The organism is Pseudoalteromonas sp. H103 (genome assembly GCF_001469205.1).
Classification (GTDB): domain Bacteria; phylum Pseudomonadota; class Gammaproteobacteria; order Enterobacterales; family Alteromonadaceae; genus Pseudoalteromonas; species Pseudoalteromonas carrageenovora.
Map to the genome: position 1 here is coordinate 1 of NZ_LOFG01000008.1, position 57,671 is coordinate 57,671.

General features: G+C 40.1%; 56 protein-coding genes and 1 rRNA gene (1 of these 57 running past the window's edge). 30 read left to right on the forward strand and 27 right to left on the reverse strand.

Features of this window, described 5'->3' with window-relative positions; all coding sequences use genetic code 11:
- Nucleotides 1-489: ribosomal RNA gene (locus ATS74_RS06690) — 16S ribosomal RNA — on the reverse strand; the annotation flags it as partial.
- 588 nt (nt 490-1,077) lie between these two features.
- Between ATS74_RS06690 and ATS74_RS06695 the strand changes: the two genes are divergently transcribed.
- Nucleotides 1,078-1,614 carry a gamma carbonic anhydrase family protein gene (locus ATS74_RS06695; RefSeq protein WP_058548157.1) on the forward strand — a complete coding sequence of 179 codons (537 nt, stop codon included), beginning with the start codon at nt 1,078-1,080 and terminating at the stop codon, nt 1,612-1,614.
- Here ATS74_RS06695 and ATS74_RS06700 read toward each other — a convergent pair.
- Together ATS74_RS06700 and aroE are read right to left on the reverse strand one after the other, a co-directional pair.
- Nucleotides 1,597-1,857, reverse strand: a complete 261-nt coding sequence (locus ATS74_RS06700) for a DUF1488 domain-containing protein (RefSeq protein WP_058548158.1) — start codon at nt 1,855-1,857, stop codon at nt 1,597-1,599. The genes ATS74_RS06695 and ATS74_RS06700 overlap by 18 nt on opposite strands.
- The gene (aroE, locus tag ATS74_RS06705) at nt 1,854-2,678 is read right to left on the reverse strand and encodes a shikimate dehydrogenase (RefSeq protein ID WP_058548159.1); all 825 of its coding nucleotides are present in this window, start codon (nt 2,676-2,678) and stop codon (nt 1,854-1,856) included. The genes ATS74_RS06700 and aroE overlap by 4 nt, the downstream gene beginning before the upstream one ends.
- A 54-nt stretch (nt 2,679-2,732) precedes the next feature.
- Between aroE and ATS74_RS06710 the strand changes: the two genes are divergently transcribed.
- Nucleotides 2,733-3,170 (forward strand): group II truncated hemoglobin, encoded by a 438-nt coding sequence (locus ATS74_RS06710; protein WP_058548209.1) that lies wholly within the window; start codon nt 2,733-2,735, stop codon nt 3,168-3,170.
- Between the two features lie 82 nt (nt 3,171-3,252).
- Here the strand turns inward: ATS74_RS06710 and hemF are convergent, their stop codons facing one another.
- From hemF to ATS74_RS06740, 6 genes are all read right to left on the reverse strand, one after another.
- Nucleotides 3,253-4,203, reverse strand: coding sequence for an oxygen-dependent coproporphyrinogen oxidase (gene hemF, locus ATS74_RS06715; RefSeq protein ID WP_058548160.1), 951 nt, complete (start codon nt 4,201-4,203; stop codon nt 3,253-3,255).
- Nucleotide 4,204: 1 nt separating this feature from the next.
- On the reverse strand, nt 4,205-4,768 hold the full coding sequence (locus tag ATS74_RS06720) for an L-threonylcarbamoyladenylate synthase (RefSeq protein WP_058548161.1): 564 nt from the start codon (nt 4,766-4,768) through the stop codon (nt 4,205-4,207).
- 25 nt (nt 4,769-4,793) lie between these two features.
- A complete protein-coding gene (locus tag ATS74_RS06725; protein WP_058548162.1) occupies nt 4,794-5,369 on the reverse strand; it encodes a DNA topoisomerase family protein in 576 nt (191 codons plus the stop codon).
- Nucleotides 5,370-5,464: 95 nt separating this feature from the next.
- A complete protein-coding gene (locus tag ATS74_RS06730; RefSeq protein WP_058548163.1) occupies nt 5,465-5,938 on the reverse strand; it encodes a DUF494 family protein in 474 nt (157 codons plus the stop codon).
- Between the two features lies 1 nt (nt 5,939).
- Nucleotides 5,940-7,031, reverse strand: coding sequence for a DNA-processing protein DprA (gene dprA / locus ATS74_RS06735; protein ID WP_058548164.1), 1,092 nt, complete (start codon nt 7,029-7,031; stop codon nt 5,940-5,942).
- 31 nt (nt 7,032-7,062) lie between these two features.
- A complete protein-coding gene (locus ATS74_RS06740; RefSeq protein WP_058548165.1) occupies nt 7,063-8,184 on the reverse strand; it encodes a LysM peptidoglycan-binding domain-containing protein in 1,122 nt (373 codons plus the stop codon).
- A 119-nt stretch (nt 8,185-8,303) separates the two neighbouring features.
- Between ATS74_RS06740 and def the strand changes: the two genes are divergently transcribed.
- The 4 genes from def to trkA all read left to right on the forward strand — a co-directional run bounded on the left by def (nt 8,304) and on the right by trkA (nt 12,556).
- On the forward strand, nt 8,304-8,810 hold the full coding sequence (def, locus tag ATS74_RS06745) for a peptide deformylase (protein ID WP_058548166.1): 507 nt from the start codon (nt 8,304-8,306) through the stop codon (nt 8,808-8,810).
- A gap of 21 nt (nt 8,811-8,831) precedes the next feature.
- The gene (gene fmt, locus ATS74_RS06750) at nt 8,832-9,785 is read left to right on the forward strand and encodes a methionyl-tRNA formyltransferase (protein ID WP_058548167.1); all 954 of its coding nucleotides are present in this window, start codon (nt 8,832-8,834) and stop codon (nt 9,783-9,785) included.
- Complete coding sequence (gene rsmB, locus ATS74_RS06755) at nt 9,778-11,073, forward strand: 16S rRNA (cytosine(967)-C(5))-methyltransferase RsmB (protein ID WP_058548168.1); 1,296 nt, start codon at nt 9,778-9,780, stop codon at nt 11,071-11,073. The genes fmt and rsmB overlap by 8 nt, the downstream gene beginning before the upstream one ends.
- Before the next feature lie 106 nt (nt 11,074-11,179).
- Nucleotides 11,180-12,556 (forward strand): Trk system potassium transporter TrkA, encoded by a 1,377-nt coding sequence (trkA, locus tag ATS74_RS06760; RefSeq protein WP_058548169.1) that lies wholly within the window; start codon nt 11,180-11,182, stop codon nt 12,554-12,556.
- A 65-nt stretch (nt 12,557-12,621) separates the two neighbouring features.
- On the opposite strand, the gene ATS74_RS06765 is transcribed toward trkA, so the two are convergent.
- From ATS74_RS06765 to ATS74_RS06800, 8 genes are all read right to left on the reverse strand, one after another.
- Nucleotides 12,622-12,837: an EF-hand domain-containing protein gene (locus ATS74_RS06765; protein WP_058548170.1), complete on the reverse strand. Its 216-nt coding sequence runs from the start codon at nt 12,835-12,837 to the stop codon at nt 12,622-12,624.
- Nucleotides 12,838-12,913: 76 nt separating this feature from the next.
- Nucleotides 12,914-13,126 carry a calmodulin gene (locus ATS74_RS06770; protein ID WP_058548171.1) on the reverse strand — a complete coding sequence of 71 codons (213 nt, stop codon included), beginning with the start codon at nt 13,124-13,126 and terminating at the stop codon, nt 12,914-12,916.
- Between the two features lie 142 nt (nt 13,127-13,268).
- A complete protein-coding gene (locus ATS74_RS06775; RefSeq protein ID WP_058548172.1) occupies nt 13,269-13,481 on the reverse strand; it encodes an EF-hand domain-containing protein in 213 nt (70 codons plus the stop codon).
- Nucleotides 13,482-13,945: 464 nt separating this feature from the next.
- Nucleotides 13,946-14,608 carry a flagellar brake domain-containing protein gene (locus ATS74_RS06780; protein WP_058548173.1) on the reverse strand — a complete coding sequence of 221 codons (663 nt, stop codon included), beginning with the start codon at nt 14,606-14,608 and terminating at the stop codon, nt 13,946-13,948.
- A 29-nt stretch (nt 14,609-14,637) separates the two neighbouring features.
- Complete coding sequence (locus tag ATS74_RS06785; RefSeq protein ID WP_058548174.1) at nt 14,638-16,089, reverse strand: TrkH family potassium uptake protein; 1,452 nt, start codon at nt 16,087-16,089, stop codon at nt 14,638-14,640.
- 96 nt (nt 16,090-16,185) lie between these two features.
- On the reverse strand, nt 16,186-16,800 hold the full coding sequence (locus tag ATS74_RS06790; protein ID WP_058548175.1) for a YigZ family protein: 615 nt from the start codon (nt 16,798-16,800) through the stop codon (nt 16,186-16,188).
- Nucleotides 16,801-16,888: 88 nt separating this feature from the next.
- Nucleotides 16,889-18,211, reverse strand: a complete 1,323-nt coding sequence (gene pepQ / locus ATS74_RS06795; protein ID WP_058548176.1) for a Xaa-Pro dipeptidase — start codon at nt 18,209-18,211, stop codon at nt 16,889-16,891.
- 149 nt (nt 18,212-18,360) lie between these two features.
- Nucleotides 18,361-20,247 carry a transglycosylase SLT domain-containing protein gene (locus tag ATS74_RS06800; protein ID WP_058548177.1) on the reverse strand — a complete coding sequence of 629 codons (1,887 nt, stop codon included), beginning with the start codon at nt 20,245-20,247 and terminating at the stop codon, nt 18,361-18,363.
- Nucleotides 20,248-20,441: 194 nt separating this feature from the next.
- On the opposite strand from ATS74_RS06800, the gene fadB reads away from it, so the two are divergent.
- The 3 genes from fadB (at nt 20,442) to tusA (ending at nt 24,259) form a co-directional block, all read left to right on the forward strand.
- Complete coding sequence (fadB, locus tag ATS74_RS06805; RefSeq protein ID WP_058548178.1) at nt 20,442-22,601, forward strand: fatty acid oxidation complex subunit alpha FadB; 2,160 nt, start codon at nt 20,442-20,444, stop codon at nt 22,599-22,601.
- A gap of 4 nt (nt 22,602-22,605) precedes the next feature.
- Entirely contained in the window at nt 22,606-23,775 is a 1,170-nt protein-coding gene (gene fadA / locus ATS74_RS06810) for an acetyl-CoA C-acyltransferase FadA (protein WP_058548179.1), read from the forward strand.
- 244 nt (nt 23,776-24,019) lie between these two features.
- A complete protein-coding gene (gene tusA, locus ATS74_RS06815; protein ID WP_058548180.1) occupies nt 24,020-24,259 on the forward strand; it encodes a sulfurtransferase TusA in 240 nt (79 codons plus the stop codon).
- On the opposite strand, the gene ATS74_RS06820 is transcribed toward tusA, so the two are convergent.
- The 9 genes from ATS74_RS06820 to dnaA all read right to left on the reverse strand — a co-directional run bounded on the left by ATS74_RS06820 (nt 24,260) and on the right by dnaA (nt 36,193).
- Nucleotides 24,260-25,009: an HNH endonuclease gene (locus ATS74_RS06820; RefSeq protein ID WP_058548181.1), complete on the reverse strand. Its 750-nt coding sequence runs from the start codon at nt 25,007-25,009 to the stop codon at nt 24,260-24,262. It lies immediately after the preceding gene.
- Nucleotides 25,006-26,364 (reverse strand): AAA family ATPase, encoded by a 1,359-nt coding sequence (locus ATS74_RS06825; protein ID WP_058548182.1) that lies wholly within the window; start codon nt 26,362-26,364, stop codon nt 25,006-25,008. The genes ATS74_RS06820 and ATS74_RS06825 overlap by 4 nt, the downstream gene beginning before the upstream one ends.
- Nucleotides 26,365-26,496: 132 nt before the next feature.
- Entirely contained in the window at nt 26,497-26,946 is a 450-nt protein-coding gene (locus ATS74_RS06830) for a hypothetical protein (protein ID WP_058548183.1), read from the reverse strand.
- 74 nt (nt 26,947-27,020) lie between these two features.
- Nucleotides 27,021-29,090, reverse strand: a complete 2,070-nt coding sequence (gene glyS, locus ATS74_RS06835) for a glycine--tRNA ligase subunit beta (RefSeq protein ID WP_058548184.1) — start codon at nt 29,088-29,090, stop codon at nt 27,021-27,023.
- Nucleotide 29,091: 1 nt separating this feature from the next.
- Nucleotides 29,092-29,994, reverse strand: a complete 903-nt coding sequence (glyQ, locus tag ATS74_RS06840) for a glycine--tRNA ligase subunit alpha (RefSeq protein WP_058548185.1) — start codon at nt 29,992-29,994, stop codon at nt 29,092-29,094.
- Nucleotides 29,995-30,135: 141 nt separating this feature from the next.
- On the reverse strand, nt 30,136-32,562 hold the full coding sequence (gene gyrB, locus ATS74_RS06845) for a DNA topoisomerase (ATP-hydrolyzing) subunit B (RefSeq protein WP_058548186.1): 2,427 nt from the start codon (nt 32,560-32,562) through the stop codon (nt 30,136-30,138).
- Between the two features lie 12 nt (nt 32,563-32,574).
- A complete protein-coding gene (gene recF, locus ATS74_RS06850) occupies nt 32,575-33,669 on the reverse strand; it encodes a DNA replication/repair protein RecF (RefSeq protein WP_058548187.1) in 1,095 nt (364 codons plus the stop codon).
- A 15-nt stretch (nt 33,670-33,684) separates the two neighbouring features.
- Complete coding sequence (gene dnaN / locus ATS74_RS06855) at nt 33,685-34,788, reverse strand: DNA polymerase III subunit beta (RefSeq protein WP_058548188.1); 1,104 nt, start codon at nt 34,786-34,788, stop codon at nt 33,685-33,687.
- Between the two features lie 13 nt (nt 34,789-34,801).
- Nucleotides 34,802-36,193 (reverse strand): chromosomal replication initiator protein DnaA, encoded by a 1,392-nt coding sequence (dnaA, locus tag ATS74_RS06860; protein WP_058548189.1) that lies wholly within the window; start codon nt 36,191-36,193, stop codon nt 34,802-34,804.
- Between the two features lie 518 nt (nt 36,194-36,711).
- Between dnaA and rpmH the strand changes: the two genes are divergently transcribed.
- From rpmH to glmU, 20 genes are all read left to right on the forward strand, one after another.
- A complete protein-coding gene (gene rpmH, locus ATS74_RS06865) occupies nt 36,712-36,846 on the forward strand; it encodes a 50S ribosomal protein L34 (RefSeq protein ID WP_004335215.1) in 135 nt (44 codons plus the stop codon).
- A gap of 7 nt (nt 36,847-36,853) precedes the next feature.
- Entirely contained in the window at nt 36,854-37,279 is a 426-nt protein-coding gene (rnpA, locus tag ATS74_RS06870; RefSeq protein WP_058548190.1) for a ribonuclease P protein component, read from the forward strand.
- A 125-nt stretch (nt 37,280-37,404) separates the two neighbouring features.
- On the forward strand, nt 37,405-37,680 hold the full coding sequence (gene yidD, locus ATS74_RS06875; RefSeq protein ID WP_058548191.1) for a membrane protein insertion efficiency factor YidD: 276 nt from the start codon (nt 37,405-37,407) through the stop codon (nt 37,678-37,680).
- Between the two features lie 8 nt (nt 37,681-37,688).
- Nucleotides 37,689-39,323: a membrane protein insertase YidC gene (yidC, locus tag ATS74_RS06880; protein WP_058548192.1), complete on the forward strand. Its 1,635-nt coding sequence runs from the start codon at nt 37,689-37,691 to the stop codon at nt 39,321-39,323.
- A gap of 166 nt (nt 39,324-39,489) precedes the next feature.
- On the forward strand, nt 39,490-40,854 hold the full coding sequence (mnmE, locus tag ATS74_RS06885; protein ID WP_058548210.1) for a tRNA uridine-5-carboxymethylaminomethyl(34) synthesis GTPase MnmE: 1,365 nt from the start codon (nt 39,490-39,492) through the stop codon (nt 40,852-40,854).
- Between the two features lie 936 nt (nt 40,855-41,790).
- Entirely contained in the window at nt 41,791-42,240 is a 450-nt protein-coding gene (mioC, locus tag ATS74_RS06890; RefSeq protein ID WP_058548193.1) for an FMN-binding protein MioC, read from the forward strand.
- 427 nt (nt 42,241-42,667) lie between these two features.
- Nucleotides 42,668-44,557: a tRNA uridine-5-carboxymethylaminomethyl(34) synthesis enzyme MnmG gene (mnmG, locus tag ATS74_RS06895; RefSeq protein WP_058548194.1), complete on the forward strand. Its 1,890-nt coding sequence runs from the start codon at nt 42,668-42,670 to the stop codon at nt 44,555-44,557.
- A 15-nt stretch (nt 44,558-44,572) separates the two neighbouring features.
- On the forward strand, nt 44,573-45,193 hold the full coding sequence (rsmG, locus tag ATS74_RS06900) for a 16S rRNA (guanine(527)-N(7))-methyltransferase RsmG (protein ID WP_058548195.1): 621 nt from the start codon (nt 44,573-44,575) through the stop codon (nt 45,191-45,193).
- 14 nt (nt 45,194-45,207) lie between these two features.
- Nucleotides 45,208-45,993: a ParA family protein gene (locus ATS74_RS06905; protein WP_058548196.1), complete on the forward strand. Its 786-nt coding sequence runs from the start codon at nt 45,208-45,210 to the stop codon at nt 45,991-45,993.
- Nucleotides 45,994-46,013: 20 nt separating this feature from the next.
- Nucleotides 46,014-46,940, forward strand: coding sequence for a ParB/RepB/Spo0J family partition protein (locus tag ATS74_RS06910; RefSeq protein ID WP_058548197.1), 927 nt, complete (start codon nt 46,014-46,016; stop codon nt 46,938-46,940).
- 142 nt (nt 46,941-47,082) lie between these two features.
- Nucleotides 47,083-47,463: an ATP synthase subunit I gene (locus ATS74_RS06915; protein WP_058548198.1), complete on the forward strand. Its 381-nt coding sequence runs from the start codon at nt 47,083-47,085 to the stop codon at nt 47,461-47,463.
- Nucleotides 47,464-47,478: 15 nt separating this feature from the next.
- The gene (gene atpB / locus ATS74_RS06920; protein WP_058548199.1) at nt 47,479-48,336 is read left to right on the forward strand and encodes a F0F1 ATP synthase subunit A; all 858 of its coding nucleotides are present in this window, start codon (nt 47,479-47,481) and stop codon (nt 48,334-48,336) included.
- 51 nt (nt 48,337-48,387) lie between these two features.
- Nucleotides 48,388-48,621, forward strand: coding sequence for a F0F1 ATP synthase subunit C (atpE, locus tag ATS74_RS06925; protein WP_004588071.1), 234 nt, complete (start codon nt 48,388-48,390; stop codon nt 48,619-48,621).
- A 42-nt stretch (nt 48,622-48,663) separates the two neighbouring features.
- Entirely contained in the window at nt 48,664-49,134 is a 471-nt protein-coding gene (gene atpF, locus ATS74_RS06930) for a F0F1 ATP synthase subunit B (protein ID WP_058548200.1), read from the forward strand.
- 16 nt (nt 49,135-49,150) lie between these two features.
- The gene (gene atpH, locus ATS74_RS06935) at nt 49,151-49,684 is read left to right on the forward strand and encodes a F0F1 ATP synthase subunit delta (RefSeq protein WP_058548201.1); all 534 of its coding nucleotides are present in this window, start codon (nt 49,151-49,153) and stop codon (nt 49,682-49,684) included.
- A 14-nt stretch (nt 49,685-49,698) separates the two neighbouring features.
- A complete protein-coding gene (atpA, locus tag ATS74_RS06940) occupies nt 49,699-51,240 on the forward strand; it encodes a F0F1 ATP synthase subunit alpha (protein WP_058548202.1) in 1,542 nt (513 codons plus the stop codon).
- A 60-nt stretch (nt 51,241-51,300) separates the two neighbouring features.
- Nucleotides 51,301-52,161, forward strand: coding sequence for a F0F1 ATP synthase subunit gamma (gene atpG / locus ATS74_RS06945; RefSeq protein WP_058548203.1), 861 nt, complete (start codon nt 51,301-51,303; stop codon nt 52,159-52,161).
- A 33-nt stretch (nt 52,162-52,194) separates the two neighbouring features.
- Nucleotides 52,195-53,580, forward strand: a complete 1,386-nt coding sequence (gene atpD, locus ATS74_RS06950; RefSeq protein ID WP_058548204.1) for a F0F1 ATP synthase subunit beta — start codon at nt 52,195-52,197, stop codon at nt 53,578-53,580.
- A 13-nt stretch (nt 53,581-53,593) separates the two neighbouring features.
- Nucleotides 53,594-54,016, forward strand: a complete 423-nt coding sequence (locus ATS74_RS06955; RefSeq protein ID WP_058548205.1) for a F0F1 ATP synthase subunit epsilon — start codon at nt 53,594-53,596, stop codon at nt 54,014-54,016.
- Nucleotides 54,017-54,263: 247 nt separating this feature from the next.
- Nucleotides 54,264-55,622 carry a bifunctional UDP-N-acetylglucosamine diphosphorylase/glucosamine-1-phosphate N-acetyltransferase GlmU gene (gene glmU / locus ATS74_RS06960; protein WP_058548206.1) on the forward strand — a complete coding sequence of 453 codons (1,359 nt, stop codon included), beginning with the start codon at nt 54,264-54,266 and terminating at the stop codon, nt 55,620-55,622.
- Nucleotides 55,623-55,650: 28 nt separating this feature from the next.
- On the opposite strand, the gene ATS74_RS06965 is transcribed toward glmU, so the two are convergent.
- Nucleotides 55,651-56,493, reverse strand: a complete 843-nt coding sequence (locus ATS74_RS06965; RefSeq protein ID WP_058548207.1) for a LytR/AlgR family response regulator transcription factor — start codon at nt 56,491-56,493, stop codon at nt 55,651-55,653.
- A 141-nt stretch (nt 56,494-56,634) separates the two neighbouring features.
- Here ATS74_RS06965 and ATS74_RS06970 point away from each other — a divergent pair, with 141 nt between their 5' ends.
- Nucleotides 56,635-57,671, forward strand: partial view of an acyltransferase family protein gene (locus ATS74_RS06970; RefSeq protein WP_082660567.1) — the 5' portion only. It continues 187 nt past the right edge of the window; 1,037 of the gene's 1,224 nt are visible here — the first part of the coding sequence; it begins with the start codon at nt 56,635-56,637; the stop codon falls past the right edge of the window.

Consider the following 57,671-nt stretch of genomic DNA (forward strand, 5'->3'; position numbering starts at 1 on the left):
TCTGTCAGTAACGTCACAGCTAGCAGGTATTAACTACTAACCTTTCCTCCTGACTGAAAGTGCTTTACAACCCGAAGGCCTTCTTCACACACGCGGCATGGCTGCATCAGGCTTGCGCCCATTGTGCAATATTCCCCACTGCTGCCTCCCGTAGGAGTCTGGACCGTGTCTCAGTTCCAGTGTGGCTGATCATCCTCTCAAACCAGCTAGGGATCGTTGCCTTGGTGAGCCATTACCTCACCAACTAGCTAATCCCACTTGGGCCAATCTAAAGGCGAGAGCCGAAGCCCCCTTTGGTCCGTAGACATTATGCGGTATTAGCAGTCGTTTCCAACTGTTGTCCCCCACCTCAAGGCATGTTCCCAAGCATTACTCACCCGTCCGCCGCTCGTCAGCAAAGTAGCAAGCTACTTTCTGTTACCGCTCGACTTGCATGTGTTAGGCCTGCCGCCAGCGTTCAATCTGAGCCATGATCAAACTCTTCAATTAAAAAGTTTTATGTCTTTCGACAGCTCAATGAATTCTGAATTTATTTAATATCTTTCGATATTGAATTGACTGTGCTGAATAACTACCTAAGTAATTATTCTGTTGGTCACTCAGTTTCAATTGAGACTCTAATTTGTTTGCCTCGCTACCGAAGTAGGTTGGCTGTTAGAACTCAATCTGTACGAGTGCCCACACAGATGATTGCTTTATATTGTTAAAGAACGTTTTGAGTCGCTTTAGCGTCTCAAGGGATGCGAATAATACACCCTTTATTTTTCGAGTCAACACTTTGTTTTAAACTTTCTTTTTAGAAGATTCAAAACCGAAGTTTTATTTAACTCTCTGAGCCGCTGCTGCCTTGCTATGCGTCGGCGTTTCCCGTCTCAGTGGGGTCGCATTATAGGGAGAACAGATTTTTACGCAAGTACTTTTTTAAAGAAAAACTAAAAAAACAGTCTGTTCGGTCAGTATCTGAACTAACCCCCCTAAAACTGATACTTTTGTAATCAAAAAGAACCCTGTGTGGTACAAAAATAACCTTGCTGATACACTCAGAGCTAATAACTATTATCTAAAAAGGTACTAACTATGACAATCCGTTCTTATAAAGGTGTAACTCCTTCGTTTAATTCATCTGTATACGTTGATGAGTCATCAGTTTTGGTTGGCGATATTCAACTGGGTGATAATAGTAGCGTTTGGCCTTTAGTTGCTGCTCGTGGCGATGTTAACTATATACGTATTGGCGAGCGCTCTAACATTCAAGATGGCAGTGTATTACATTTATCGCGTGCAACTAAAAGTAATCCAGACGGTTACCCCCTTATAATAGGCGATGATGTAACGGTTGGTCACAAGGTGATGCTGCATGGGTGTGTACTTGGAAACCGTATACTCGTGGGTATGGGTGCTATTATTATGGATAATGTAACTGTAGAAGATGATGTTATTATTGGTGGGGGTTCATTAGTACCACCAAATAAGCGCTTGGAATCAGGCTATCTGTATGTAGGAAGCCCTGTAAAGCAAGCCCGCCCATTGACTGAGCAGGAACTCGCCTTTTTAAAAATATCTGCAGATAACTATGTGCAACTAAAAGATGAATATTTAGTTGAGGCTTACTAAGCCCACCTCTATTTGTCCTGCCGAGTTATAACTTTCTTCTTCTATTAGTTGCTCGGCACATTCTTCGTATTCAAAACGATATTTTTCAAAATAATCTGTAGCATGACTTTCATCAGTTAGTTTAAGTGTTTTGACTGCAATAACACACTCCACCAGCATCCCACTCACTTGAGCAAAAAACACCAACTGGTGATCAGGCTCTCTAAATTCGAGTCTATCTATAAACTGTATAGCTTGGTTCATTTTAATGAGCCTTGTTTAAGCGCTTTAACTACAGGGAGGATTTCGGGCATTTTGTTATGCCATACATAATATGCTTGTGCTGCCTGCCCTACTAACATACCACTGCCATCTAAAAGCTTAGTATTGTTATTATGCTCTTCAACCCAGCTCATAAAAATAGTGTTTGTCTGCGAATAAAACATATCATATGCAACATCACAGCCTTTCAAGTACTTTTTATTGAGTGCGGGTAACTCGTTATTCATACTGCTAGAGGTGGAGTTGACAATTAGTGAGTAATCACTTACTGGTAAGTCATTAAAACCAAAGCCAGAAACAGATCCATATTCAGAAAATAATTGAGCAAGGTCCTGTGCTTTTTGAGCTGTGCGATTAACAATAATGATTTCTGCGGGTTTTTGTTCAAGCAAAGGTAATATAACTCCCCTTGCAGCACCGCCCGCACCAATTATTAAAATACGCTTATCAGCAATCACTACTTCATTTGCAAGTAGATCATTTACAAAGCCGACACCGTCGGTGTTATCTCCTAATAATGTACCATCATCTCTTTTTTTGAGTGTATTAACCGCGCCCACTATTTTTGCAAGAGGAGTTAGTTCATCAGCCATAGCAAAAGCTTGCTCTTTAAATGGCATTGTTACATTGGCACCTTTACCACCTTGCTCAAAAAAAGACGATACTGTTTTTTCAAAGTTATCTATAGGTGCTAATATTGCGCGGTAGTCGATTTGCTCACCCAGTGAGATAGCAAATTGTTTATGTATCGCGGGGGATTTTGAGTGTTTGATTGGATTTCCAAAAACCGCATATTTGTCCATTTTAAAGCAACCTCTTTGCAGCTATAACACTGCCTATTAACGATGATAAGTAATATGATTAAACGACTTTTTTCTAAATCTAAGCCAACTCCTGAGCAACAAGCCCCTACTCCTGAAAAAACACCGTACGAAATAATTGGTGGAGAAACCGGTGCCCGTGCTATTGCTAATAGATTCTACGACATAATGGAGTCAGATGAATACGCTAAACCATTATATGATATGCATCCTCTGCCATTAGATCGAATTCGCCAAGTATTTTTTGAATTTTTATCTGGTTGGTTAGGCGGACCTAGCCTATTTACTGAAAAACATGGCCAACCTATGCTGCGTAAACGCCATATGCCTTTTTCAATAAATAAAGACCTACGTGATCAATGGATGTATTGCATGAATAAAACCCTCGATATAGAAGTGGATAACCCACTACTGCGTGAAGGCTTGAAGCAATCGTTTGGTCAACTTGCCACACATATGATTAATGAGCCCTAAATAGCAAAAAGGCGCTGTTAGGCGCCTATTTAGTAAGTGGATTTGTCTTATCCTAAAATGTATTTAAACATTTAGCGCTTATTTACAACTGCCACTCCCGGGCTATCAAATCATTTGGTTGAGTTGTTAGCCAGTCTTGAGGGCGTAAATAGTATTGATATAAGTCAGCCTCAGCACTCTCTGCAGTTGGTTTATAATTGTATTCCCAGCGCGCCAATGGTGGCATAGACATTAATATAGACTCAGTACGCCCACCACTTTGCAACCCAAACAACGTGCCTCTGTCCCACACTAGATTAAATTCAACGTAGCGACCGCGACGATAAAGCTGAAAATCACGTTGTTGCTGTGTAAATTCATCATTTTTGCGACGTTCGATAATAGGTAAGTAAGCATCTAAAAAGCCATTGCCCACAGATTGCATAAATGCAAAGCTCTGCTCAAACCCTAGCTCGTTCAAATCATCAAAAAATAGCCCACCCACACCACGTGTTTCGTCGCGGTGTTTTAAGTAAAAATATTCATCGCACCAGGTTTTGTATTTTGGATAAACGTCGCTGCCAAACGGTGCGCAAATATCGTGTGCTACTTGATGCCAATGCTGTACGTCTTCAAATACAGGGTAAAAAGGGGTTAAATCAAATCCACCACCAAACCACCAAATAGGCTCTTCACCTTCTTTTTCAGCAATAAAAAAGCGTACATTGGCGTGACTTGTAGGTACATGTGGGTTTTTAGGATGAATAACTAACGATACACCACAAGCATGAAAGCTACGCCCAGCAAGCTCTGGCCTATGCGCAGTAGCAGAGCCTGGCATGGATGCGCCAAATACATGAGAGTAATTAACGCCGCCCTGTTCAATTACGTTACCGTTAGTGGTTACTCGGGTACGACCACCGCCACCTTCGGCGCGCTGCCAACTGTCTTCTACAAACTTTGCACTGCCATCAGCCCTTTCTAAGCCTTGGCAAATAGTGTCTTGCAAAGCCATAAAGTAGGCTTTTACTTGTTCTAATAATTCGCTTTGCATATTAACCTCTAAACACTTTGCCGGTCATGGCATCTTTAATTGTACTTGGTTGCGTGTTACCGCCTAACGGCTCGTCAACATAAAAGCCTACTTGCTCTGCAAATTGCAGCTGGGCTTGTGCAATGCTTGTTACGGTTTCTTGACCCGTTAAGTTTGCACTTGTTGAAACGAGTGGCTTACCAAACTCTTGGCATAAACGTTTTACTGTTGGGTGGTTGCTAACGCGCACAGCAATGGTATCAAATTGGCCAGTTAGCCATTTAGGTGTGCTTTTAGCTGCTGGCATAACCCAAGTAATAGGTGCAGGCCAACTAGAGAATATATCAGCGCGCTTATCCATTGGTAATTTAGCATCGTCAACATACTTTAATAACTGACCGTAATTATCAGCGATTAAAATAAGACCTTTTTCTACTGGTCGCTGTTTAATAGCCAATAACTGCTCTACAGCTTGTTGGTTATCTGGATCGCAACCTAAGCCAAAAACAGCTTCGGTTGGATATAAAATAACGCCACCTTGTTCTAAACACGAAACAGCCGTAGGCGTATTAGAGGGGTTTGACAAAGTACTCTCCAAAATTTATTAAACGTTATTTAGTTGGGGCAAGCTTGTGCATGCAACTTTTTTGCGGGCATTGTAGCACAGTGCCATTGGACATTTTTTTCTCGATTACGAGTGGCCAATCACATTCTGGGCATGGTATTGCTATAGGTTTATTATTTAATGTGTACTTACAACTAGGGTAGCTATCGCAGGAGTAAAACGTTTTTCCAAACTTATTACTTCGCGCAACTAAGTGCCCCTTTTTGCATTTAGGGCAAGGAGGTAACGCCTCTTCGTTTTGCTTTTCATCATCTTCGTTAGCAATGTAATGGCACTCGGGATACCCCGTACAACCAATAAACATACCATAACGGCCATTCTTAACCACCAGCGGTTTAGTGCATTGTGGGCAAGCCGAATCTTCAAGTATTTTAATTTCATTGCTGTCGTGATGAGCAAGAGGGCGAATAAAATCGCATTTAGGATAGCTAGCACAGCCTAAAAATGGACCCGACTTACTATTACGTATAACCAGTTCAGAACCGCACTGTGGGCATATTTCGTATTCTTTTTCTAAGGCGTGCTTATCCGCTGAGAAAAGCGAATGGTCGATTTTACTCATGCTGATCCTAAAGGTTAATGAATTTTCGCCTAATATACCCAAACCACTTAAAGATACAAGCTGTGCATATGCCTTTAAGTAGTTTGAGCGAGCTTTTAATGTAAAAGCTCGCTGGGTTCGTCAAAAATTAAATCTTCCATTTGTCCATATGCTTCTTCAGAGCCTGGTACATTAAAGAGCACCATGAGCACTACCCACTTTAAATCGTCTAATCCTATATATGGTTTATCTAGTGCTGATAGGCGGTCCATAACCATTTCTCGGGTTACACTATTAATAACGCCTATTTGCTCAACAAACATTAAAAAACCACGGCATTCAACATTAAGCATTTGGCATTCACTGTCGGTAAACACCCTTATGGCATGTTGAGGCTTAGTAATTAAGTAAGGCGACTCGTCGCTGCACTGTAAATCTGCAAGTTGCTCTAACCAATCTAACGCTTTAAATATTTCAGGTTTATTGAAACCAGCACGAAGTAATTCATCCGTTAGCTGATTTTGCTCAACATAAATATCGGCCTCGTTATGGATGTAGTTTTCAAAAAGATACATAAGAATATCAAACATATTACCCCCGGGTACTTAACTTTATGTAACCATCTAACACTCGCTCAATCTGATCGTCTAACTCTAAATCAAGCAACCTAGCCAATACTTTATCTATAGGCCACTGAGCGCGGCGTACAATATCGTCAACACTGGTTACCTCAAAACCAATACTATTTAATACCTCACAGTCTGACTCTTCGTTAACAGGTTCGTCTTTATTATATAGACCGCTTTGATAAGAAAAGCTCACTTCATCTAATATATCAGTTACGTTTTCAACTAGTTTTGCACCCTGCTTTATTAAAAAGTGACTTGCTTGCGCAAGCGGGTTTTTAATAGAACCCGGTACTGCAAACACCTCTTTATTTTGCTCAAGTGCATAACGTACAGTAATTAACGAGCCACTTTTAATTTCAGCCTCTACTATTAAAACCCCTAACGATAGCCCTGAAATAATACGGTTACGGCGAGGAAAGTTATGCGCATTAGCAGCCGTACCAGGTAAAAACTCACTGATCAGCAAACCATGCTCTAACACTTGGTCTGTTAATAATTTATGGCGCTTTGGGTAGTAAATATCAACCCCAGTACCTAACACTGCAATTGTTTTTCCACTTCCGGCTAAGGCTCCCTTATGTGCTGCACCATCTATTCCTCGCGCCATACCAGAGGTTACCGTTATACCCGCAAGAGTAAGTTGATATGCAAATTCTGACGCTATTTCAAGCCCTGTCGGTGTGGCATTTCGACTACCGACAATCGCTATTTGCGGACTGGAAAGTAATGATGTGTCGCCTTTACAAAACAAAAGTAATGGAGCACTGGCTATTTGCTTTAAATCGGTGGGGTAAAGCGCATCAAAAAAGCATATAACAGTTATATTGTTTTGCATTATTTGTTGCTGGTAATAATCAACTTGCTGCCAATTAGTACCAAGTAAATTACTGGCCTGATTTGCCGTTAAGCCAAGTTGCTGAAGCTCATTACTCGACAAATCAAATAACGAGGCAAGGGAATGTGTTTGAGATAGTGCCAAAAGGGTTTTAATGCCCAACCCTTTACACATATAAAAGGCAAGCCAGTGGGCTAGCTTGCCAGATGATTGATCCATGCTCTCTCCTAGAGCACCGACTCGCTACTTCTTAATGAATAACTGCAATATCTCCAATGCGAATTGGGTGCTGATTTTTAGTTATTAATGCATAACTTACTTTGTCATACACTTTGAAAACAATAAGCTCTCCAACTTTTTCTTTAGGCATTGTCCACGTAGTATTTTCTTCATCAGACTCATCACCAAATAACTGACTAGCGTCAGATAGTAATTTTTCGAATTTACTCGAATCCTCAGGATAACGAGGCCCACGAGGGCCATCAATAACTGTCGGAGACTGACGTTCTAAATCAAGCACATGCCCTGGCTCTATTAGTTGGTCGCGACCTAAGTTTAGCACTACAACATCCATTGTGCTGAATTCTCTTACTTGGCGCGGAGATGCAATAACATGACCCGATACCGCATTGTCTGGGCGGTGAATATTAAAGTATGCAGGAAGTAATTGCCCTTGCATTGCTGGCATTAAAAAATCACCTTGCTGAATTTCACGTTTAACAGACTCAACACGTAATGATGAAGGTACTCCATTTTGCTCATCGCCCGTTCTAAATGCACGCGCCATACCCACATAAGAGGCACGCGTTGCGAGTACTTCACCGGTTTCTAAGTCGGTATAAGGTTCGCCTTCATGATAAATGGCATACGCTTTGTGTACTTTTAAGTCACCTTTAACATACAAAATATGGCCTAAGGTTTGTGTTTTAGTATTTTCGTTTGCACCTAAAACATAAGGCATATCTTTTATATCGTCACTATCAATTGCCTGCTCGTAACTGATGTAAGGTTTGATCATTTCAAGTGGTAAAGTAGTTATTGCATTAGTGCCTTTTGGTGTAATGCGCCCTTGAGGAGATAGTTTTCTATACGCTTTATTAATCACCAAACGTGGATTTCCATCAGCGTCATATATTAAAGCGAGCGCATCACCTGGGTAAATAAGGTGAGGGTTATCAATTTGTGGATTCATTTGCCAAAGTTCAGGCCACAGCCATGGCTCATCTAAATAAATGCCTGAAATATCCCAAAGTGTATCGCCTTTTTTTACAACATACTGTTTTGGTGCATCTTTTTTTATTTTAAGTACATCAGCAACTGCCGGAAAAGCAGCACTTAACGCAAGCATGATTGCAAGTAATGGAGATTTCATTGAGCTTCCTTGTATTGTTTTTTCATTATTATTGTCCAAAACCTGTTAAAGGGGAACGCTAATGGCTAAAATAAGAGCATACAATACCCTAAATTAAGCACAAGTGTAAAAAGGTAACTATGGCTAGGTTAGAAGTTTTAAGATTCCCAGATGAGCGTTTACGTACAGTAGCAAAAGACGTTGAACAAGTTGACGACGCAGTACGCCAAATTGTTAAAGACATGCTAGAAACTATGTATGATGAAAATGGTATTGGCTTAGCAGCCTCGCAAGTAGATATTCATCAACGCATCGTGGTAATTGATGTATCTGAAGAGCGCGATGAGCCTTTAGTACTTATTAACCCACAAATTATCAAAAAAGACGGCTCTACCGTAAGCGAAGAAGGCTGTTTATCAGTACCTAACTCGTACGCAAAAGTAGACCGTGCAGAAACAGTAACTGTTGCAGCGCTTAACGAAAACGGTGAAGAGTTTGTATTAGATGCAGACGAATTACTGGCTATCTGTATTCAACACGAGCTTGATCACTTACAAGGTAAGCTATTTATTGATTACTTATCACCACTAAAACGCCAACGTATTCGTAAAAAGCTTGAAAAAGAAGCTAAATTTGCAGCACAGTAATAAGCACCTTAGGAAAACTCAGTGACCCAACCATTACGCATTATATTTGCCGGTACGCCGGATTTTGCCGCACGTCATTTACAAGCGCTTATACAAAGCGAGCACCAAATAGTAGGTGTATACAGCCAACCTGACCGCCCTGCTGGTAGAGGTAAAAAATTAAAAGCCAGTGAAGTTAAAGCGCTAGCGCTTGAGCATAACTTACCGGTTTTTCAGCCACAGTCGTTAAAAAATGATGACGCATTAGTAGATCTTAAAAACTTAAATGCCGACATTATGATTGTAGTGGCTTACGGGCTAATTTTACCAAAAGCAATATTAGAAGCTCCACGTTTAGGTTGTCTAAATGTGCATGGTTCTATATTACCGCGCTGGCGTGGTGCAGCACCTATTCAACGTGCAATTTGGGCGGGTGATGAGCAAACCGGTGTAACTATTATGCAAATGGATGAAGGGCTGGATACCGGCGACATGCTTCATATTAGTCGCTGTGCAATTAATGCTGATGAAACCAGTGCCAGTTTATACACTAAACTGGCCGAGCTTGGCCCTGATGCGCTTATAGAAACCGTTAATAAATTAGCAAAAGGCGAGCTTAAAGCTGAACCTCAAAACGATGAGCTGGCTAACTACGCTAAAAAGCTATCTAAAGACGAAGCAAATATCGATTGGTCTATGGATGCAGCTCAAATAGAGCGAAATATTCGCTCTTTCAACCCTTGGCCTGTGTGCTTTACACAAATGGCTGAGCAAACGGTAAAAATTTATCAAGCGCAAGTAGTTGATCAAACAGGTAGTGCAGGCCAAGTTTTATCAAGCGATAAAACGGGTGTGGTTGTAGCGTGTGGCAAACATGCTATTTGCATTACGCAATTACAGCCGCAAGGCAAAAAGCCAATGGCAATTAGTGACTTTTTAAATGGTCGTAGTGATTGGGTAACCCCGGGTACAGTATTAGGCGAAAATAATGAGTAATGTTCCAAATGTACGCGCGCTTGCCGCAGAAACTTTATATAACGTCGTTGATAAAGGCGCATCGCTTAATCAAGAGCTTCCTTTTGCGAGCCAAGGCTTACCCCCAAAAGACAAAGCTTTACTGCAGCAAATTTGTTATGGCGTATTACGATACTTACCAAGCCTTGAAAACTATTGCCAACACTTAGTAGAGCAGCCGTTAAAAGGTAAGCGTAGAATATTTCAGTTTTTGTTATATGTAGGCATATACCAGCTACAGCACATGCGCGTGCCACCGCATGCCGCAATATCAGAAACCGTGAATGCACTCGCTCAAATGCGCGCACTGGGTTTAAAAGGCCTAATAAATGCTATTTTACGTAGCTTTCAACGCCAACAGAGCGAGCTTGAAGAAAAAGCGAAGCAAATACCGGTGTGTTTATACAACCATCCAAATTGGTTTATTAAACAAGTGCAAGCTGCATACCCAAATAGCTGGGAAGCATTGCTTGAAGAAAATCAGCAACAAGCCCCTATGTGGCTGCGTGTAAATCAAGCTCAATACAGCACGCAAGAATACAGCGAAATGTTAACGGCTAACGATATTGAACATACATTAAACCCAGAGTTTGTTGACGGTATTAAGCTAGCTAAGCCGCGTGATGTATTCTCGCTGCCAGAATTTGATGTAGGTGCATGTTCGGTGCAAGATGCAGCAGCACAACTTGCAGCACGCTTTTTAGAACCTAAAGCTGATGAATACATTTTAGATGCCTGTGCAGCGCCTGGTGGAAAAACATGTCACATATTAGAGCTTGCTGATGCTGAAGTATTAGCCCTAGATAGCGACTCAACTCGCCTTGAGCGTGTTAAGCAAAACCTTACGCGTATTGGCTTAGGTGCCGATTTACAATGTGGTGACGCTTCACAGCCTCATACTTGGTGGGATGAGCAACAGTTTGATCGTATATTATTAGATGTGCCATGTTCTGCAACTGGTGTTATACGCCGTCACCCAGATATAAAATGGTTACGCCGCGCATCAGACATCGAAGATCTAGCTAAACTGCAAAGTGATATAATCGATAGCATTTGGCCACTACTAAAACCAGGTGGCACACTGGTATACGCTACGTGTTCGGTACTCCCACAAGAAAACCAGCAACAAGTTGCTAAGTTTTTAGCTAATAATGACGATGTAGTACATATTCCATTGCACGAGAGCGACACTGTTACTAATCCGGGTTTGCAATTACTACCGGGCGAAAGTGATGGATTTTATTACGCTAAGCTAGTTAAAAAAGCCTAATAACCGTACACTAAATAGTTAGCCATTTATGAGATATTAAATGGCTATTTTTTTAATTAAACGGTAATTAACCTCTTTTTAGGTTGATTACTAATACGGGTAAATAATGAAAATAATCATACTCGGAGCTGGGCAAGTTGGCGCTACGCTTGCTGAAAACTTAGTTGGCGAACAAAACGAAATTACGGTTGTAGACATAGACGGCAACCGTTTGCGTGAGCTTCAAGATAAGTACGACCTACAAGGGGTTATGGGCCACAGCGCGCACCCTGATGTATTACGCCGTGCTGGCGCTGAAGATGCCGATATGATTATAGCGGTAACCAGTTCAGATGAAGTGAACATGGTTGCTTGCCAAGTAGCGTACAGTATTTTTAATACCCCCACTAAAATTGCTCGAATACGTTCAGAGCAATATTTAAAATACCGCGAAAAACTTTTCCAAAATGACGATTTACCAATCGACCATTATATTGCCCCAGAAGCACTCGTTACCAAATATATTCGCCGCTTAATAGACTACCCTGGTGCATTACAAGTATTACAATTTGCCGATGGTATGCTCTCTTTAGTGGCTGTTAAAGCTTATTACGGTGGCTTATTAGTGGGTTATGCGCTTTCTGCTTTAAAAGAGCACATTCCTAATGTAGAAACTCGCGTTGCGGCTATTTACCGCCAAGGTAAAGCCATTAAACCTTTGGGTACTACAGTAATTGAAGCCGACGATGAAGTCTTTTTTATAGCCGCAACCAAACATATTCGCGCGGTTATGAACGAGCTACAAAAGCTAGAACGCTCTTACAAAAAAATTATGATTGCTGGTGGCGGTAACATTGGTGCCGGCCTTGCCCGCTCGCTTGAAAAAAACCACAGTGTTAAATTAATTGAGCGCAGTAAAGAGCGCGCTGAGCAACTATCTGAAATGCTCGACAACACAGTGGTATTTTGTGGTGATGCATCAGATCAGGAACTGCTATCTGAAGAGCATATAGAGCAAGTTGACGTATTTATTGCCGTAACTAACGATGATGAAGCAAATATCATGTCGGCTATGCTTGCAAAACGAATGGGGGCACAAAAAACCATGGTACTTATTCAACGTGGTGCATACGTTGATTTAGTACAAGGTGGGGAAATAGATATAGCCATATCGCCGCAACAGGCTACTATATCGGCATTGCTTACTCATGTACGCCGTGGTGATATTGTTAATGTTTACTCATTACGTAAAGGTGCAGCAGAAGCAATTGAAGCCGTCGCTCATGGCGACGAAAACACTTCAAAAGTTGTTGGCCGTGCCATTGCCGATATTAAACTTCCTGCTGGTACTACTATTGGCGCAATAGTACGTAACGACGATGTACTTATAGCCCACGACGATACAATTATCATGTCGGGCGACCATGTAATAATGTTTTTAATCGACAAAAAACACATTACCGTTGTAGAAAAGCTATTCCAAGTAAGTGCTATATTCTTATAATCACTTAGCATAAACGCAAAAAAGCCGCTGACTAAGGCGGCTTTAGTGGAGTATGAAGCGTTTGCTTACTGTACTTTTGCAAACTCTTCTTTTGAAAGCTCGCCGTTTCCATCTGCATCTAAATCATCAAAAATCTTTACTAATTGTGCATTTACTTGCGCTTCTTGCTTAGTGATTGCACCATCACCATCGGCATCAAATGAGGCAAAGTCTACTGCTGCGTAAGCTGCTGATGAAGATGCTAAAACTAAAACTGCAAGTGTTGTATTTAATGTTTTCATAATAATATTCCTAGTAAGATGGGAAGTCCTTTTCAAAGATCCCTAACTGTGAAAATGCTTAACCTTTATAGGTTAATTAGTAATTTGAGAACTCTTCTTTAGAAAGCTCACCACTACCGTCTGTATCCAGCTCAATAAATTCAGCCATTAAATCTGTATCTACTGCCGCTTCGCTTGGGCTGATAGTGCCACTGCCGTCGATATCTAAACTATCGAAATCTGATGCTGCAAATGCAGCTGAAGAAGATGCGATAGCAATAAGAGCAAGTGCTTTATTTAGATGTTTCATAGCGTATTCCTTCATATTCAATGTTTTATCAAAAAATTGGTTTGCTAAAATTAAAGTCAAATTCACTTCCTTGTTATCCTCTTTCGTAAGCTCCCTTGCCTGCTTAGGTTGTCTTTGGCAACTCAGGATAAATCACTTTAAATTAAGCTTTTGAAAACTCTTCTTTTGATAACTCACCATTTTGGTCAGTATCGAGCTCTGAAAACATGCTCATTAGCTTTGCATCTACCGATGCTTCTGCTTGGCTAATTGCGCCATTACCATCTACATCTAACGTATCGAAATCTGATGCTGCAAAAGCTGCTGATGAAGATGCAATAGCGATTAGTGCTAAAGTTTTATTAATGCTTTTCATAATATGTATCCTTCAAATTTATGTGTGTGCGATTAAGTCTTTCACTGTAAATCACGTTTTCGTTCAGTACACTTAGACTATTACAACTTAAATGCCAACATTTAAAAGTTTATATATATCAATACATTAAGATAACACCTTCGTTTTTTGAAGATTTTAGCTGTGATTTTTGTTGCTATTTAGCAACGCGATTTATAATGAAGAAATTAAATTAAACAAAAACAGATAGTTACAATTAAGTAAAAAGCTACAGTTTTGAGTATTTAATAGAAATGAGGGGTTTTACCTAGAAAATTTAAGTAAACTATAAGCTAAGCAGGTTTGCAGTGAAAATAATAATTCTATTTTCAACTAACTCAACAAACTGTTATTTAAGGAAATTATATTTATTTTTAAATTAAATGAAGAAGTATTTTTAAATTTTTACACAAAATACCTTTTTGTTGCAAAAAGGCGAAACGTTACTACTCTACAGCCATATCAAGTACTGATGGGTCGATAAAATGTTCTTTCATAAATGCTTTCATTTCATCTTCACTGGCTAATAACCTAATTCCGCAATTAACACCCGATGAGTGCTCTTTCACACTGCAAATCTCACCCTGAAAATCCTTACTATTGGTATCTAGTATTACAGTGCATTGCATGTTTTTTAAGTCTTCGTCTTGTTGATCGCCCCTAACATCAAACATAACACCAGTGAGTGAAATATCTTTGATGATGCCTTCAAGTACTCTGTCATCGCTCACTTTTAATTTAGCCGGTAATAAGGTAGGTATGCGTGCTTGAGAGCGCAGAGCAAAAAGCTGTACTTGCTTAGGGTAGTTAATAAAAATCAACCTAGCAGGATGAGAAGCCACCGACATTATTTGTTGTCGAAATGCAATAATCTGCCCGCCACTGCCCTCTATTAATGCTCTTACTATAACCATTACACCATCGCGTAAATAATCACTACTCGCAGGCAAGCGCTTTGAACTAGGGTAATTTAAAATAATAAATTTATTTTCGAGCAAGCCTACAAACTCGGTTTTAATGCGCTTACTGTCGGTGGGAGTGAGTATTTCTAAGTCAACCAAGCCACTCGTAGTGAGTTGGTGTAATTTATTTAGATTTGACGCTGGCATACTCTACCCCTGAGTTAGTTTAATAGCGTTTAGCCGCGCCAAAAAGTAGGCGTAAATAATACTAATAACGTGAATATTTCTAACCGGCCAAATACCATAGCAATAGTTAGCAACCATTTTGCGCCATCGGTAATTGCACCATAGTGCGAGGCAACATCACCTAAACCTGGGCCTAAGTTATTTAAACATGCAGCAGTGGCAGAAAACGCCGTTATGTTATCCATACCAGTCCCCATAAGCGCCAGCATAATAATAATAAACACCAGTGCATATGCCGAGAAAAAGCCCCACACGGCCTCTACAACCTTATCTGGCAATGCTTTACGGCCGAGTTTAATAGAGTATATAGCGCGTGGGTGTACAAGCCTATTAAGTTCACGTACGCCCTGTAAGTAAAGTAAAAACACTCTTACTACTTTCATACCGCCACCGGTAGAGCCTGCACAGCCACCAATAAAGCTCGAAAATATAAGTAAAATAGGTAAAAACAGCGGCCAAGTAGAAAAGTTATCGGTAGCAAAGCCTGCTGTTGTACTCATAGATACCGCTTGAAACAAAGCTTGATCGAGGGTCTCGTCGCCATTGGCAAATATTTCGTTGGATGAAAGCACAGTAAAACAAATAACCACCAGCGCTAATTGAATACATAAAAACACCTTAAACTCAGGATCACGTATATATACTTGAATGTTTCTGCTCGCCACTGCGGCGTAATGCAAAGAGAAGTTGACGGCGGCAATAATTAAAAAGAACACGCAAATAAAGTTAATCATTGGGCTGTCAAAATGACCCATAGACGCATCGTAAGTAGAAAAACCACCTATCGCGACTGTAGAAAACGCATGGCATATAGCATCAAACCACTCCATTCCTGCAGCCCAATAAGCCAGCATACACGTAATAGTTAACGACACATAAATATACCAAAGGTGCTTGGCAGTATCGGCTATGCGAGGGGTCATTTTAGAGTCTTTAACAGGACCAGGTATTTCAGCTCTGTATAACTGCATGCCACCCACACCAAGCATGGGCAGTATAGCGACAGCAAGTACGATTATACCCATACCGCCAAACCACTGGAGTTGCTGGCGATAGAATAATACTGATTTTGGCAAGTATTCAATACCCGTTAGTACAGTAGCACCGGTGGTTGTAAGGCCTGAAAATGCCTCAAATACGGCATCAGCCAAAGATAAGTTTGGCTCTTGTAAAAATATAAGCGGCAAGGACGCAAATGCCCCAAGTACCAACCAAAACAAAACAACAATTAAAAAGCCTTCGCGTGCTTTTAAATCGCCGTTTTCATGGCGGTTTGGGTAATAAGCCATCATGCCAATAACAACGCTGAATATAAATGCTAAAACAAACGGAACACCACCACCGTCTTTATAAATTAAAGACACCAGTGCCGGTGGCACCATGGTAATACTAAACAGCGCAACAAGTTGGCCAAGAATTTTTATGATGGTACGAAATTGCATTTAGCTTATCGCTTTTATTATTAGTAAACTGAGATTGAGTAACTTCAATCAGATCAAATTAAACAGGTATGCATTAAATGCAATTTGTGTAGGTTATTACTCTTTAATAGTTAACTCAACTGCGCCGTGGCTTAAATCAAAAATATCTTTTATTGCTTGCTGGGCTTGTCGGCTATCTATTGTGATCACCCATTCAATATTAGCAGTAAATTGCTTATCAATATTAAGTACCTGATAACTGGTTTTTAATAACTGCTCTATTGCACCTTGCATGTTGTATTCACTTTGGCCAATAATTTCTACGCTAGGTACTTTAGTGACTGTTTTAAGTTGAGTAAGCGCATTATTAAGCGAGCCGCCATAAGCACGCACTAAACCACCCGTGCCTAACTTAATACCCCCAAAATAACGTGTAACCACTGCGGTAATTTCACCAAGCCCCGATCCCACCAGCACATTTAACATAGGTTTGCCTGCTGTGCCATTTGGCTCTCCATCATCTGAAAAACCATAAACATGGCTGCCACCAGGATTACCTGCTACATGCGCCCAACAATTATGGCGAGCATCTGAGTACTTTTCTTCAATGCTTTTAATAAACGCTTTAGCTGCATTTAAATCAGGTGTATGAGCTATATGAACAATAAAAGTGCTTTTTTTAATTTCTTCTTGGTGAAACACATCTTCGGCAGGGTATTTATATTCAGACATAATTAAAGCTCAATTAAAAATGGGGCCAAAAGGCCCCTTTGTATTCGCGTATTTTAGCGCGTATTAGCTAACTCGTCTTTATAAGGATTTAGTCGAGCGCTAAATCACGAGTCATATTTTCTAGGCTATCTTCGTGAACAATAATGTTGTCTTCAATACGAATACCGCCATAAGGTTTAAATGTCTCAACTTTATCCCAGTTAATAAACTGTTTGTTGTCGGTTTGTGCTAAATCACCTAATAGTGAATCAATGAAATATAAACCCGGCTCTATAGTGAATACTTGGTTTTTCTCAATTTTTCGAGTACAACGCAAGAATGGGTGCCCTTCTGGTGACGGCTGATGCCCTCCTTTTTCATCACTCATAAAACCGCCCATATCATGAACTTGTAAACCTAAATGATGCCCGAGTCCATGCGGGAAAAAAGTAGACGTAATTTTACGCTCAACAATTTCTGCCGCTGGTAAGTTTACAATTTTGAAGTCGCTAAGAATTTGCGCAATACGGTTATGGCACTCAACATGTAAATCGCCATATAACATACCTGGTTTTAAACCTTTGCCTAACTCAATTTGCGTAGCCGTCATAGTATTAACAAGCTCAGCAAATTCACCCTGCTTTTTAAAATCGTATGTACGAGTAATATCAGCAGCGTAACCGTTGAAGTTTGCACCTGCATCAATTAAAAACGAATTATGAGTATGCGGCGCTTTAGGGTCAAAATGTGTGTAATGCAAAATAGCGCAGTTTTCGTTAAGCGCAACAATATTACCGTACGGCATTTCGTTTTCGCTTTGGCGTGTAGCCATAAGGTACGCTTGTTGAATATCAAACTCGCTACCACCGTTGTAAAACGTATCGCGTGCAGCTTTATGCCCGTCTACTGCAATGCGGTTAGCTTGGCGTAAACATTCAAGCTCGTACTGCGTTTTGTATGCACGATGAAAATGAAAGTAATTTAATACAGGCTCAGGGTTCATTAAACTAAAACCAAGTGCTTGTGCTACTTCAATGTACTCGCCCATATACGCATATTTAGCTTTATCGTATGGAAGTAGCTTTTCTACTTGATCAGGCTGTAGTAATAGCTCTATATCAAAGTACTCAGCCCAAAAGTCACGTGGCTCGTCAGGTACTTTATGCCAAAAATCAACTGGACGATAAAAAATAAGCTTTGGCTTATCGCTACCATTAACCACAATCCAGCAATGTGGATTATCTATTACAGGCAACCAAGCTTTAAATTGTGGATTAACTTTAAATGGGTAATACATGTCGTCTAAAAACTGGCGCTTAGCTTGGCCTGAGTGAATAACTAATCCCTCTAACCCTTCACGGTCACAAATTGTACGAGTACGCTGTTGCAGTGTTGCAATATGTTCGGCGTATAAAACGGCTAATTTATCCATTGTTAATCCATCTGTTAAATTTAACTTGCTTTGAGTCTACCACTTAAAGGCTGAGCGCTCAAAAAAGGGGGATATTTAACATGTAAATATCCCCCTTCTTAATGCTTATACCAATCGTGTTAAGTTATTACTCGGTGGGTATTATATATTCAACCACCCATTTTCATTTCAAGCAGCGGCGCAAGTATATTACCTTCTCTGCCCATTCGAGTGTGATACACCTGCCTATATGCAAATACATTTTTTACATAGTCGCGGGTCTCACGATACGGAATAAGCTCTACCCATAACTCAGCCGGAATTGCTTCATCGGGTAACCAACGTTTTATACGATGATACCCCGCATTGTAAGAAGCTGTTGCTAGTACTTCGTTGCCGTGGTTTTTCTTTTTTAAATACTGTAAGTAACTTGTACCTAATCTAATATTAGTTTTAGGCTGATACAAACGATTACTCGATACACTTCCTTTATTTACGTACTCAGCAGTACTTGGCAATAATTGCATTAACCCACGCGCATTAGCATGCGAGCGAGCATCGGGTGCAAACGAGCTCTCACGCCTTGCAATTGCAATACTCCAGGCTGGATCTATTTTGCTACGTTTGCTGTAACGCTCAAATACATCTTGATACGCAAACGGAAAACGCTGCTCTACATTATCCCACGCTTTTATTTTAGCAAGTGTAAAAATAGTGCTGTCGTGCCAACCTAAATCGGTAGAGAGTATTGATGCAGCTAACTTTTCGTCAGCACTAGAGGTATCCGTTAAGTAATTCCACTCACGACGCGCTGAGGTAAATCGTTCTATATCGTAAAGCGCCTTTGCACGTTTAAACCCTGGTGCATTGCTCACTTTATCTACCAACTTTTGATCAACCGCTAAAGGGTGGTTATTTAAATCAATAGGCAGCCCTAAACGCGCAGCAGCTAAAAAGCCGTAATAATCGCGATTAGCAGCCACTTTTTTCCAAATATCATCCGCTTTTTGTTGCTCGCCTCGTTTAGCGTAGCTATACGCTAACCAATATTGTTGGCCTAAGCTTAAATCTTCTTTGCCTGTAAAAAATGCAGCTATACCTTCCCAATCTTGGGTTTTGAGCATATTACCCAGCTGCCATTGTATTAACTTTTTATCTTGTCGGTCTTTAGGTACTTTATTTAACCAAAAGCTAGCTTGTTTGTGCCCGCTTGATGCAAGCGATAGCGCAAAGGTGTAATACACATCAGCCTTAGAAGCTTCGCTGTAGTTAAATATTTTTTCTAACTTTTCCCATGCTTTTAATGCAAGCTCTTTGTCGCGCCAAATTAAACGCTTAACCCCATAAAGGGCTATTTCGCCTTCTTTAGCCGATTTATTTTTATAACGATATAAACCAGCCGCTGCGCTTGGATCGCGGCGTACTTTTAAATATAAATCAGCTAAATAGCGTTCATTTTTAGGCAATAGTGTTTTTAAATAAGGTAATAAGCTTTGCGTACCGCCTTGCGCTGCGAGTGTAACGCGTTGCCATACGGTTTCTTCTTTCATGTAGCCTTTTTTCCGCCACTGAGAAAAAAGCGCATCACACTCATTGGGCTGCGACTTTCCAACAGCCCACAAATCAGTAACCTGATTAAAAATTGCTTTTTCAGGAGCCCCTAAATCAAGCTGAAAATCCAAATAAGTACACGTAAGCTCAGCATTTGAGGTTTGGCGATAATTACGAATATATGCCGCTTTTTTGTTTTTATCTTTTAAGTACTCTAACCACGCTTTTCGCACAGGCCATTCTAATGGCGTATGCTGATAAACAGTTAAGTAGTCTTCTATTTCGGCCTGGTATTTAAAGTTTGGGTTACGCTGCCAATAGGTTTTTTCAACATACGGTTTTAGCGGATGATTAAGTCCACTAACCGCTTCTTTAAAGTCTTGATAACTACCGTAACGTGCTTTTTTTTCAGCATCTAAAAATGCATCGTTATCGATACTCGCCCCGGCAGAGTAAAGAGGAAATATAAATGCAGCTGCCGCAACGTTTAATAAATATTTTTTCATAATGTCCTTTAATAAAAAATTAAAGCGATGACTAAAAACTTTCCATCACACCTTAGCACCAAACCAGCTATATTTTAACCAGCCGTTTGTAACCGAGTTAAATTTTTCGTTGCATTTTTAATTTAAAGCAAGCACACTGATTGAAATGCAAACTCATCGTACCAGTCTTAGTTCGTCAACTAGGGAGAATAATAATGTTATATAAAAGCGATTCCTTTGAAGTTAGCTTCCTTAAGGAAAACATCGCCGAGTTTAAGTTTTGTGTTGCAGGTTCTGTAAACACACTATCTCAAAAAACTCTTTCAGATTGCGCGGCAGCATTAAAAGAATTAGCCGCTAATACTGATATCAAAGGCATGATTTTTACCAGTGATAAAGACCACTTTATTATTGGTGCCGACATCTTCGAATTTTTACCTACGTTTACTAAACCAGAAGAAGAATTAGTAACGTGGATCAAAAACGCAACCGACGTTTTTGATGCAATCGAAGATCTACCATTCCCAACACTAAGCGCTATAAACGGTATGGCACTTGGCGGTGGGTGTGAGTGGGCACTTGCTACCGATTATCGTGTTGCAAGCGAAACAGCTAAAATGGGCCTACCAGAAGTTAAACTTGGCATAATGCCTGGTTTTGGAGGCACAGTGCGCTTACCACGCATCATTGGCGCCGATAACGCAATGATGTGGATTACCTCAGGCGCAGAAAACCGCGCAGCTGATGCCCTTAAAGTAGGTGCGTTTGACGCGGTAGTTAGTACTGACAAACTATTAGAGTCAAGCGTAGCAACACTTGAATTAGCAATTGCTGGCAAGTTAGATTGGCAAGCAAAACGCAACGTAAAACTACAGCCACTTAAATTAAACCGCGTTGAGCAAGGCATGAGCTTTGCTATGGCAGAAGGTATGGTCATGGGTAAAACCAAAGGCCACTATCCTGCACCGGTTATGGCAGTACGTACCATTAAAGCAGCGGCAAACTGTACTCGCGATGAAGCAATGGCAATCGAAAATGCTAACTTTGCAAAACTTGCGCGCACTAACGAAGCTGCAGCACAAACCGGTATTTTCTTAAATGACCAGTTCATTAAAGGCAAAGCACGCAAACTTGCTAAGCACAGCGATGTTGAAATTAAACAAGCTGCTGTATTAGGCGCAGGTATTATGGGCGGCGGTATTGCATACCAGTCAGCTTATAAAGGCACACCAATCATAATGAAAGACATCCAGCAGGATGCGCTAGATTTAGGTATGGGCGAAGCGTCTAAACTACTTGGTGCAAAAGTTAAACGCGGCCATATGCCAATGGAAAAAATGCTGGCAACGCTTAGCAAAATTAAACCAACGCTTAACGATGCCGACCTACAAAATGCCAACATTATTGTTGAAGCCGTAGTAGAAAACCCTAAAGTTAAGCAAGCCGTATTAGCTGATCTTGAAAAGAACATGCCTGAAGGCACTGTACTTACATCAAATACATCGACTATTTGTATCGACTTGCTTGCAGAAGCACTCGATAAACCAGAAAACTTCTGTGGTATGCACTTTTTCAATCCAGTGCCAAAAATGCCGTTAGTAGAAATTATCCGTGGTGCAAAAACTTCTGATAAAACAATTAACGCGGTAGTTGATTACGCCCTTAAACTTGGCAAGTCACCTATCGTTGTTAACGATTGCCCTGGCTTTTTTGTAAACCGAGTTTTATTCCCGTACTTTGCAGGCTTTAGCAAATTAGTTGTTGAAGGCGCTAACTTTGCAAAAGTAGATAAAGTAATGGAAAACGTATTTGGCTGGCCAATGGGCCCAGCTTACCTACTTGATGTTGTAGGTATTGATACGGCTTACCATTGTACTGGCGTAATGGCAGACGGTTTCCCTGAGCGTATGGCACGTGCAGAAAAAGATCCGGTAACTGTTTTTGCTAACGAAAAACGTTTTGGTCAAAAGAACAAAGCGGGCTTCTACAAGTACGAAACAGACCGCCGTGGTCGTCTTAAAAAATCAAGCGATGCAACAGCAGTTGAGCTACTAGCGCCAATTACTGATGCACCTAAAGAATTTGATAAACAAGAAATCATTGACCGTTGTATGATCCCAATGATCAACGAAGTACTACTTTGTTTACAAGAAGGCATTGTTGCTTCTCCTCAAGAAGCTGATATGGCCCTTGTATACGGCGTTGGTTTCCCTCCATTTAGAGGCGGCGCGTTCCGTTACTTAGATCAAACTGGTTTAGCTAACTTTGTTGCATCAGCAGACAAATATGCTCACCTAGGTGCGATTTACCAAGTATCAGAGCAAACTCGCAAATGGGCCGAAGAAGGTCGTGTTTTCTATAAGGTGGAAGGTTAATATCATGAATAATCCAGTAATTGTAGATTGTATCCGCACACCAATGGGTCGCTCAAAAGGCGGCGTATTTAAAAACAAGCGTGCGGAAGACTTAAGCGCTCATTTAATGAAGGGCTTACTAGAACGCAACCCAGCGGTTGATCCAGCATCAATCGACGACATTTATTGGGGTTGTGTACAGCAAACATTAGAGCAAGGCTTTAACGTTGCACGTAACGCATCACTGCTTGCGGGTATTCCACACTCAGTACCAGCTACAACCGTTAACCGTTTATGTGGCTCGTCAATGCAAGCATTGCACGACGCAGCACGCGCCATTATGACGGGCGCTGGCGACACTTACCTAATTGGTGGTGTTGAGCACATGGGTCACGTACCTATGACTCACGGTAACGATTTTCACCCAGGCTTAGCTACATCAATTGCACAAGCATCGGGTTCTATGGGCTTAACAGCTGAATACCTTGCTACTATTCACGGTATTAGCCGTCAACAGCAAGATGAGTTTGCTTATCGCTCACATCAACGTGCACATGCTGCAACAGTTGAAGGACGTTTCCGCCGCGAAATTTTAGCAATGGAAGGTCACGCAGCAGATGGCTCACTTATTTTAGTTGAAGATGATGAAGTAATTCGTCCTGAAACAACGGTTGAAGGTTTATCTCAGCTTCGCCCAGTATTTAACCCAGCTACAGGCTCGGTTACTGCAGGTACGTCTTCTGCTCTTTCTGATGGCGCATCAGCCATGTTAGTAATGAGCGAAGAAAAAGCAAAAGAGCTTGGCTTACCAATTCGTGCACGCATTAGAGCTATGGCTGTTGCAGGTTGCGATCCATCAATCATGGGTTACGGTCCAGTACCAGCAAGTAAAAAGGCACTTGCACAAGCCGGTATTACCATTGATGACATTGACGTAGCAGAACTTAACGAAGCATTTGCAGCACAATCACTGCCTGTACTTAAAGACTTAGGTTTAGCAGACGTGGTTGACGAAAAAGTGAATTTAAACGGCGGCGCAATCGCACTTGGTCACCCTCTAGGTTGTTCGGGTTCGCGTATTAGCACATCGCTTATTCACTTAATGGAAGACAAAAATGCAAAATACGGTTTAGCAACTATGTGTATTGGTTTAGGCCAAGGCATTGCCACTGTATTTGAACGTGTTCAAGACTAACGATTAGCTTAAACATGTAAACCATCTTGGTGATTAAAAAGGCGAACTGATGCAAATCAGTTCGCCTTTTTTTATTGTGCCACCAGCTAAATGAATAATGTGATCGGGTGTATTAAACTTATGCCAGATTGTTTTTTACTTTATTGGGCTGATTCGTTATATGCAAAATAGTTAACCCACAGGTTTATTTGCGCTAAACTACCCGACCTAACCAAGCCGCGACTATTTTTACAGGTAACTTTTTATGAGCTTTGATAACCCCGATCACCAATTAGATGCCATGGGCCTTCGCTGCCCAGAACCTGTAATGATGATACGCGCTGCTATTCGCAAAATTAATGAAGGCGAAACACTGCTTATCATTGCCGACGACCCATCAACCACCCGTGACATTCCAAGCTTTTGTACGTTTATGGATCACACGCTGGTGGCTACAGACGCCGATGAAGCACCCTATAGGTATGTGGTTAAGAAAGGGCTTTAGCTAAATTTTACCACCTGATTCTAGATTATCTCCATTTGGATGTTGTGAATTACTTGCACCAAACTCATCAAAGCATCCACTATCTTTAGTTCCTTTTACTGATTCTATAAATAATTTTTTTATATTTATCTCTTCTTCAAAAACTTTCATCCAAATACTAAAGAAACCATTTGATAGCATTTCTCGAACAATAGTTCTTTGTAGCGTTTTTTTGTCAACACAGTTTTGAAAATCTTCATATGCATTAAGTGCAATCATCCATACATTTAGTCTTTGGACCCTACGATCTTTAGCAACACCACTCAAATCAGAGTTAATACTATTATTTAGCCCTAATAGATTAATTGTATTTATTGCCAGTTGCCTATCATGCTCGCTTAATCCATCTTTTGGTTCGATAGTTCCATCTTGCTTATATTGAATAGCTCTGAAGGTATTATCTCTATCGGGGAGAAAAATAGATCCTAAATCGACCTCTTTAGCTCCCTTCGTAGAATTGCAATTCACACAGGCTAGTAAGAAATTACTCCACTCTTTTTGTAATTCGGGTTTTGCAAAGTCGCCGCTTTTAGGCTCAATATGTTCAACAGCTAAATTAGTTTGAATACACCTTTCACAATAGCTGCAGTATTGCCCAATTTTAATGCCACTCCATTCGCCGATTCCCACTCTATCTAAAAGGTAGTCAAAAGCGTCTTCATACCTATTAAATGCAGCAACTGGTGTTGCCCCCTTTTTTACTGGTCTCATAATTCAAAACCAGTTCTAGCTGTATATTTACGTTCTAGAAAAGCTTGATAAGCTGGGTTATCAGAGTAAGGTTTAATTAACTCAGCTAATTGAGTTTGATATTTTTGATGAAACTCCGATGGTGAAAGCCGATCATTATCTAACGTTTCTAAAAAGCTATGCGCAACTTCTTTTAGTAACTCATATTGAACAGAGACATCAGGCCTATTTACTCCCATGTTTTTAGCAATTTCTTCAATTCCTTTATTCGAATACTCAATCAAAGGCTCACCATCTAACATGATTAGTTCATCGCTTGATCTGAGAGATTGAATTAGAAATGGGGAGTGTGTTGTGCAAATAAATTGAATTTTGGGGAATACAGTTCTCAAATCTTCAATTACACGTCTTTGCCATTTTGGATGGAGGTGTAAATCAAGCTCATCAATTAGTACAACTCCTTCTGTTTTTTCGCAGACACTTTCTTCTAAATGAGGGTTCAATATTGCAGCTCTTCTAGCTATATCGCAAAAAAGTCCTAATATTGTCCTCTGTCCGTCACTCAAGTGCTCAAATGGTGTGGAGCTTCCATCTTCAAACCTAACCATTACCCTTGATTCATCAAAATCAAATCCAAATCCCACACAACTTTCTAAAGCTTTTTTGGCAGCATATTCGATCGCCATTTTCATTGGTGACTTTATTTTCTTTTGTAATTCTGCTAATTCAAGCTTCAGTAACCAAACAGCAATAGATTTATCATCTGCTCCAGTATGAAAACAATCTAAATAAGGTTCAAACCTTGAGTATTGCTTCTTTGCAGAATCTTCAATATCTATTTTATCTTTAGAGATCCACAGACGATCGCATTCATAAAAAGCAATCAAAGGTAAATCAAAATTAGTTCCTTTTTCAATGTAGTTGAGTACGTCACTTCCAAGTGTTGAAAGGTTTAATGAATACTCTTTCCCATTGTAGGTCTTCGTACCGCTATTTTGGTACTGAATAGTTCCGCTTATATATGTCTCACTACTTCCCTCAAAGCGAGTTCTTGTCCACTTTACTTTTCCATAAGTAAAAGTATTAAACCTATTAATAATAGGAAACTCACCTAACGCTTCAATTCTTGTAGTCTGTGCTTTATCAAAACGTCCGTTATTTTCGATCTCCCTAACCTCATCAAATTTAATTGGCCTCAGGTTATCATTACTCTTAATGTAGGCATGAGCCCAGCCAGCTAGGGAAATTGCTACACCTTTAAGCAGAGAGCTTTTACCGCAACCATTCACACCAACAATCAAATTAAATTCTGGATTCAATGTGAATTTTGAGTCGGAAAACAGTTTAAAGTTTTGAATGAAAATGCTGCTTAACATGGTGTTCGCTCTATACTAAATACAACTGAAATATGAAAGGACTATAGCATAAGAATATACAAACTCTGTAATTTAGGAGTCGATTAAGCCCACTATAAATTTATTTTTAGGGCTCAATAATTTTTAAAATATTTACTTCTTATTTATCGTCACTTTCGGCTCATCGTAGTCACTGTAATCAATGCTTACTATGTAGGTGCCTTTTATTGCGGGTGTATAGCTAAAGTAATTATAAATAGTATTACAGTCGGCAAGCGCTGGTTGGCCAAGTGTTAGTTTTTGCCCTTCAGGTTGTGCTTCGCTATAGCCACAGTTGTAGCCTTCACTAAAATCGGCATCGGCTATTTTAAACTCGTATACTTTACCTGGCGTGCTAAATTTAACTTCTGCTTGGTAGAGCGCAGGACCTACTGGCATAAATTGATACTGAGGCTCAGCATCCCAAAGCGTAAAGTCGCCTCTTAAGTAAATGGTTTTATCTAGCTCTTGTTGTGGCAGTACGTCGTTAATAGAAATTTGGCTAGTACAGGCTGTAAGTAATCCGGCAATAGCAAGGGTTAAAATTCGTTTCATTGGGGGCATCAGTGAGTATCCTCTACGTTCTGTGAAAACTAAAAAGCCAGCAAATCGCTGGCTTTTTAAATTGCTAAGTTAGCTTATTTTTGTAGTACAGAAATATCTGCAATACCTAAAAATAATCCGCTTAACTGGCTTAGTAGCGCAAGACGATTTTGCTTAACTGCTTCATCGTCGGCCATAACCATTACGTTGTCAAAAAAGTTATCAACACTTTGACGAATACCCGCTAATTGGCTTAATGCCTCTTGGTAGTTTCCATCGGCATAAAGTGGTGCAAGCTCAGTGGCAAATTTTGCCACTTGTGATGCTAATACTTTTTCAGCGTCGTCGCTTAATAAGCTCTCATCAACATCACCTTGGCTAGTAATATTGTTTTTAGCCAAAATATTACCTACACGCTTATTAGCCGCTGCAAGCGCTTCTGCTTCGTCTAATGTACGGAAATGGCTTACCGCTTTAACACGGCGATCAAAATCAACTGGCTTAGTCGGACGGCGTGCAAGCACAGCTTGAATTACGTCTACTTCAATACCTTCATCTTGATACCATGCGCGAAAACGCCCTAGCATAAAATCAAATACATCCGTTGATACATTTAGATTAGTTAACTTATCGCCAAACAATGTTTGTGCTTTTGCTACTAGGTCTAAAATATCCAGCGGAAGTTCTTTTTCTACCATGATGCGTAGAGCACCAATAGCAGCACGACGAAGCGCAAATGGGTCTTTATCACCTTTTGGTGCTTGGCCTATACCAAAAATACCCACCAGCGTATCAAACTTGTCTGCAATCGCTACCGCGCAGCTAATTAGGTTTGTAGGTAAGTTATCGCCTGCAAAACGTGGCATGTATTGCTCGTTTTGTGCAATAGCTACATCTTCTGCTTCGCCATCAAAGCGTGCATAGTGCATACCCATTACACCTTGCACGTCGGTAAATTCCATTACCATTTCGGTCATTAAGTCTGTTTTACTTAATAGGCCAGCACGTTTTGCAAGGTCTTTGTCGGCGCCTAACTGCTCAGCAATGTATCCAGCAAGTTCGCTAATACGTACAGATTTATCTTTAAGCGTACCTAACTGCTTTTGGAATAAAACGGTATCAAGCGACTCTAGACGGCTTTCTAATGTTTTCTTTTTATCAGTTTCAAAGAAGAATTGTGCATCAGCTAAACGTGGGCGCACTACTTTTTCGTTACCTGATATAACCACACTTGGATCTTTACTTTCGATGTTAGATACAAACAAAAACTTATTTAAAAGTTTGCCGTTTTGATCTAATAACGGGAAGTATTTTTGATCGTCCTTCATGGTGTAAATTAGCGCTTCGGCTGGTACATCTAAAAATGCTTCTTCAAATGTAGCTGTTAAAGTAACTGGCCACTCTACAAGTGATGTTACCTCTTCTAGTAACTCTTCATCCATCGCGACAACAGCGTTAACTGCGCTTGCTGCCTCTTCTATTTGTATACGTATTTGCGCTTTACGCTGCTCGTAGTCAGCAATAACGTAGGCTGATTTTAATACGTCGAACACGTCATCTGCATGGTTAATGGTAATTTTTTCTGGATGATGGAAACGATGGCCTTGTAGTTGGTTACTTACTTGTTTACCAAGTATTTCGCCTTCTAGTAACTCACTACCAAATAAAATAGTTACTGTATGAACTGGGCGAATAAATTGTGTTTTATTCGCGCCCCAACGCATAGGCTTAGGGATTGGTAATTTACTTAATGCTTTAGCGATGGCATCTGTCATTAGCGCTTTAGTTTCTTGCCCTGCTACTTTAGCAATGTGCAATAACCAAGCACCTTTATCGGTTTCAAGTGTTTGCGCTTCACTTACGTCAATACCACAACCACGTGCCCAACCCATAGCTGCTTTAGTTGGGTTACCTTCACTATCAAACGCTGCCTTTGTAGCTGGGCCGCGCTTTTCTACTTCTTTGTCTTGTTGCTTAGCTTCAAGCGATTTTACTTGTAAACCCAAACGACGAGGCGATGCATACCAACTTACACCTTGGTGTGCTAACTCTAGTGTTTCTAGCTCTTGAGTTAAATTTGCAGCAAAGGCTTCTGCTAATTTACGCAGTGCTTTTGGTGGCAACTCTTCGGTGCCAATTTCTACTAATAAATTTTGTGCTGACATTTTACTTATCCTTACACAGCGGGAAACCAAGCGCTTCACGTGCATCGTAATAACTTTGTGCACACGCTTTAGATAACGCACGAACGCGTAAAATATAACGCTGACGTTCTGTTACCGATATTGCGTGGCGAGCATCTAACAAGTTAAATGCGTGCGATGCTTTCATTACTTGCTCGTATGCAGGTAGTGGTAAGTTAGCTTCAATTAACTTTTGGCTTTGGGCTTCACACTTATCAAACTGTGCAAATAAGTCTTCTACGTTTGCATGTTCAAAGTTATAAGTAGATTGCTCTACTTCATTTTGATGGAACACGTCGCCGTATGTTACACGCCCTAGTGGACCGTCAGCCCATACTAGGTCGTAAATGCTATCTACGCCTTGAATGTACATTGCTAAACGCTCTAGGCCGTAAGTAATTTCACCTGTTACTGGTGAGCACTCTAAGCCGCCTACTTGCTGAAAGTAGGTAAACTGAGTTACTTCCATACCGTTTAACCAAATTTCCCAACCTAAGCCCCATGCACCTAGCGTAGGTGATTCCCAGTTATCTTCTACAAAGCGAACTTCGTGAGTAAGGGTATCAATACCCATTGCCGCTAACGAGCCTAAATAAAGCTCTTGGATGTTATCTGGCGATGGCTTAAGTACTACTTGAAATTGGTAGTAATGTTGTAAGCGATTTGGGTTTTCGCCATAGCGACCATCCGTAGGACGACGACATGGCTGAACGTACGCGCTCGACATTGGCTCTGGGCCAATCGATTTTAAAAATGTTTGCGGGTGGAATGTCCCTGCGCCCACTTCCATATCAAGTGGTTGAATAATGACACAGCCTTGCTGCGCCCAATAATCCTGTAAAGCCAGGATCAAACCTTGGAAGGTTTTAACGTCATATTTTTGCATATTTGGCTTTTTACTATCTGAGAAGTAGCGTGAAAATTACCCTCAGTATACCTTGTGCACACTCAGGTTTTAAGCAGTTTGTGCGGTTGATAAAATAAAAAAGGAGCCATTAGGCTCCTTTTAAGATGTAAGTATAATTTTTTACACGTCTAAGTTAACTACGCGTAGTGCGTTAGTTTCAATAAAGTCGCGACGAGGCTCAACTTGATCGCCCATTAATGTTGCAAACAATTGATCCGCAGCAACTGCGTCTTCAATAGTTACTTGTAACATACGACGAGCGCTAGGATCCATTGTAGTTTCCCACAGTTGGCTAGGGTTCATTTCACCTAATCCTTTATAGCGTTGAATATAGATCCCGCGCTTAGATTCTGTGATCAACCATTCCAAAGCATCCACAAAGTTATCAACAGGTTTTGTTTTCTCACCACGTTGAATATATGCGCCTTCACCAAGGATATTTGCAATGTTAGTACCAGTCACAGCAATGCGTTGGTAGTCACGTGATGCAATAAAGTCATGATGAAGTACGTGTGCTTTATCAACACCGTGCTGGCGAATATTCACAACCGGGAAGTATAGGTTGCGCTCTGCGTCATGCTCAGTACCTGCATGGAAAATTGTTGCATCTTCATCACGTTCAATAAGGTCATCAACAAGTTCTTTAGTCCAAGCTATTACTTTAGCTTCGTCTGAAAGGTCATCTGTTTTCAGTTCGCTTTGATAAATTAAACGTTCCATTACCGTATTAGGGTATTTACGTTTTAAGCGCTCAATTACTTTAACTGTGTTTTGGTAATCATGAACGATTTGCTCAAGTGCTTCACCTTCAATCGCACTTGCATCTGCACTTGTATAAAGTGCGGCATTATTTAGTGCTAATGAAGTTAAGTAATCAACGAGTGCTGGATCATCTTTAATATAACGCTCTTGCTTACCTTTTTTCACTTTATAAAGCGGCGGCTGTGCAATGTAGATATATCCACGCTCAACAATTTCCGGCATTTGACGGTAGAAGAAAGTAAGTAGTAGCGTACGAATGTGAGAACCATCCACGTCCGCATCGGTCATGATGATGATACGGTGATAGCGTAGTTTTTCAGGATTATATTCATCGCGGCCAATACCACAACCTAATGCAGTAATTAGCGTTGCTACTTCTTGCGAAGATAACATTTTGTCAAAACGCGCTTTTTCTACGTTTAAAATTTTACCTTTAAGCGGAAGAATAGCTTGGTTTTTACGGTTACGTCCCTGCTTGGCTGATCCGCCAGCAGAGTCCCCTTCCACTATGTATAGTTCAGACTGGGCTGGGTCTTTTTCTTGGCAATCGGCAAGCTTACCTGGTAAGCCAGCTAAATCCATTGCGCCTTTACGACGTGTCATTTCACGTGCTTTACGCGCAGCTTCACGAGCACGAGCAGCGTCAATAATTTTACCGACAACAATTTTGGCATCCATTGGATTTTCTAATAAGAAATCAGTGAATTTTTCAGCCATTGCTTGTTCAACTGCAGATTTAACTTCGCTTGATACTAGCTTGTCTTTCGTTTGTGATGAGAACTTAGGATCAGGAACTTTAACGCTAACAACTGCAGTTAAGCCTTCACGTGCATCATCGCCCGTTGCATTACTGGTTGTTTTAGCTTTTTTGTTAAAGCCTTCTTTTTCCATATAGTTATTAAGTGTACGTGTTAGCGCAGATCTAAAACCGGCTAAGTGAGTACCACCATCACGTTGTGGAATGTTGTTTGTAAAACAGTAGATGTTTTCTTGGAAGCCATCGTTCCACTGCATTGACACTTCAACGCTAATACCATCTTCTTCACGTTCGTGAGTAAAGTGGAATACACCTTTATGTACCGGTGTTTTATTACGGTTTAGGTATTCAACAAATGCCTGAATACCACCTTCGTATTTAAAGTGGTCAGATTTATTTTCTTCACGCTCATCACTTAAGATAATACTAACGCCAGAGTTCAAGAATGAAAGCTCGCGTAAACGCTTAGCTAAAATATCATAATGAAAATCTAGGTTTGTGAATGTTTCGCCGCTTGGCCAAAAACGTAATTCAGTACCTGTTGTTTCAGAGTCGCCAATAATAGCTAGCGGTGCATCTGGCACACCCATAGTATAAAACTGCTGATGAAGTTTTCCTTCACGGCGAACTGTAAGCTTTAACTTTTCAGAAAGCGCATTTACAACTGAAACACCAACACCGTGTAAGCCACCTGATACTTTATAAGAGTTATCATCAAACTTACCACCAGCATGAAGTACCGTCATGATAACTTCGGCTGCTGATACGCCTTCTTCTTCATGGATAGAAGTTGGGATACCACGACCGTTATCTCGTACTGAGACAGAACCGTCTAAGTGAATAGTTACATAAATATCATCACAATGACCTGCTAAGGCTTCATCGATAGAGTTATCAACTACTTCAAACACCATGTGGTGTAAGCCTGTGCCATCATCGGTGTCCCCTATATACATTCCAGGACGCTTTCTTACTGCGTCTAATCCTTTAAGTACTTTAATACTCGACGAGTCATAATTCTCAGACATGGTTAATCCCACTTATCTTGTTATTAGGTTGCCATGTTTCACGTGGAACATTTGTAGTTCTCGTTGCATGGGTTCCACCACAGCAGAAATACTTTCAGATAAAATTGAAGATATAAAAATTTGAGAACTGCAGTGAGCAAGCAATTGCCCCACTTTCTCTTTTGTATCTTCGCCTAGCTCTGAAGGTAAATCATCTATTAGCAATATAGATTGCTTATCTGTCTCTGACTCAATTAAACTATTTTGCGTTACTTTTAACGCATACAATAGCAGCTTTAATTGACCGCGAGAGAACGTGTTCTCAACACTGTTGCCAGCGACACTAAAACTAAAATCAGCCTTATGAGGCCCTTTACTTGTAAATCCTTGGCGAGAGTCTCGCTCAAAGCTTTGCTCTAATGCATCGTTAAGAGATTCAGTCTCTTTCCAGCCTGCGTTATAGCTAATTTCTAAATCGCGTATAAGCGTTAATTCTGCACACATTTTATCAAAAAATTGCTGCTTAAACCTACTTATATACGCCATTCTTAATTTATTTATTTGTTCAGCCAGTCTAACAAATTCTTTGTCCCAAAACCTAATTTGGTCAAAATAATTCTTAGGCTTAGTTTTAAGTAGCGCGTTACGTTGTTTTAGTACTTTATTAAACGACTGCCATAAGAAAAAAAACTCATGTTCCACGTGGAACAAACCTAAATCTAAAAACTTCCTGCGTTCTTTCGGACCACCAAAAAATAAAGAATAGCTCTCAGGCGTAATAATTTGTACCGGCATTAACTGCGCAAGCTCAGACATTTTCCTACTTGCTTTGCCTTGGATTTTTAAATTAGTTTCACCACTTTGGGTTTTACTAATACCAATTGGGATCGATAAATCGTGAAGCGCCTTACGCCCATAAATTACAAATTGTTCTTGCTGATGCGAAATAATGCTTTTATGTTTTGGTGTTCTAAAAGATTTGCCGTGAGAAAGGTAATAAATAGCTTCTAAAAGGCTGGTTTTTCCGCTGCCGTTTTCACCATAAATTATGTTAACGCCGTTGACTGGTTCTAGCGTCAATGCCTCAATATTACGAAAATATTTGAGGCTCAAATGACTTAAGCTCATTATATATTTATAGTCTTATAAGCGCATTGGCATAACTACGTACATAGCTTCTTCATCGCCTGCACCTTCGATAAGTGCGCTGCTATTTGAATCGGCTAATGTAAATAAAACATCTTCTGTTTTTAATGTGTTTAAAACATCAAGTACATAAGATACGTTAAAACCAATTTCTAAATCATCACCTTCGTAATTTACTTCTACCACTTCCTCAGCTTGCTCTTGCTCTGGGTTGTTAGCTGTAATTTTAAGTAAACCATTTGAAAGATTTAATCGCACGCCTCTAAATTTTTCGTTAGATAAAATAGATACGCGTTGGAAAGCATTTCGTAACCACTCGCGATTAGCTGTAATCACTTTGTCACCACCACGTGGTAATACACGACGGTAATCAGGAAAGCGCCCATCAACTAATTTACTGGTAAAAGTAAACTCAACATCAATAATACGAATATGATTAGCACCAAATTGAATAGTTACTAATTCATCATCAGCAACCATAAGGCGCATAATTTCTTGCACACCTTTACGCGGAATAATTAATTGGCGTTGTGTATTAAGTGATTGCGTTAGCTCTTTTTGAGCAATAGCTAAACGGTGGCCATCAGTCGCAACTGTTTTTATATCAGTGTTATCGACCTCAAAAGACATACCATTTAGGTAATAGCGTACGTCTTGATTAGCCATCGAAAAATGCGTGCTTTCGAGTAATTTACGAAGCTCTATGCGAGTAAGTTGAAACTCAACTTCACCATCCCACTGTTCTAAGTTAGGAAAGTCTTCAGCAGCAAGTGTAGTTAATGAAAAGCGACTTTTACCACTTGTTAAAAGTAGTTGGTGCTCTTGTAAGCTTAAAGTAAGGTCTGAACCATCTGGTAGACTTTTACAAATATCGAGTAATTTTTTAGCGGGTAACGTTAATTTTGTATCGGCAATATCATCACCTACAAAAACGCCTGCAACCAACTCAATTTCGAGGTCTGTCCCTGTCATTGAAAGTTGTCCGTTTTCTACCACTAACAATACGTTAGATAAAATAGGTAACGTATGCTTACGCTCTATAGCACCCGATACTTGCACTAATGGCTTTAAAAATTGTTCTCTTGAAATTGTTATTTGCATAATAAAGTCAGCCCTAAGATGACAATGTTCTTATTAAATTTTGATAATCTTCTTTTATTTCATGGCTTTCATCACGTAGTGATTTTACCTTACGACACGCATGTAATACGGTGGTATGGTCACGTCCGCCAAATGCGTCACCAATCTCAGGTAAGCTGTGATTAGTTAATTCTTTAGATAATGCCATTGCTACTTGGCGAGGCCTTGCTATAGAGCGACTACGGCGCTTAGATAGCAGATCAGATACACGTATTCTGTAATATTCAGCTACTGTACGTTGAATGTTATCTATGGTTACAAGCTTATCTTGTAGTGCTAATAAGTCACGCAGTGCTTCTTTTACAAAGTCGATAGAAATAGGACGACCCGTAAAATTGGCGTTAGCTATTACACGGTTAAGTGCACCTTCTAATTCGCGCACATTTGAACGTAATTTTTTAGCAATAAAAAAGGCCACTTCGTGCGGTAAATTAATTTTACTCTGCTGGGCTTTTTTCATCAAAATAGCAACGCGCGTTTCAAGCTCTGGTGGCTCAATAGCAATAGTTAAACCCCAGCCAAAACGAGATTTAAGACGGTCTTCAACACCTTCAATTTCTTTTGGGTATCTGTCTGAGGTTAAAATTATTTGCTGATTACCTTCAAGTAGCGCATTAAAGGTATGAAAAAATTCTTCTTGAGAACGCTCTTTATTAGCAAAAAATTGAATGTCATCGATCATCAATGCATCAACACTACGGTAGTAACGCTTAAATTCTTCTATCGCATTATTTTGTAGTGCTTTAACCATATCTTGTACAAAGCGCTCTGAATGCATGTAAACAATTTTAGCATCAGGCTTATTTGCCATAATGCCATTACCTACTGCATGTAATAAGTGAGTTTTACCTAAGCCTGTTCCGCCATATATAAATACAGGGTTAAAAGCAGAGCCTGGATTATCAGCAACTTGAGTTGCTGCAGCTTTTGCTAATTGGTTAGATTTACCTTCAACAAAACTATCAAAGGTATAGTTTTCTTTTATATTAGATTTATAACCTGACTTAGGAGCAGGTTCAACAACAGGCTTTTGTTCACGCGGCTGTTGTTTTGTAGTTGTTTGCTGAGCAATTGGCGCTGATTGAGTTTCAACAGCTGGTGCAGCTTGGGTATTTAATAAAGGCTTACTACCTACATCAAAACGCAGCTCTGGTGCTTCTACACCACAAATTTCTACTAATAATTCGTTAATTCTATTTAGGTACTTTTCTCTCACCCAATCAAGTACAAAGCGATTAGGTGCATAAATAGTTAAGGTATCTTCGGTACTTTCTGCTTGTAGTGGTCTTACCCACATACTGAATTGCTGCGAAGGCAGCTCATCTTGCAATACATATAAACAACTTTGCCAAACCGACAGATACACAGTTAAACTCCCAGAGATATAATTTTTATTCCCGCACATCATTAATGATTAAAAATCATACATTTATTGCGTTCAGTTGGCCAAATAAGCGACCCAAGACCGGGTATTATGAAGGCACTTTATCCACAAGTAAAAGATTGATTTTTATCAAATTGTTGATATCGATGTATAAAATCATTAACAGACTGATTTAAAACAGCTTTTATTTTTAAGACTGAAGAGAGATCATAACAAAATAACACGAAGATCGCGAACCAAATTTACGATCCAATTTACTTTTCCCCCGCTTTTATTCACTTTTTATACAAGGGCTGTGGAAAACTCTTTATTTATGATGATCCTACTTGATCACCCTTATACGATCCCAATAAAACAGTAAATAAACCCTATAGGGCTAACGTAATTATGATTGACTTTACATTACTTAATCTATAATATCTCGCGCTCGCAATGGCACCTATGCCAGGATCGCGACCTGTATAGGATGTTTTAACTTTAACCGATCGGATGAGATTGTTATGAAAAGAACTTTTCAACCTAGCGTTTTAAAACGCAAACGTGCACACGGCTTCCGTGCTCGCATGGCAACTGTAAATGGCCGTAAAGTATTAGCACGTCGCCGCGCTAAAGGCCGCAAAGTTCTTTCTGCTTAATTTATAAGTGGAAGACTTTAGCTTTGGCAGGGAGTTACGTCTGTTAACTCCCTCGCATTACTCTCGCATATTTAATGAACCCGCTCGGGCTGCAACTCCTTACTTTACTCTTTTAGCAAAACCCAATGACCAAGATAAACCTAGGTTAGGACTTACTGTTGCTAAAAAACGTGTAAAAAAGGCATGCCAACGTAACCGTATTAAACGACTCGCTCGCGAAAGTTTTCGTTTAAATAAACACAATTTAGATAATATCGATATTGTGCTAATGGTTAAATCTGGTGTTGATGAGCAGTCTAATGAAGAGTTAACCAAACAGTTAACTAAACTGTGGCGTAAAATAAATGAACGCTGCAAACCTGGTGCACCTAAACCACCACCATTTAAAAAACGCCCAAACAAATCAGCTAAATCTAATAAACAACCCCGATAGCAATAGAATTGCAGGGTTAATTAATGTATCTTTAGCTCACCTTTTAATCATGCGTTTAAAATCTCTAATTGAGCCTTTAAATACATGGTATCTATTCACTAAATATACGCAGGGGCATAAACACCATGAGGTTACTAAAACCACTTGTTGCTATTCCAAAGCGTTGTTTAGTGTTATTTATCCGCGGTTATCAAATGTGGATAAGCCCACTACTAGGCCCGCATTGTCGTTTTAATCCAAGCTGCTCTCATTATGCGATTCAAGCAATTAATTTGCATGGATTTGTAAAAGGGAGTTGGTTAGCACTTAAACGCATATTAAAATGCCATCCTTTACATTCAGGCGGAGATGACCCCGTACCTGAAAAATTAACCCATATTAACCACCAACACGAGAAATAAGAGCTGTTATGGAATCGCAACGCACGTTTTTATTAATCGGCCTAATGTTAGTGTCGTTTTTATTATTTCAAGAATGGAATAACGATTACAACGCACCTAAAGCCGATCCAAGTGCCACAACACAAACACAACAAGCAAATTCACCAGAATCGGATGACTTCATACCGTCATCATCAGATTCAGGTTTACCTGCTTCAGCCACTTTAGCTAAACGTTCAGTTATTGAAATAACAACTGATGTATTTAAAGTTAAAATTGACACCAAAGGCGGTGACATTGTTGAAGCAGACTTACTCCAATACGAAGAGGTAAAAGGTGAAGAAACACCATTTATGCTTTTAGGTGAGTTTGATGGCAATCAGTACTTTTCACAAAGTGGCTTAATTGGCTTAAACGGCCCAGATGCATCAGCAAATGGTCGCCCTACTTATCAAGCACCGCAAAAAGCCTACACGCTAAGTGGTGATGAACTACGCGTACCTCTTACCTATGTTGATAGTAATGGCGTAAGCTTTACTAAAACGTATGTATTCAAAAAAGGTCAATACGATGTAGGACTAGAATACAAAATTAACAATGCCACTAGCGCCCCTGTTCAAGTACAGCTATACACGCAAATTAAGCGCACTGTACAAGAAAAAGGCAGCTTAGTTGATCAAAACTATTTAGGGTCTGCATTCGGCACGGATGAAGAACCATACGAAAAATATAGTTTTTCAGATATGGCAGACAAAAACCTAAATAAAAATACCCAAGGTGGTTACGTTGCCTTTATTCAGCATTACTTTGTAAGTGCATGGGTACCTAAGCAAGACGAAACACATACTATTTATAGCTTAATTACAAAAAGTAACGCGGCTATTATTGGTTCTAAAGCAGAACCTGTAAATATACAAGCAGGCAGCGAACAAACACTAAGTGCTATTTACTACATGGGTCCTAAAGAGTCTGATATTCTTGAAGCGATTCACCCAGACTTAGACTTAACTGTAGATTACGGTTGGTTATGGTTTATTTCACAGCCTTTATTTGTACTACTTAAATGGTTACACAGTATTTTAGGTAACTGGGGTGTAGCAATTATTGCCATCACTATTATCGTTAAATCGCTAATGTACCCACTGACTAAAGCGCAATACACCTCAATGGCTAAAATGCGTGCCTTACAGCCTAAAATGGCTGCTCTTAAAGAAAAATATGGTGATGACCGTCAAAAATTCGGCCAAGCTACAATGGAAATGTACAAAAAAGAAAAAGTTAACCCTATGGGCGGCTGTTTCCCTATTTTGTTACAAATGCCAATTTTCTTAGCGTTATTTTACGTATTCTTAGAGTCTACAGAACTTCGCCATGCAGAGTTTGTACTTTGGTTGACTGACCTTTCAGCACAAGACCCATACTACGTATTACCAATATTATTTGGTGCAAGTATGTTTGTGACGCAAAAACTACAACCAATGACGGTTACCGATCCAATGCAGCAAAAAATGATGACCTTTATGCCGGTTATCTTCTCTGTATTCTTCTTATGGTTCCCATCTGGTTTAGTACTTTACTGGTTAGTGTCTAACCTTATTTCTATTGTCCAGATGCTTATCATCTATCGTGGCATGGAAAAGAAAGGAATAAAAGTAAGAGGCTAATTGCCTATACCCAAGCTACATCAAGATGGTTTGAGTATATTACTTATATAAAGGCGACTTAGGTCGCCTTTTTTATTGCCTATTTTTTACCACAGCTATTCGCTACAAATAAATGCATAGGTTACAATACGGCCATAAAGTTACTCATTGTTGGCAAATTAATAGCATGATCAATCAAGATACAATTGCAGCACAAGCAACCGCTCCAGGGCGTGGTGGCGTAGGTATAATCAGGGTTTCTGGCAATCTTGCCAAAAGCGTGGCTGAAAAAGTAATTGGTAAAATACCTAAAGTTCGATACGCCGATTATGTTCCGTTTAAAAGCTTAAGTGGCGAGCAGCTAGATCAAGGTATTGCTATTTATTTTGCAGGCCCAAACTCATTTACCGGCGAAGATGTATTAGAGCTACAAGGTCATGGCGGCCCTGTTGTACTAGACATGCTATTAAAAGAAATTAGCCAAATTGAAGGCGTTCGCTTAGCTAAGCCAGGTGAGTTTTCTGAACGCGCATTTATGAACGATAAGCTTGATTTAACCCAAGCAGAAGCTATAAGCGATTTAATTAATGCAACCTCAGAACAGGCCGCTAAAAGTGCCTTACAATCGCTACAAGGTGAATTTTCTAAACATATAGAAACCCTAGTAGAAAAAGTAATTCACTTACGAATGTATGTAGAGGCTGCAATTGACTTCCCTGATGAAGAAATCGACTTTTTATCCGATGGCAAAGTGTCAGGCGATCTAGATGCCATAATCAGTCAATTAAACACAGTAACTAGCCAAGCTAAGCAAGGCAGCATTATGCGAGAAGGTATGCGCGTAGTTATTGCTGGGCGCCCTAACGCGGGTAAATCAAGTTTATTAAATGCCTTAGCAGGACGCGAAGCCGCCATAGTAACCGAAATAGCAGGTACTACTCGCGACGTACTACGAGAGCATATTCATATTGATGGCATGCCACTACATATTATTGATACCGCAGGCTTACGTGAGAGCCCAGACCGCGTAGAGCAAATAGGCATAGAGCGCGCATGGGATGAAATAAACCAAGCTGACCGCGTGTTATTTATGCTTGATGGTACCGACACAACCGACACCGACCCACACACTATTTGGCCTGAATTTATGGCTAAATTACCGCAAGGTATGGGTGTAACGGTTATAAGAAATAAAGCAGATCTATCGGGCGATGTTGTAGGTATGGAGCAAGAACAGCAGTACCCTGTAATTAGCTTAAGCGCAAAAAATGCAGACGGCATTGAGCTTGTACGAGAGCATTTAAAAGCCTGTATAGGCTTTCAGGGAGCTACCGAGGGCGGGTTTATGGCACGTCGTCGTCATTTAGATGCACTTGAGCACGCGGCCTACCATTTAGACACAGGTAAAACTCAGTTAGAAATGCACATAGCTGGTGAAATATTGGCTGAAGAGCTTCGCTTAACGCAGCAATACTTAAATGAAATAACCGGCGAATTTACCTCAGACGACTTACTTGGCAAAATTTTTAGCTCGTTTTGTATTGGTAAATAAGTCACAAATACAATCTAATTTAGGGCACTTAAGTGCCCTTTTTTATGCCTAAATATAAGTCATTTAATTAAGACAATTGGTTTTAAAAGAACCAAAATAAGATCACCTAATTACTACTATAAAAGCTATCAAAATGATGATATTTCATAAGTAGGTTCAACTAAATTGATACTAAATACTGTCGCTTTAAATAGCCTTATTAGCCATAACTAAAATGCTAAAATAGTAATCAAAAAGCGAGTTTAAATGGCTATTAAAATGCACTAAAAAGCAATTCCCCTTTCATATTTTAATACGATCCGATTACTTAAATATAAAATCACCACTGCGATTTTGAAATAAACTTAACTTTTAATCCCCCATCCACCAGCAATAAATCTTCATAAATTGTTCAAAATAAAAAATTATTCAAAAAGGTTATCCACAATAAGCAGATTTATGGCAAACAATACTAAAAATTAGCTCACTAAAGAATCAAAGTGACGACGATCTTTAAAAAAGGAGCTGTTTATAAAATTAATTTTAGCTTTTTAAAGCAGATCTCATTAAATAGATCGTTTTTGAAAATTATTTTTGATCGCGTTTTTAAGTTATCAACAAGATTACTATCCACATTGTGATCAACAGCTATACATGAGTTACAAAATGCTGGCTGGTGGATCTACTTAATTTAAATATCAATAACTTAGCAATTAAGCAAACAATGAACAAGTTAACTTAAACAGAGGTTCCCCCAACCTTATCAACAACTTGATCATAAGATTACATTTGAAGTAAATATGTTAAACCATTTAAATTCAATAACTTAAAACACAGCTAAAGTAACAGTTTAAAAACTTAGCGAAAATAGTTATACAAAATACTCTCAAGCTCTTTACTGAAACACTAACTAAGCTATCATAGCGGGCAAATTAGTAATGTGTGATCAGTAAAAATATGAGTTCAGTAAATATAATCGTTGGTAGCCAAATGGGATCTGCAGAATATGTTGCAGAGCAACTTTGTGATGAATTAAATAACCAAGGGATTAGCACTGAAATACACGATCAACCAAATTTATCTGATATTGATCAACACAATACAGTATGGCTTATATGTACATCTACATATGGTGCAGGTGATTACCCTGAAAACCTTTTACCCTTTATAGAACAGTTAAATCAACAAAGTGATCTATCAACTGTAAAATATTCAGTCATTGGTTTGGGTGACACAAGTTATGACACTTATAACTTAGCCGGACGTAATATAGATAGCTTAATGGCGAGCTTAGGCGCTACTTGCATAGCCCCAAGGCTTGAATTAAATATTCTTGATGAAGCATTACCTGAAGATACAGCCCTAGAATGGCTTGATTCTTGGGTAGAAAAAGCACAATTAAAGTAACACGATCTAAATAAAGTAATAAAAAAAGTTACCCACAATTTACTAATAATTTAGTTACTTTTGTGGATAACCGCTGATCAAACTGCGATTTCAAGCATGCTTATCCATTAGATAAGATCGACTTGATATACCCCTGTGTATAAAGTCCTATTTTGATCAGAGCTTATTTGCCTGATGATCCGATCATATTAACACCTTTAGATCCGATCTAATTCCATGTTTTAAATATAGAAATATACCTTATCAACAGAAAACCCGATCAGTAGTAGTAATAGTATTAAAAGATCTCTTTAAAAGATCCTTTATATTATAAGTGATCAGTGACTTAGATCTTGAGCACTGTTTAATCATTTATCTTCTGCTAAATTCTAGGTAGAATACGCTCCCTTTTGAAGTTTACTGGTTTGGTTTAAGTAGGATCCCATTAATGATTTTTCACGAAAAGTTTGACGTTATCGTAGTAGGCGGTGGACATGCTGGCACTGAAGCCGCATTGGCAGCTGCACGCATGGGGATGAATACCCTGCTGCTAACTCACAATATGGATACCCTTGGTCAAATGTCTTGTAACCCTGCAATTGGTGGCATTGGCAAAGGTCATTTGGTTAAAGAAATTGACGCCCTTGGCGGTGCAATGGCGCAAGCTATTGACAAAGGTGGGATCCAGTTTCGTACGCTTAATTCTTCTAAAGGACCAGCTGTTCGTGCAACTCGTGCACAAGCTGATCGCGCATTATACAAAGCGGCTATCCAAGACACTTTACAAAACCAAGAAAACTTAAAAATATTTCAGCAATCATGTGATGATCTAATCGTTGAAGATAATCGTGTTGTTGGCGTTGTAACCCAAATGGGTTTACGTTTTAGTGCACCGAGTGTTGTTTTAACAGTAGGTACATTTTTAGGTGGTCAAATACATATTGGCTTAGAAAACTTTAAAGGCGGACGCGCAGGCGATCCACCTTCAATTGCATTAGCTAATAGATTACGTGAACTACCATTTAGAGTTGATCGATTAAAAACTGGTACACCTCCACGTATTGATGCCCGTACAGTTGATTTTAGTAAAATGGAAGAACAGCCTGGCGACATGCCTACCCCTGTATTTTCATTTATGGGCAAACAAAGTGATCACCCACAACAGATACCGTGTTACATCACTTACACTAACGAAAAAACACATGATGTTATTCGTAAAAACTTACATCGCTCACCTATGTACTCAGGTGTTATTGAAGGTATTGGCCCTCGCTACTGTCCTTCAATTGAAGATAAAATAGTTCGTTTTGCCGATAAAGATAAACACCAGATATTTGTAGAGCCTGAAGGTTTAACTTCTAACGAGTTATACCCTAATGGTATTTCGACAAGCTTACCGTTTGATGTGCAACTAGAAATAGTGCGATCAATTGGCGGATTTGAAAATGCGCATATTTGTCGTCCTGGTTATGCTATTGAGTATGACTTTTTCGACCCTCGCGATTTAAAACAGTCATTAGAAACTAAATTTATTGACGGGTTATTTTTTGCGGGTCAAATAAATGGTACTACTGGTTACGAAGAAGCTGGTGCGCAAGGTTTAATTGCCGGTATGAATGCCGCGTTGCAAGTTCAAGGCAAAGATGCATGGACACCACGTCGAGATGAAGCTTATGTTGGCGTATTAATTGACGACTTAGCAACGCTTGGTACAAAAGAACCGTACCGTATGTTTACTAGCCGTGCTGAATACCGTTTATTATTGCGTGAAGACAATGCTGATATTCGCTTAACAGAAAAAGGCCGTGAGCTAGGGCTAGTTAATGATGAACGTTGGCAGGCATTTAACGAAAAAATGGAAGTGATCGAAAAAGAGAAACAACGTATGAAAGATACGTGGATCCATAAAGATCACCCTGTTGTTGATCAAGTAAATGCTTTACTGAAAACACCATTAACACGTGAAGCGAGTTTAGAAGATCTTCTTCGTCGTCCTGAGATTCGTTATAACGATCTTGTTGCTATTGATGGACTAGGATCTGAGCACACAAATAAAGCCGCACTTGAACAGGTTGAAATTCATACTAAGTATGCTGGATACATTGCGCGTCAGCAAGATGAGATCAATAAGCAGCTCCGTCATGAACAAACAATCCTACCAAAAGAGTTCGACTATAAAACAGTATCTGGCTTATCAAACGAAGTAGTTGCTAAGCTAACTGATGCTCGCCCTGATACTATTGGTCAAGCTTCGCGTATTTCTGGTATCACCCCAGCGGCGATTTCGCTATTATTAGTGTATCTGAAGAAGCAAGGCTTGTTACGCAAAACTGCGTAACGGTAAAGGTACACTGTGTTACAGCAACAATTAACTACATTGTTAGCGCAAACTGATATTGCGCTAACAGAAAAACAACAGCAGCAGCTAGTTCAATATGTCGAGTTATTAAACAAATGGAACAAAGCTTATAATTTAACCTCTGTACGCTTACCTGAAGAAATGATGGTTAAGCATATTATGGATAGCTTAGTTGTTGCTCCTCATTTACCCGGTCATCATTATATTGATGTTGGTACGGGCCCTGGTTTACCAGGTATCGTTTTAGCTATTGCATTACCTGATACACAATTTGTATTACTAGATAGCCTAGGTAAACGCGTTCGATTTTTAATGCATGTTAAACATGAGCTTGGCCTTGATAACGTAACCCCTGTTCAGTCAAGAGTTGAAGAATATCAGCCAAGTGTTAAATTAGATGGCGTACTCAGTCGTGCATTTGCTTCATTACAAGATATGGTTGACTGGTGTTCGCACTTAATTGATCATTCAGGTAAATTTATAGCACTTAAAGGTGTGTTCCCTAGTGAAGAGCTAGAGTCGTTACCTAAAGGTGTTAAGTTTGAGCAAAAAATTGCATTGGAAGTACCAAAGTTAGATGCACAACGACATTTAATTATTCTTTCTAAAGACTAGGGATCAGAGACACTGTGGCAAAAGTCATCGCATTAGCAAATCAAAAAGGTGGAGTGGGTAAAACTACAACCGCCGTTAATCTCGCTGCATCTATGGCTGCAACGAAACGTAAAGTGCTGTTAATTGATCTCGACCCGCAAGGCAATGCGACAATGGGAAGTGGCGTAGATAAGTACGGCGACGTACCTACTATCTACGATTTACTCATAGAAGATAAGCCCATTGAAGAGGTAATAATTAAAGAAACCTCTGGCGAATACCATATGATTGCTGCAAACGGTGATGTAACCGCTGCAGAAGTTAAATTAATGGAATTATTTGCACGCGAAGTTCGCCTTCGTAATGCACTTGAAAAAATTCAGGACCAGTACGAATTTATTTTTATCGACTGCCCGCCCTCTTTAAATATGTTAACCGTTAACGCTATGGCCGCTGCTGACTCTATTTTAGTTCCAATGCAGTGTGAGTATTATGCTTTAGAAGGTTTAACTGCATTAATGGATACCATTACGCAACTTGCCAAGTTGGTTAACCCTAACTTAAAAATAGAAGGCATACTTCGGACTATGTACGATCCGCGTAATCGTTTAGCTAATGACGTATCAGAACAATTAAAACAACATTTTGGTGATAAAGTATACCGCACTGTAATTCCACGTAACGTTCGATTAGCAGAAGCGCCAAGTTTTGGTGCACCAGCTATGTACTATGACCGAGCATCAAGTGGCGCTAAAGCATATTTAGCACTTGCGGGTGAAATGTTACGCAGAAAAGAAAAAACAGCGTCCGTTGTCGCCTAACTTTGAGGTAAAAAAATAACATGTCTGCTAAAAAACGAGGTTTAGGCCGAGGACTCGATGCACTTTTAAGTTCGTCAAAACCTGCACCCAGCGTAAGCAAGGATCAAGACACTACACCTGTTACTGAAACTGTACAAAAAGCAGTAGAAGTTAATAACAGCGAACTACAAAAATTGCCTATCGAGTTTTTACACTCGGGTAAATATCAACCTCGTAAAGACATGTCTGAAGAGGCACTTGAAGAATTAGCCAGCTCTATTCGCTCACAAGGCATTATTCAGCCAATTGTTGTGCGGCCAGTTGCACAAAATAGTTATGAAATAATTGCCGGTGAACGTCGTTGGCGAGCAGCGCAAATTGCAAAGCTTGAAAGTGTACCTTGTATTATCAAAGATGTGCCAGATGAAGCGGCTGTTGCTATTGCGCTTATTGAAAACATTCAGCGCGAAGATTTAAACGCAATGGAAGAAGCTGTTGCACTAAACCGCCTACTTAATGAATTTGAACTAACACATCAGCAGGTAGCTGATGCTGTTGGTAAATCGCGTACAACCGTAACTAATTTACTACGTTTAAATAATTTAAATAGCGATGTAAAAATTCTGTTAGAACATGGCGACATTGAAATGGGCCACGCACGTTGTTTATTAGCCCTAGAAGGTGAATCACAATCAGATGCCGCGCGTTTAGCTGTTGCAAAAGCACTCACGGTTCGTGAAACTGAAAAACTGGTACGTTCTATTTTAGAGCCTGCGCCAGCAAAAGAAGTAGTAGAGAAAGACCCTGACGTGAAGCAGTTAGAACAACAGCTTGCTGAAAACCTAGGTGCCAAAGTTGAAATAAATTACAACAAAAAAGGCAAAGGCAAGTTGGTCATTTCTTACACTAATTTAGATGAGCTCGACGGTATTTTAAACCGCATCAACCAAGACAATACCCAGCATTAGTTTTCTACATGTCCAATAAGAGACATTTGTAGCTATTTTGTGTTACAAAGCGTCTACTCAAGTTGCAAAACTGGCAGGATTAAGTATAATTTCGCCAGTTTTCACACCCTAACAATTAGAACGCCATAAAGGTTAACTAAACGTGACTAATAAGTTAGCAAGACCTTACAGGCTTGCCGCATTTAAATTAATTTGTCTACAGGGTATCGTGGCTTTAGTAGCTGCAGTTATTATTTTTATTGGTTGGGGAGTAAGTGCCAGCTTATCAGCATTAGCTGGAAGCGCCGTTGCAATACTCCCTCACCTAGTATTTGCGCTTTATGCATTCAGATTTATGGGTGCAAGCCAAGCAAATCAAGCGTATACCTCGTTAAAACGCGGTAACGGATTAAAATTTATGCTAACAATCGTATTGTTCGCACTGATACTCAAGTCAACCACGGTAATATTAATGCCGTTTTTTTGTGTTTATGTATTTGTGTTGTTTACAGGATTGTTCGCACCCGTTTTTTTTAAACATTAACTTTTGGGATATAACATGGCTGCAGAAGAAGTTACTATATCAAGCCATATCCAGCATCACTTAACAAACGCTAAGATGTGTATGACCGACTCTGGTCTTGCCTTCAACAAAGCGTGTGCAGACAGTGGTTTCTGGACATGGAATATAGATACCCTCGCATGGTCAATCGGACTAGGTCTATTATTTTTATGGACTTTCCGTAGTGCCGCAAAAAAAGCACACATAGGTGTGCCTGGTAAATTTCAATGTTTTATTGAAATGATTGTTGAGTTCGTTGGCGACAACGTACGTGACACTTACCACGGTAAAAGCAAATTAATTGCTCCATTAGCCTTAACAATCTTTGTTTGGGTGTTCTTAATGAACCTAATGGATTTAATCCCTGTTGACTTCTTGCCTGCACTTGCTGGTCTTGTTGGTGAACAAGCCTTCGGCATGGATTCGCACGACGTATACATGAAAATTGTACCAACCACAGACATAAACTTAACCGCAGCTTTAGCTATTGGTGTGTTTATTCTGATGATTGGCTACTCTATTAAAATTAAAGGGGTTGGCGGCTTTATTAAAGAGCTTACACTTCACCCATTTAGCTCTAATAGCAAAGTAGCTATGATTTTCTTAATTCCTTGTAATTTATTACTAGAAACAATCGCTTTAGTGTCTAAGCCTTTCTCGTTAGCACTGCGTTTATTCGGTAACTTATACGCTGGTGAATTGATTTTCATACTTATCGGCGCAGTTGGTTTAATGCAACTTCCGTTGCACTTTGTTTGGGCTGTATTCCATATCTTAGTAATCGTGTTACAAGCATTCGTATTTATGATGCTAACCATTGTTTACCTAAGCATGGCAAGTTCAGATAATCACTAATTTATACACTTTTTATATTTAACTTTAACAATTGAAACTTTGGAGAAAAAAATGGAACTAGTATTAGGTCTTAAGTACATCGCAGTTGCTTTACTAATCGGCTTCGGTGCAATCGGTACTGCAATCGGCTTCGGTAACATGGGTGGTAAATTCCTAGAAGCATGTGCGCGTCAGCCTGAGCTTGCACCTTCATTACAAGTTAAGATGTTCATCCTAGCTGGTCTAATCGATGCGGTAGCAATGATCGGTGTTGGTATCGCAATGGTAATCCTGTTCGTACTTTAATTTAATTTTTTGAACAGCTTACTATTTTAAGGAGGAGCGGTCGTGAATATAACAGCCACTCTTATCGGTGAATTAATTGCGTTTACGGTGTTTGTACTATTTTGTATGAAATATGTATGGCCACCATTGAATGATGCAATTGAAGCTCGCCAGAAGAAAATTGAAGATGGTTTAGCTGCCTCTGATAGAGCCGAAAAAGACTTAGAACTTGCGCAACAAAAAGCTGCAGAACAGCTTAAAGATGCAAAAGCTCAAGCGGCAGATATCATTGAACAAGCTAAAAAGCGTGCCGTGCTAATTGTTGACGAAGAAACTGTTCGTGGACAAGAAGAACGTGAAAAAATTATTGCTCAAGGGCACTCTGAAATTGAATCAGAGCGTAACCGCGTGACAGAAGAGCTACGTAAGCAAGTAGCAACACTGGCTGTGGTTGGCGCAGAGAGAATTTTAGAGCGTGAAATCAATCAAGCCGCACATAGTGACATCGTTGAAAAACTTGTCGCTGAGCTGTAATTAGGAGGGTATGAGCATGTCTGAATTGACTACTATCGCTCGCCCATACGCTAAAGCGGCTTTTGAGCTTGCCGTTGAAAAAGGCACAATTGAAAGCTGGAATGACATGTTGTTCTTTGCAGGCGAAGTTGCCAGCAATGAGCAAGCATCAGCCATTTTAGCTGGATTGCCTACTGCTACTGCACAAGCTGAGTTATTTATTAACTTATGTGCAGAGCAGCTCAACGAACAAGGTCAGAACCTAGTGAAGGTGATGGCTGAAAATGGACGTTTGATTGCACTGCCTGAGGTTGCTCAGTTATTCGCTGCTTTTAAAGCAGAGTATGACAAAGAAATCGACGTAGATGTGATTTCGGCAACCCCTCTTGCTGCTTCGCAGCAAGAGTCATTGGTAGCGACTCTTGAAAAACGTTTCGCACGCAAAGTTAAGCTGAATTGTAGTGAAGACGCTGCAGTTGTTGGCGGCCTTATTATTAAGGCGGGTGACACTGTAATCGACGGCTCAGTACGCGGTAAATTAAACCGCTTAGCCACAACACTACAATCGTAATTGGGAAAAAGAGCATGCAACTTAATTCCACTGAAATTTCAGATCTGATCAAACAACGTATTGAGCAGTTCGAAGTTGTAAGTGAAGCTCGTAACGAAGGTACAATTGTATCTGTTACTGACGGTATCATCCGCATCCACGGTCTTGCTGACTGTATGCAAGGTGAAATGATTGAGCTTCCAGGCAACCGTTATGCTATCGCACTAAACCTTGAGCGCGACTCAATTGGTGCAGTAGTAATGGGTCCTTACGCTGACCTTACTGAAGGCGTAAAAGTATACACAACTGGTCGTATCTTAGAAGTTCCTGTTGGTGCTGGTTTACTTGGCCGTGTTGTAAACACGCTAGGTGCTCCTATCGACGGTAAAGGCGCTTTAGATAACGACGGTTTTGAACCTGTAGAAAAAATTGCACCAGGTGTAATCGAGCGTCAATCTGTAGATGAACCAGTACAAACTGGTTACAAATCTATTGATGCTATGATCCCAGTTGGTCGTGGTCAGCGTGAGCTTGTAATCGGTGACCGCCAAACAGGTAAAACTGCACTAGCAATCGATGCAATCATCAATCAAAAGAACACAGGCGTTAAGTGTGTGTACGTAGCGGTTGGCCAAAAAGCATCTACTATTGCGAACGTAGTACGTAAATTAGAAGAGCACGGTGCACTTGCAAATACTATCGTAGTTGTAGCATCTGCTTCTGAGTCTGCGGCACTTCAGTACTTAGCACCGTTCTCGGGCTGTACTATGGGTGAATACTTCCGTGACCGTGGTGAAAACGCATTAATCGTATATGATGATTTATCTAAGCAAGCAGTTGCTTACCGTCAAATCTCATTACTACTTAAGCGTCCACCAGGTCGTGAAGCATACCCAGGTGACGTATTCTACCTTCACTCTCGTCTTTTAGAGCGTGCATCGCGTGTAAACGCAGATTACGTTGAAAAGTTCACCAATGGTGAAGTGAAAGGACAAACTGGTTCATTGACGGCATTGCCAATCATTGAAACTCAAGGCGGCGACGTTTCTGCGTTCGTACCGACAAACGTTATCTCTATCACCGATGGTCAGATCTTCTTAGAAACTGACTTATTCAACTCAGGTATCCGTCCGGCAGTAAATGCTGGTATCTCGGTATCGCGTGTTGGTGGTGCTGCACAAACTAAAATCGTTAAGAAACTAGGTGGCGGTATCCGTCTAGCCCTAGCTCAGTACCGTGAATTAGCTGCGTTCTCGCAGTTCGCGTCTGACCTTGATGATGCTACACGTGCTCAACTTGAGCATGGTGAGCGTGTAACAGAGCTAATGAAGCAGAAACAGTACGCACCAATGTCTGTTGCTGATATGTCTTTGTCGTTATTTGCAGCTGAGAAAGGCTATCTTAAAGATATCGAAATTCCTAAAATTATGGATTTCGAAGCAGCTTTACTTTCTTATGCAAGTAGCACATACGCAGAGCTTGTGGCTCAAATCAATGAAACTGGTAACTACAACGCCGAGATCGAAGCGAAACTTAAAGAACTTCTAGAGAAGTTCAAGTCTACGCAAACTTGGTAATTTAGTTATTAATGGTGCGCTTTAGTTTACTAAAGCACACCTTGATTCGGAGAGAGAGTCATGGCCAGCGGAAAAGAGATTAAAAGCAAGATCGGGAGTATTAAAAATACTCAAAAGATCACTAGCGCAATGGAAATGGTTGCTGCGTCTAAAATGAAAAAAGCGCAAGAACGAGTGGCTTCTAGCCGTCCATACGCTGACAAATTACGCAAAGTGATTGGTCGTGTTGCTCAAGCAAATCTTGATTTTACTCACCCGTTCTTAGAAGAACGTGAAGTAAAGCGAGTTGGTTATATTGTTATCTCTACTGACCGTGGTCTATGTGGCGGCTTAAACTCAAACGAGTTTAAAAAAGTTGCATTAGATATTAAAGCATGGAAAGAAAAAGGTGTAGACGCAGAGTTTGCAACTTTAGGCAGCAAAGCTGCTGGTTTCTTTCAACGCTTTGGTGGTCAAGTGCTTGCTAAAAAAGCAGGCCTAGGAGATAAACCTTCAGTACAAGACGTTATTGGTCCTGTAAAAATAATGCTTGATGCATTCTCTGAAGGTAAAATTGACCGTTTATTCCTGGTATATAACAACTTCGTTAATACCATGAAGCAAGAGCCAACAATAGATCAGTTACTCCCTTTGCCAAAAGCTGAAAAAGAAGTATCTGCCCACACATGGGACTACTTATACGAACCAAACCCAGAGGCTATTTTAGAGTCTTTGTTAGTACGTTTCGTAGAGTCTCAGGTATACCAAGGTGTGGTTGAGAACGCTGCCTCTGAACAGGCTGCCCGTATGGTTGCAATGAAAGCTGCAACAGATAATGCCGGCGACCTTATGGATGAGTTACAGCTTGTTTATAACAAGGCCCGCCAAGCGGCAATCACACAAGAAATTAGTGAGATTGTTTCTGGTTCAGCCGCAGTTTAATGCTTCAGGCAAAGATTAACGAGAGGAATAGACATGAGTTTAGGTAAGGTCGTCCAAATTATCGGTGCCGTTGTGGATATTGAGTTTTCTCAAGACAACGTGCCAGCCGTATATGACGCGCTAAAAGTAACAGATGGCGATTTAGCTGGTTTGACTTTAGAAGTTCAACAGCAGCTAGGTGGCGGTGTGGTACGTACTATCGCACTAGGTACTACAGACGGTTTACGTCGTGGTGCTTCAGTATCAAACACAGGTGAAGCGATTCAAGTTCCAGTTGGTAAAGCAACTCTTGGTCGTATCATGAACGTACTTGGTGAGCCAATCGATGAAGCTGGCCCAATCGGCGAAGAAGACCGTATGTCTATTCACCGTGCAGCGCCTTCATACGAAGAGCAATCAAGTTCAGTTGAGCTTTTAGAAACTGGTATCAAGGTAATCGACCTTGTATGTCCATTTGCTAAAGGTGGTAAAGTTGGTTTATTCGGTGGTGCCGGTGTTGGTAAAACCGTAAACATGATGGAACTTATCCGTAACATCGCAATCGAGCACAGCGGCTACTCAGTATTCGCAGGTGTTGGTGAGCGTACTCGTGAGGGTAACGATTTCTACCATGAGATGAACGATTCAAACGTACTTGATAAAGTATCGCTTGTATACGGTCAGATGAACGAGCCTCCAGGTAACCGTTTACGCGTAGCGTTAACAGGTCTTACTATGGCTGAAAAGTTCCGTGACGAAGGTCGCGATGTACTTTTCTTCGTAGATAACATCTACCGTTACACACTTGCTGGTACAGAAGTATCTGCACTACTTGGTCGTATGCCATCAGCGGTAGGTTACCAGCCTACACTAGCTGAAGAAATGGGTGTGCTTCAAGAGCGTATCGCTTCAACTAAGACGGGTTCAATTACATCAATCCAAGCGGTATACGTACCTGCGGATGATTTAACGGATCCATCTCCAGCAACTACCTTTGCTCACTTAGATGCAACAGTAGTACTTTCACGTGATATCGCATCACTTGGTATTTACCCAGCGGTAGATCCACTTGATTCATCTTCACGTCAACTTGACCCATTAGTAATTGGTCAAGAGCACTACGATACAGCACGTGGCGTTCAAACAGTTCTTCAGCGTTATAAAGAACTTAAAGACATCATTGCAATCCTAGGTATGGACGAGCTTTCTGACGAAGATAAGCAACTTGTATCTCGTGCACGTAAAATCCAACGTTTCCTATCTCAGCCATTCTTCGTGGCAGAGGTGTTTACAGGCGCGTCTGGTAAATACGTATCACTAAAAGATACAATTGCTGGCTTTAAAGGCATTTTAAGCGGTGAATTTGATGACCTTCCAGAGCAAGCGTTCTACATGGTTGGCTCTATCGAAGAAGCTCAAGAAAAAGCTAAAAGCATGTAATTAGGAGGGTAGTATGGCAGCTATGACTGTACATCTTGACGTAGTAAGCGCAGAGCAGAGCTTGTTCTCTGGTCTAGTTGAATCGATTCAAGTATCTGGTAGTGAAGGTGAGCTTGGTGTTAATGCCGGCCACGCCCCACTACTAACTGCCCTTAAACCTGGTATGGTACGTTTAGTTAAGCAATTTGGTGAAGAAGAACTCATCTATATTGCTGGCGGTACACTAGAAGTTCAACCGAACATAGTAACCGTACTTGCTGATACAGCTGTTCGTGGTGAAGACCTTGACGAGCAAGCTGCAGAGCAAGCTAAACGTGACGCAGAAAGCCAAATGGCTAATGCGTCAGCTGCTGAATTTGATTATCAAAAAGCAGCTATGCAACTAGCGGAAGCTATTGCACAACTTCGCGTAATTCAGCAATTACGTAAAAAGTAAGCCTATCCGGTTTTAAAAGCCCACTTTATGTGGGCTTTTTTGTGCCTGTAATTTGGCTTTACACTTATATCGGCTAGCAAAGCTGGTTACAATAAGTGTAATTATTATGAACAGTTTGTTTATCATAGATTCAGTCATTATTTTTTATAATATGGCTGAGTATGTATACATGGAGTGACATGCGTAATCTAGTTAGCTTATTTTCATTAACTACTCAATAAAACAACGGAAAAAGGAAATTGTTTTAATGGCTCTAACAACAGTAATTCTTGCTGCGGGTAAAGGTACTCGTATGCGCTCTGCTCTACCTAAAGTTCTGCATAAAGTGGCAGGTAAACCTATGGTGCAGCACGTTATAGATAATGCAAAGGCACTTGGTGCAACCACCACTAATTTAGTTTACGGGCACGGCGGCGAACTATTACAACAACAACTTGCCGATAACGACGTAAACTGGGTACTGCAAGCAGAGCAACTTGGTACTGGCCACGCAGTAGCTCAAGCTAATCCACACATTAATGATGACGACGCTGTACTTGTTTTATACGGCGATGTACCCCTTACAAAACAATCAACGCTTGAGCGCTTATTAGCTGCAACCCCTGAAAATGGTTTAGCAGTACTCACAGTGACCTTGGCTAACCCAAATGGCTATGGCCGTATGCTACGAGAAGATGGCAAACTTGTAGGTATTATTGAGCAAAAAGATGCAAGCGCTGAGCAGCTACTTATCAGCGAAGTAAACACCGGCATTATGGCGGTTAACGGCAAACTTTTAAAAACATGGTTAGGCAACTTATCTAACAATAATGCGCAGGGTGAATACTACCTTACAGATATTGTTGCTATGGCGCACAGTGAAGGTGTAGAAATCACATCAGCGCAGCCAGATCATGCAATGGAAGTTGAAGGCGCAAACAACCGCGTTCAACTTGCAGGCCTTGAACGAGCTTATCAAGCGTGGCAGGCAGAAGAGTTAATGTTAAATGGTGCTACCCTCGCCGACCCTGCCCGTATAGATGTACGTGGCAATGTTAAAACAGGCGAAGACGTATTAATTGATATCAACGTTATCTTTGAGGGTAATGTAACTCTTGGCAATAACGTACAAATAGGCCCTAACTGTGTACTTAAAAACTGTACCATAGGCGATAACGTTGTAATAAAAGCGAATACTCTAATTGAAGATGCAAGCGTAGCAGCTAAATGTACGCTTGGGCCATATGCTCGCCTTCGCCCTGGTGCGGTTATGGAAGAAGACTCGCACATTGGTAACTTTGTAGAGATGAAAAAAACCCGACTAGGTAAGGGTTCTAAAGCAAACCACTTAAGTTACTTAGGCGACGCTGAAATTGGTGAAAAAGTGAATATAGGCGCGGGTACTATTACCTGTAACTACGATGGTGTTAATAAAGCAAAAACCATTATTGGTGATAACGCCTTTATTGGTTCAAATTCATCACTTGTTGCTCCTGTAAATATTGGTGCAACAGCGACAATAGGAGCAGGCTCTGTGATCACCAATACCGTTGAAGATGAGCAGCTTGCAATAGCACGTTCTAAACAGCGTAATTTAACCGGCTGGAAACGACCAGTTAAAAAATAATAATGAAAGGCTACTTAGGTAGCCTTTTTTATTTCAGCTTTAGCTTAAATTGCTCTTTGTAGCGTCTAGATAGGTTAAGTACTTCACCTGTAGTTAGTTTTATTTCACTATCACCACTAGGTAGCGGTGTAATAGACTCTATTCTATCAAGGTTTACGCCATGGCTGCGGTGTATTCTGCAAAAGCCTTTATCTTCTAGTTGCTCACTTAGTGCTGTAAGGGTCGTTCTTAAAGGGTAAATAGACGTGCCAATATACAAGTTTACATAGTTACCTGATGATTCAAGCCAGTCAACATCGTCTATTTTTACAATAAATTCTTTGCCACGCTTTTTTATGAGCAAACGGTTTAGAGTGGGTGTTGCTTGTTGCTCACTTTCTTCTATAGAAGATGCCTCCCCTAATAACTGCTGAACAACATATTGATATACTTTTATTAGCGTAATAAAAAATACAAAGCTAATAGCATCCTTTTGGTATTCGTATATTAATTCAAACCAACTCAGTCCAAAATCATATGAGCGGCCATAAGCTAAATATACAAGCTTGCGGCTACCAACCATAATAGCAATATGTAACATGCTAAATATGATCGAAGCGCCAAAATACATAGCCAATGAAGCAGGTACTTTTTGCCAATTAAAAGGTGTGTTTTTCAAAAACCAAATTAAAGCCGGAAACATTAGCAATGATCCTAGCGCGCTTGAATACTCCCATACAAATGGCTCCCAAATTAAAAATGGTAAATCTCCTGCTCTTTTTGCCTCCATTATTTGGGTTGTAGCGTTTATTGTATTGTTTATCAAAATATATGCGCAAAGTAATGCAGAGGCATATAGGGTTTGAAAACGCTGAAAGTGTTGTAGGTTCATAATATGTGCTTATATTTATGTGGTGGGTTTATCCCTAAATACCACCTTTTATCACTATTGCTTGTAATATAAGCACTTATGAATAGTTTTTGCGAGTTGTTTAAGCCTTACTAGTACCAATACGCATACATTGGCTTAAGCATGAATAAACAATTACACCTCACAACTCATTTAAATAATCGTCATTACTTTCTTGATTGGCTAAGAGTAATTGCGTTTGCTGTACTTATTTTTTATCACATAGGTATGTTGTACAGCGAAAATTGGGGTTTTCACTTTAAAAGTACTTATACATCTCAATACGTAGAGTATTTTATGTTGATGTTTGCTCCTTGGAGAATGCTACTTATATGGTTTATATCTGGGGTAGCACTTCGCTTTATGCTTGATAAGGTAAGTGGCGTTAAATCAAACTTCTTTTTTATTTTAAATCGCTCTATTTTTATATTACTACCTTTGCTGGTGGGCTTATGGTTAATAGTTCCCTTTCAGCTGTATGCAGAAATGTCGCAACAAAGCGTTATAGACATATCGTATTGGCAGTTTTACTCCGCGTTTTTAGATATTAATAATGAAATGTTTGCTAGTCACCAATCTGGAGTATGGCCGCACGTAGATGTAAATCATTTATGGTACTTACGTTCTCTTTGGCAGTTTATGCTTATCATTTTTTTATTTTCACTATTCGTGAAGCTTCCTATTTTTCAGCCTTTGCTCAAGTTGCTTAAAATAAGCCTACCCTCACTAGCAAGCTTATTAGTCATAGCAATGCTGCTTACTAATAACTATTTAAAAGGAGATGTAATTCGTGAAACTAACGGCTTTATATTTTTATTGATAGGGTACCTGTTAGCAAAGTACGCTTATTTTTGGGCGAGCTTAAAACACTATTTTTGCCAGCTATATGTAAGCTTTGCCCTGATGTGTATATACATAGTAATGGCTTATCAAAACGTGTTTGATTTACCTAGCTATGTTTTTACTACTCTTTACAACATTCAAAGAGTACTGGGAGTGCTTACCATGCTTGCACTCGCACAGCATTTTTTAAACTTTAAAACTAATTACTTAAAAACATTTAATAGCTGGGTGTTCCCTTTTTATTTATTGCATCAAAGTGTACTCATAATCCTATGTTTTGTTTTGCAGCCTTTAGAGGTAGGTTCTTTTATTGAACC

Coding starts and splice junctions, on each gene's coding strand:
- ATS74_RS06695 (WP_058548157.1), top strand. CDS start 1,078: ATGACAATCCGTTCTTATAAAGGTGTAACTCCTTCGTTTAATTCATCT.
- ATS74_RS06700 (WP_058548158.1), bottom strand. CDS start 1,857: ATGAACCAAGCTATACAGTTTATAGATAGACTCGAATTTAGAGAGCCT.
- aroE (WP_058548159.1), bottom strand. CDS start 2,678: ATGGACAAATATGCGGTTTTTGGAAATCCAATCAAACACTCAAAATCC.
- ATS74_RS06710 (WP_058548209.1), top strand. CDS start 2,733: ATGATTAAACGACTTTTTTCTAAATCTAAGCCAACTCCTGAGCAACAA.
- hemF (WP_058548160.1), bottom strand. CDS start 4,203: ATGCAAAGCGAATTATTAGAACAAGTAAAAGCCTACTTTATGGCTTTG.
- ATS74_RS06725 (WP_058548162.1), bottom strand. CDS start 5,369: ATGAGTAAAATCGACCATTCGCTTTTCTCAGCGGATAAGCACGCCTTA.
- ATS74_RS06730 (WP_058548163.1), bottom strand. CDS start 5,938: ATGTTTGATATTCTTATGTATCTTTTTGAAAACTACATCCATAACGAG.
- dprA (WP_058548164.1), bottom strand. CDS start 7,031: ATGGATCAATCATCTGGCAAGCTAGCCCACTGGCTTGCCTTTTATATG.
- ATS74_RS06740 (WP_058548165.1), bottom strand. CDS start 8,184: ATGAAATCTCCATTACTTGCAATCATGCTTGCGTTAAGTGCTGCTTTT.
- def (WP_058548166.1), top strand. CDS start 8,304: ATGGCTAGGTTAGAAGTTTTAAGATTCCCAGATGAGCGTTTACGTACA.
- rsmB (WP_058548168.1), top strand. CDS start 9,778: ATGAGTAATGTTCCAAATGTACGCGCGCTTGCCGCAGAAACTTTATAT.
- trkA (WP_058548169.1), top strand. CDS start 11,180: ATGAAAATAATCATACTCGGAGCTGGGCAAGTTGGCGCTACGCTTGCT.
- ATS74_RS06765 (WP_058548170.1), bottom strand. CDS start 12,837: ATGAAAACATTAAATACAACACTTGCAGTTTTAGTTTTAGCATCTTCA.
- ATS74_RS06770 (WP_058548171.1), bottom strand. CDS start 13,126: ATGAAACATCTAAATAAAGCACTTGCTCTTATTGCTATCGCATCTTCT.
- ATS74_RS06775 (WP_058548172.1), bottom strand. CDS start 13,481: ATGAAAAGCATTAATAAAACTTTAGCACTAATCGCTATTGCATCTTCA.
- ATS74_RS06780 (WP_058548173.1), bottom strand. CDS start 14,608: ATGCCAGCGTCAAATCTAAATAAATTACACCAACTCACTACGAGTGGC.
- ATS74_RS06785 (WP_058548174.1), bottom strand. CDS start 16,089: ATGCAATTTCGTACCATCATAAAAATTCTTGGCCAACTTGTTGCGCTG.
- ATS74_RS06790 (WP_058548175.1), bottom strand. CDS start 16,800: ATGTCTGAATATAAATACCCTGCCGAAGATGTGTTTCACCAAGAAGAA.
- pepQ (WP_058548176.1), bottom strand. CDS start 18,211: ATGGATAAATTAGCCGTTTTATACGCCGAACATATTGCAACACTGCAA.
- ATS74_RS06800 (WP_058548177.1), bottom strand. CDS start 20,247: ATGAAAAAATATTTATTAAACGTTGCGGCAGCTGCATTTATATTTCCT.
- fadB (WP_058548178.1), top strand. CDS start 20,442: ATGTTATATAAAAGCGATTCCTTTGAAGTTAGCTTCCTTAAGGAAAAC.
- fadA (WP_058548179.1), top strand. CDS start 22,606: ATGAATAATCCAGTAATTGTAGATTGTATCCGCACACCAATGGGTCGC.
- tusA (WP_058548180.1), top strand. CDS start 24,020: ATGAGCTTTGATAACCCCGATCACCAATTAGATGCCATGGGCCTTCGC.
- ATS74_RS06820 (WP_058548181.1), bottom strand. CDS start 25,009: ATGAGACCAGTAAAAAAGGGGGCAACACCAGTTGCTGCATTTAATAGG.
- ATS74_RS06825 (WP_058548182.1), bottom strand. CDS start 26,364: ATGTTAAGCAGCATTTTCATTCAAAACTTTAAACTGTTTTCCGACTCA.
- ATS74_RS06830 (WP_058548183.1), bottom strand. CDS start 26,946: ATGCCCCCAATGAAACGAATTTTAACCCTTGCTATTGCCGGATTACTT.
- glyS (WP_058548184.1), bottom strand. CDS start 29,090: ATGTCAGCACAAAATTTATTAGTAGAAATTGGCACCGAAGAGTTGCCA.
- glyQ (WP_058548185.1), bottom strand. CDS start 29,994: ATGCAAAAATATGACGTTAAAACCTTCCAAGGTTTGATCCTGGCTTTA.
- gyrB (WP_058548186.1), bottom strand. CDS start 32,562: ATGTCTGAGAATTATGACTCGTCGAGTATTAAAGTACTTAAAGGATTA.
- recF (WP_058548187.1), bottom strand. CDS start 33,669: ATGAGCTTAAGTCATTTGAGCCTCAAATATTTTCGTAATATTGAGGCA.
- dnaN (WP_058548188.1), bottom strand. CDS start 34,788: ATGCAAATAACAATTTCAAGAGAACAATTTTTAAAGCCATTAGTGCAA.
- rpmH (WP_004335215.1), top strand. CDS start 36,712: ATGAAAAGAACTTTTCAACCTAGCGTTTTAAAACGCAAACGTGCACAC.
- yidD (WP_058548191.1), top strand. CDS start 37,405: ATGAGGTTACTAAAACCACTTGTTGCTATTCCAAAGCGTTGTTTAGTG.
- yidC (WP_058548192.1), top strand. CDS start 37,689: ATGGAATCGCAACGCACGTTTTTATTAATCGGCCTAATGTTAGTGTCG.
- mnmE (WP_058548210.1), top strand. CDS start 39,490: ATGATCAATCAAGATACAATTGCAGCACAAGCAACCGCTCCAGGGCGT.
- mioC (WP_058548193.1), top strand. CDS start 41,791: ATGAGTTCAGTAAATATAATCGTTGGTAGCCAAATGGGATCTGCAGAA.
- mnmG (WP_058548194.1), top strand. CDS start 42,668: ATGATTTTTCACGAAAAGTTTGACGTTATCGTAGTAGGCGGTGGACAT.
- ATS74_RS06910 (WP_058548197.1), top strand. CDS start 46,014: ATGTCTGCTAAAAAACGAGGTTTAGGCCGAGGACTCGATGCACTTTTA.
- atpB (WP_058548199.1), top strand. CDS start 47,479: ATGGCTGCAGAAGAAGTTACTATATCAAGCCATATCCAGCATCACTTA.
- atpE (WP_004588071.1), top strand. CDS start 48,388: ATGGAACTAGTATTAGGTCTTAAGTACATCGCAGTTGCTTTACTAATC.
- atpH (WP_058548201.1), top strand. CDS start 49,151: ATGTCTGAATTGACTACTATCGCTCGCCCATACGCTAAAGCGGCTTTT.
- atpA (WP_058548202.1), top strand. CDS start 49,699: ATGCAACTTAATTCCACTGAAATTTCAGATCTGATCAAACAACGTATT.
- atpG (WP_058548203.1), top strand. CDS start 51,301: ATGGCCAGCGGAAAAGAGATTAAAAGCAAGATCGGGAGTATTAAAAAT.
- atpD (WP_058548204.1), top strand. CDS start 52,195: ATGAGTTTAGGTAAGGTCGTCCAAATTATCGGTGCCGTTGTGGATATT.
- ATS74_RS06955 (WP_058548205.1), top strand. CDS start 53,594: ATGGCAGCTATGACTGTACATCTTGACGTAGTAAGCGCAGAGCAGAGC.
- glmU (WP_058548206.1), top strand. CDS start 54,264: ATGGCTCTAACAACAGTAATTCTTGCTGCGGGTAAAGGTACTCGTATG.
- ATS74_RS06965 (WP_058548207.1), bottom strand. CDS start 56,493: ATGAACCTACAACACTTTCAGCGTTTTCAAACCCTATATGCCTCTGCA.